Consider the following 57,671-nt stretch of genomic DNA (forward strand, 5'->3'; position numbering starts at 1 on the left):
TTACTGAATGAAGGTGTTACGCGTCCACTGTGCGGTATCTGAAACAACAGACACTGCAGCACACTCACCACAGTGTGATTCCTGATGAGAATTCGGGTTTCGCATTTGGGTGGGGAGCGCTGTCTAGTTTCATAGTGTTACGGCGGTTATAGCGGTGGGGAAACGCCCGGTCCCATTCCGAACCCGGAAGCTAAGGCCACCTGCGCCGATGGTACTGCACTCGACAGGGTGTGGGAGAGTAGGACACCGCCGGAACAATTTTCCCGATAGGGGACCCAATTTTGGGTCCCCTATCGTCGTTTGTGGGCTCGGTTGAGCCCAGGCATGCTCGGGCGGACATCGCCCCGTTACCCGTGCATGGTTGAATTCTTGAGGCGGGGCAACCACAACACTTCCCGGGAGGCCGGGGGTACAGAAAGGGATCGCCGTGTCGGAACATAACGACGGACGCAAGCCTTTCCGCAAGGACGGTGATGCGCGCGGTTTCGGCGGACGCGGCGACCAGTCCCACGATCGTTCACGCGGCGGTGATAACCGTGGCCGCGGTGGCGAAGGCGGCTTCCGAGGAGGCTCCGGCGGTTCCGGCGGCGGACATCGCGGCAGCTCCAGCGGCGACCGCGGCGGCTCCGGTCAGGGCGGGTTCCGTCGTGGCGGCGACAACGACTCGCGTGGTGGCGGGTACCAGGGTCGGCGCGACGACAACGATCGCGGTGGCTACCGTGGCGGTGCGAGCGGCGATCGCCCCCGCAGCGGTGGCTTCGATCGCGGTGGCAGCGGCGACTCCCGTGGTGGATCCGGCGGCGGTTACCCGCGTCGCGACAATGACCGTGGTGGATACCAGGGTCGTCGTGACGACAACGATCGTGGCGGTTACCGAGGCGGCTCGGGCGGCGGCGATCGTCCGCGCACCGGCGGCGGTTTCGACCGTGGCGGTAGCGGCGGCGGTTTCCGTCGCGACGATTCGCGTGGCGGCTCCGGTGGCTCCGGCGGCCAGGGCGGTTTCCGTCGCGGTGGCGACTCCGATTCTCGCGGTGGTGACCGTCCCCGCAGCGGTGGTTTTGATCGCGGCGGTTCCGGCGGTGGATTCCGGCGTGACGATTCGCGCGGCGATTCTCGTGGTGGCTCAAGCGGCGGTGGCTTCCGTCGTGGCGGTGACTCCGATTCTCGCGGTGGCGATCGTCCCCGTAGCGGTGGTTTTGATCGCGGTGGCTCGGGCGGTGGTTTCCGTCGTGACGATTCGCGCGGTGGCTCCGGCGGTGGGTTCCGTCGTGATGATTCGCGTGGCGATTCTCGTGGTGGTTCCGGTGGCGGTTTCCGTCGCGGTGGCGATTCTGATTCGCGTGGTGGCGATCGTCCTCGTAGTGGTGGTTTTGATCGTGGCGGCTCAGGTGGCGGTTTCCGTCGCGACGATTCGCGCGCTGGTAGCAGCGGTGGGTTCCGTCGTGATGATTCGCGTGGCGATTCTCGTGGCGGTTCCGGCGGTGGCGGTTTCCGTCGCGGCGGCGATTCCGATTCGCGTGGTGGCGATCGTCCCCGTAGTGGCGGGTTTGATCGCGGCGGTAGTGGCGGTGGGTTCCGTCGTGATGATTCGCGCGGTGATTCTCGTGGCGGCTCCGGCGGTGGCTTCCGTCGCGGTGGCGACTCCGATTCGCGCGGTGGCTACGGCGACCGCGGCGGGTCGAGCCAGGGCGGGTTCCGTCGTGGTGGCGACTCGGATTCTCGCGGTGGCGATCGTCCCCGCAGCGGTGGTTTTGATCGCGGTAGCGGGGGTGGTTTCCGTCGTGATGATTCGCGCGGTGATTCTCGTGGTGGCTCCGGCGGTGGCTTCCGTCGCGGCGGTGACTCCGATTCTCGCGGTGGCGATCGTGGCGGCTACCAAGGTCGTCGTGATGACAACGATCGCGGTGGCAACCGTGGTGGCTCCGGCGATCGTCCCCGCAGCGGTGGTTTCGATCGCGGTGGCAGTGGTGGCGGGTCGAGCCAGGGCGGGTTCCGTCGTGGTGGCGACTCCGATTCGCGCGGCGGCTTCAAGCGCGACGACAAGAACGAGCGGCCCTTCAACGGCACCTACCGCGAACGTCGTCCCGAGCGTCCCGGCGATGTCCTTGGCGTGATGTCGTCCAACGACGACGCGCTCGACGACACCGCTGATGAGGTGATCGAGGTCGCGTCCATCGATGAGATCGACACCGATATCGACACTGACGACGACTTCGCGGCTGATTCGAGCGTCGACGCCGACGATGATTTCCGCGATGCGGACGATGCCGACGACGACTCGACCGACGCCGCTCCCGAGTCTGACCGTGACGACCGCGACGCGGAAAGCCGGAACGACTCGAGCACCGACGAGAACCGCGACGATCGCGGCAGCTTCCGCGGCGCACGGTCCGACTCCGATCGCGGCTACGACCGCGACGAGCACCGCAGGCGCGGTGGCGAAGGTGCACGCGATGTGACCGGCAGCCCGTCCGACCGGCGCAATGCTCGTCCCGACGAGCCTGATCTGCCCGAAGACGTGCAGGCGTCCGACCTTGACCCGGCGATCCGTCGCGATCTGCTGAGCCTCGACAAGAACAATGCTGAGTCGGTCGCCCGGCACATGGTGATGGCCGTCGAACTGCTTGAGGACGAGCCTCGGCTTGCCCTCGCGCACGCTCGCGCTGCCCGTCAGCGCGCTGGCCGCATCGCGGTGGTGCGGGAGACGGCTGGCGTCGTCGCCTACCACGCTGGTGAGTGGGCCGAGGCGCTGTCGGAACTGCGCACCGCGCGTCGGATGCAGGGCGGTACCGGCCTCCTCGCGGTCATGGCTGACTGCGAGCGCGGCCTTGGTCGTCCGGAGCGGGCGATCGAGTTGGGTCGCAGCGACGAAGCACAGGGCCTGGAAGGCGACGAGGCAACCGAGTTGCGCATCGTCGTCGCTGGCGCGCGCATGGATCTGGGTCAGGTCGACCAGGCCGTCGTCACGTTGCAGGCCGCTGACCTCAACCCGGCCCGTACGGGTTCGGCCGCAGCACGCCTCTTCTACGCCTACGCTGACGCCCTTGGCGCGGCTGGCCGCACCGACGAGAGCCTGCAATGGTTCCTCAACGCCGCTGCTGCCGACGAAGAGGGCGAGACCGACGCCGAAGATCGCGCGGCGGAACTCACCGGCGAATAGGCAAGCGCGACAACACATTAGGCCGTGGGCCGGGTTCTCAACAGGAACCCGGCCCACGGCCTTTTTGCTGTCTGTGCTTGCCCGGCTAGAACGCGCCGAAGAGCGGGCCCGTCAAGCCCAATGGCACGCTCTGGGTGACGTTCACGAAATAGAACAGGATCAACGCGCCGCCCATAATCGCCAAGTTCTTGTTGAACTGGATCATCTCGGTCTGCTTGAGCTGTGGGTCGGTTTCTTTCCAGAACGTGTGCATCAACAAGCTGACCGGGGCGAGGAAAACAACGAGCAGCAGGGCGCCAACATCGATCCAAATCCCGAAGATGATCGAGATCGCCCCAAGAAGCGCGAGGACACCGCTGGCTAGCACGCCAGCTTTGGCGGCGGGAATGCCCTTCGACGCCGCGTACTGGCCCATGCCTTCGGCTTGGGTGAGGTGTCCGAGGGCGGAGAAAGCGAAGATCGCCGCGAGCAAAATACGGCCGATTAAGAAGACGATATCCATGGCGCGACCTCCGATTGGTCAGCAAGTGTGCTCTACATCACATGGTATCCCTAATGCCGTCCATGCCCGATCATGGTGAGGGGAACTGTGATCTACGACGGAGTGAGGGTGCGTGAACAACCAGCTGCGCGACAACTACGAAGCTTTGCTGCTCGACCTGGACGGCACCCTCTACCGGGGCCCGGATGTGGTCGCGGGCGGTCCCGATGCGCTTGCCCCGAACGGTCACTCCGCGCAACGGCTGCTGTACGTCACCAACAATGCCGCGCGCGGGCCGGAGCCGGTCGCGCGTCATCTCGCCGAACTCGGCTATCCGGCAACGCCTGACCAGGTCGTCACCAGCGCGCAGGCTGGCGCGCGACTGCTCGCACGGCTCGTTCCAGCGGGCAGCGACGTACTCGTCCTCGGCACCGACGACCTCGCCGCCGAAGTCAAAGCCGTCGGCCTCGTTCCCGTTCGCCGGTTCACTGACCGCGTCCCCGCAGCGGTAATCCAGGGCCATTCGCCGACCACCGCATGGCCTGACCTGGCCGAAGCCGCCTACGCCCTGCGGGCGGGCGCGCAGTGGGTTGCCACCAACACCGACCGCACGCTGCCCAACGAACGCGGCCTCGCCCCCGGCAACGGCTCGATGGTCGCGGCGTTGCGCACCGCAACCGACCGCGAACCGCTCGTCGCGGGCAAACCCTTCGCCCCGCTGCTCGAAGACGCTATTGAGCGGGCGGGCACACGCGATGCACTCGTCGTCGGCGACCGACTCGACACCGACATCGAAGGCGCGAACACCATCGGCATCGACTCCCTGCTCGTCCTCACCGGCGTCAGCACGCTCGACGACCTCGCCGCCGCGATCCCCGCCCAGATCCCCACTTTCGTCGCCAATGAGCTCGCCGCGCTCAATACCGACCCCCTGCCCGACGCGGTCAAGCCAAGCGAAGTGGGCGCGTCGCTGGCCGCCAATCCCGGTCGCGCGGTACGGGTGCGCGCGACCGATTCGTGAATCCGATAGCGTTGATCCCACGATGAGTACTCCGAGTTCAGTTCCGTTGCCGGGCAGTCACCTGCCTGGCAACCAAGCGCACCCGCAACCGGCCGACCCCGTCGCCATCAAAGCCGAGGTCGACGCGCTACTGGCCGAGTTGCGCGCGAGTGCCGGGGCAGCTGACGGTGCCGAAGCTGGCGTCGACATCACCCGCCGCGCCCGCATCCTTGAGCAGGCGCATGAGGTGCTCGTCGACGCCCTCGCGACCGTGGACAAGATCTGAGGTGGCCAGGAGAGCGCGGGTCGACGCCGAGTTAGTGCGGCGCGGGATGGCCCGGTCACGTGAGCACGCGGTCGAGCTCATCAACGCGGGTCGGGTGCTGATTTCGGGCACGGTCGCGGTGAAGCCAGCCACGGCTGTCGAAGCGGGCACACCGCTGTTCGTCCGCGAGGAACCCGACGAGGTGTCGTGGGCGTCGCGTGGGGCGAAGAAGGTGCTCGGCGCGCTTGAGGCGTTCGAACCGCTTGGGCTTAGCGTTGACGGAAAGCGTTGTTTGGACGCGGGCGCGTCGACGGGTGGGTTCACCGACGTGCTGTTGAGTCGCGGGGCGAGTGAGGTTGTCGCTGTCGACGTTGGCTACGGCCAGCTGATTTGGCGACTGCAAAACGACGAGCGCGTTCGCGTGTTCGACCGCACTAACGTCCGCACGATCACGCCGGAAAGCATTGGCGGACAAGTGGATTTGATGGTCGGCGACCTGTCGTTCATCTCCCTTGGGCTGGTGCTTCCCGCGATCGCGGCGGTCGCGCGTGACGGTGCCGACCTGCTGCCGATGGTGAAACCGCAGTTTGAAGTGGGCAAAGACCGCATCGGCGCGGGCGGCGTTGTGCGTGACCCCGCGCTGCGCGCGGAAACCGTGCGCGAGGTTGCCGCTGCGGCGGCAAAGCTCGGGTTGAAGACGCTTGGCGCGGTCGCGAGTCCGCTGCCCGGTCCGTCGGGCAACGTCGAATATTTCCTGTGGTTGCGCAAAGTTGGTCCGTTCGACTACGACGCCGACGAAGTCGACGCGTTGGTCGCGCGGGCGATCGAGGAAGGTCCGCAGTGAGTACCGACCGCGAGATTTTGTTGGTCGCGCATCCGGGCCGCGCCGAGATCATCGAGACCGCGCATCGCGTCGCGAAAATCTTTGCCGCAGCGGGCATTTGCCTTCGCGTGCTCGCTGACGAAGCCGACAGCACGCGGTTTGAAGACGAGACGGGCGAATTCCCGGTGCGCGTCGTCCCGCATAGCCCGGCTGCGGCCGAGGGCTGCGAGATGGTGCTCGCGCTCGGCGGCGACGGCACGTTCCTGCGTGCTGCCGAACTGGGTCGACCGGCTGGCGTGCCGGTGCTTGGCATCAACCTCGGCCGGATCGGTTTCCTCACCGAAGCCGAAGCCGAGCACCTCGACGACGCGCTCGCCCAGGTGGTCGACCGCGATTACCAGGTCGAAGACCGCATGACCATCGACGTCACCGTGCGCGTCGACGACGTCATCGTCGAAAAAGGCTGGGCGCTCAACGAAGCAAGCATCGAGAACGCGCAGCGCATGGGCGTGCTGGAAATCGTGCTCGAGGTCGACGGACGACCGGTGTCGGCGTTCGGTTGCGACGGCATTCTCGTCGCGACCCCAACCGGGTCGACGGCCTACGCGTTCTCGGCGGGCGGCCCGGTGATTTGGCCCGAACTCGAAGCGATGCTGGTGATCCCGAGCAACGCCCACGCGCTTTTCGCCCGTCCGCTCGTCACGAGTCCGGCCGCGGTGATCGCGGTGGAAACGGTGGCGACGGGCCACGATGCGATCGTCTTCCTCGACGGTCGCCGCACGCTCGCCCTGCCGCGCGGTGGTCGCGCCGAGGTGGTGCGTGGCAGCAAACCGGTGCGGTGGGTGCGGCTCGACTCCGCGCCGTTCGCCGACCGAATGGTTCGTAAGTTCCAACTGCCCGTCACTGGTTGGCGGGGCAGGCGACAGTCGTAGAAGGGGCAGCGATGCTGACCGAACTCAGAATCGACGGCCTGGGCGTGATCTCGACCGCGACCGCGCAGTTCCACGCGGGGCTCACGGTGCTCACCGGTGAGACGGGCGCGGGCAAGACGATGGTTGTCACCAGTTTGCACCTGCTCAGCGGGGCGCGGGCGGATGCGGGGCGGGTGCGCCTCGGCGCGGCGAAAGCCGTTGTCGAAGGCCGGTTCGTGATTGATGACCGCACCGATGCGGCGCGCGCGGCGATTGTGGATGTTGTTGAGTCGGCTGGGGCGGAATTCGACGAGGACGGCAGCGTGATCGCGCTGCGCACGGTCAATAGCGATGGCCGGTCGCGTGCGCATTTGGGCGGGCGGGGCGTGCCCGCTGCCGTGCTGAGCGAGTTCACGTCGCGACTGTTGACCGTGCACGGGCAAAACGATCAGCTGCGATTGCAGCGGCCTGAACAGCAGTTGGCCGCGCTCGATCAGTTCGCTGGCGACGGTGTTGCGGGGCTGCTGCGCAAGTACCAGGTGCATCGGCGGGCGTGGCTGGACGCGCGCGCGGAATTCCTTGAACGCACCGCACGCAGTCGCGAGCTGGCGCTGGAAGCGGATCGGCTCAAGCATTCGCTCGCCGAGATCGACGGGATCGCGCCGGAACCGAGCGAGGACGAACGGCTCGTCGCCGAAATTCGTCGGCTCAGCGATCTTGATTCGTTGCGCGACGCCGCGGTTGTCGCGCACGAATCCCTTTCTGGCCCAAGCGAATCCACCGGGGAGAGCGGGGGAGTGCTCGACCTGCTCGGCAACGCGCGGGCGCGACTGGAAGCCTCCGACGACCCCGCGCTCATGGCGTTGGGGCCACGCCTCGGTGAGGCGATCGCCGTCGCGGTCGACGTGGCGACGGAGCTGAGCGGGTACCTGTCGGAGTTGCCGTCGGACCCCGGCGCGCTCGACACGATGCTCACGCGTCAGGCCGAACTCAAGTCGCTCACACGCAAGTACGCGCCTGATATCGACGGTGTGATCGCCTGGGCCGACGACGCTAGGTCGCGGCTTGATTCGCTCGACGTTTCCGAGGACGCGCTCGCGAAACTGTCCGCTGAAGTCGACATCGCCGCAGGTCGCGTGGCTGACGCCGCCCGCAAGCTCAGTGCGGCGCGGACGAAGTCGGCGGGCAAACTCGCTTCGGCGGTGAGCACCGAACTCGGCGGGCTCGCGATGGGCAAGGCCAAGTTGGAGGTTGTCGTTCGGCCGTTGGTCGCGACCGCGCAGGATTCGGCCCCGCTCGACCTCAACGGCAAGCTGGTCCACGCTGGCACGAACGGCACCGACGAAGTCGAGTTCCGTCTTTCCGCGCATTCGGGTGCGCAATCGCTGCCGCTCAGCAAAAGCGCGTCCGGCGGTGAGCTTTCACGCGTGATGTTGGCGCTTGAAGTGGTGCTCGCCGGGTCCGATCATGGCGCGACGATGGTGTTCGACGAGGTCGACGCGGGCGTCGGCGGCCGGGCTGCGGTGGAAATCGGCAAGCGACTCGCGCGCTTGGCCCGCACGCATCAGGTGATCGTCGTGACGCACCTGCCGCAGGTCGCCGCGTTCGCCGACACGCACCTCGTCGTGAATAAGTCCGACGACGGAAAAGGCAAGGTGGACAGCGGAGTTCGCACGCTGACCGAGGACGAGCGGGTGATCGAATTGGCGCGCATGCTCGCCGGGCTCGACGACACCGAGACGGGCCGCGCGCACGCAGAAGAACTGTTGGAAACGGCACGCGCCGAACGCGCACCGGCATAGGCCGCGCCTCCGCACGCACCCCGTCGCGCGGCGCGTGCGGAGCGGGGCGCTCTCAAAAGCGGTGCGCCGCAACCTAAGTCGGCGCTGCGCCACTAAACGGCACCGCCAACAGTGTGGCGCACAAAGCGCAAAGGGCCGCCGCACCTGGCGACGGCCCTTGAAATCGCGCTTAGCGCAATGCCTTACGGAATCCGGCGGCCGGATCGGCGCCTCGCTGCCTAGCGGGACGGCTCGTCATCCGGTGCAGGCTCCAAGTTCGCTTAGCGCAATGCCTTACGGATCCCACCAAGCAGCTGGTTCGTCAGTGCGCGCAAGCCGAATTCCAGTACCGGCGCGGGGACGGGCAGCGACGGCTCCGATTCCATCGTGTACACAACGCGGGTGCCGCCGTCGGTGGTGTCGGCGAAGGTCACGATGCCGATGTGGCGCTTCACCGGGGCACCCTTAACGATCTTGTATTCCATGCGCTCGCCGGGCACGAGGACGGTGGTTTCCTCGGTGACGCCAGCCTTGCCGAAGCCGAGCAGGTACTGCGCGCCAACGCCGGTCGCGTCGCCCGCGCGCACCTGCTTGACCTGGATCGGGAGGTAGGGGGCGACGCTGTCGCGCTCGGTGAAGAGCCGGTAGACGATGTCGCGGGGAGCGTCGAAAACCGTCTCGACGGTGCTGCTGGGCATGGATGTCTCCTGTCCGAATAACTGTGACAGGAGCATACGGGTAACCGGTGCACCGCTCGGCCCTGCCCGCGACCGTATGCGGCGCGCCTCCACCAAAGGTTGAGGGTTTGGCGTGATCATCGGCGCATGAAGATGCCGGGGCTGCTCACCAAAAACACGGAAACACTGCCCGGTGTCACCGGGACCGCGCGCGTCGACCGTGACACGCGCCGCCTGCTGCGACGGGCCGGTGCGGGCGACGTTGTTGTGCTCGATGAAACCGACCTTGACCGCGCGACGGCCGACCGACTGGTCGCCGCGAAAGTCGCCGCGGTCGTGAACGTCGCGCCATCCATCTCGGGTCGCTATCCCAACCTCGGCCCAGAGTTGTTGGCCTCCAATGGGATTCCGCTCCTCGACGCTTACTCGCCCGACGTGTTCGGCAAGATCAAGGATGGCGCGAAGGTCCGCGTCGACGGGGCTGCGGTGTACTCCGCGGGCTCCGGCAAGAAGGAACCCGAATTGCTCGCCGAGTGCATCGAACTCGACATCGACGAGGTCGCCGCCCGGATGACGGCAGCGCGCGTCGGACTCGCCGACCACCTAGACGCGTTCGCTGGCAACACCACTGAGTTCTTCCGCACGGAATCGTCGCTGCTCATCGATGGAATCGGCGTCCCCGACATCGAATTGGACCTGCGCAACCGCCACGTTGTCGTCGTCGCCGACGGGCCAGAGCACGCCGCAGAATTGCAGCGACTCAAGCCGTTCATCAAGGAGTACGCGCCGCTGCTCGTCGGCGTTGGCGCGGGCGCGGACACCCTGCGGAAAATGAAATACACGCCCGACCTGATCGTCGGCGAACCGGATGAGATCAGCGACCAAACGCTGCGCTGCGGCGCGGAAATGATCTTGCCCGCCGACACCGACGGTTTCGCGCGCGGCCTTGAGCGCATCCAAGATTTGGGCATCGGCGCGACCACTTTCCCGTCGTCGGGTTCGCCAACCGACCTCGCGCTGCTGCTGCTCGACCACCACAACGCGGCGCTGATCGTCCTAGCGGGCGCGCACGCGAACCTGGAGGACTTCTTCGACCGTGGCCGCCGCGACGCGAACCCGGCCACCTTCCTGACGCGGCTGAAGGTAGGACCGAAACTGGTCGACGCGAACGCCGTCGCGACGCTCTACCGACAGCGTTCCACCGGCGCGGCCATCGCCCTCGTCGTCATGGCCGCGCTCGTCGCGGTGGTTGTCGTGATCCTCGCTTCGCATAACGGCACCGAGGTGCTGACCTGGTCGATCGACATGTGGAACAGCTTCGTCGTCTGGTTCCGAGGGCTGCTGTGATCTCGCTACGCAACCACGCGATGACCATCGCGACCGGTGTCGTCGCGCTTGCGGTCGGTGTCGCGCTTGGCTCGCACACGCTCGGTGCCGACCTGCTCGCCGACCTTGACGCCAACCGCGACCAGACCCGCACCGAACTCGTCGAAGCGCACGCTCGCGCCGACTCGCTGCAAGTCCAGGTCGCAGCTGCCGACGCGTTCATCGCTGGCTCGGCCGCCCGTGTCCTCGGCGGCACGCTCGCCGACCGTAGCGTCCTGATGTTCACCACCCCCGACGCCGACCCCGCCGACATCGACGGCGTCAACAGGGCACTCACCGCGTCCGGCGCGACGGTCACCGGCCGCATCGGGCTCACCGAATCCTTCATCGACACCGCCCAAAGCGACCGAATGCGCTCGACGCTCACCAACGTCGTCCCCGCGGGGGCGCAATTGCGCACCGACGCCATTGACGAACCGAGCCTGGCGGGCGACCTGCTCGGCGTCACCATGCTGCTCGACCCGACAACGAACCAGCCGCGCGCGACCGCCCCGGAACTCGCGCTCGTCGCAACCACCCTGCGTGACGGCGGTTTTCTCACCTACGCCGACGCCCCAACCAAGCAAGCGAACCTCGCCGTCGTCGTGACCGGCGCTGGTGTCGCATCTGACACCGACGCTGGCGTGACTATCGCCCGGTTCGCCGCCTCGATTCGTGCTCGCGCGATGGGCACCGTGCTTGCTGGTCGACTCGGCGCGGCCGAGGGAAACGGACCAATCGCCCTCGTTCGCGCGGCCGCTCCCACCGCGACAACGGTCACGACCGTCGACAACATCGACCACGAAATCGGCAGAGTCACAACGATTCTCGCGCTCAGTCAGCCCGCGACGCAGGAAGCTGGGCGGTTCGGTACGGGCCCGGCGGCGACCACCATCACCCTCGTCGCCGCCCCGCGCTGACCCACCAGCAGCGCGGCAGCACCCCGACCGGCGATTTCAACACGCCCACCGGCAAACGGACCGCAAAATACGTAGGGGCAACGCCTAGCGGTACAGTGGTGGTCCGTGGGTCAAACACGGAATCAGGCTCGAAATGCCACCAAGCACATCTTCGTGAGCGGTGGCGTCGCCTCCTCATTGGGTAAGGGTCTCACCGCATCCAGCCTCGGTCAGTTGCTGACCGCGCGGGGCATGCGGGTGACGATGCAAAAGCTCGACCCGTATCTCAATGTCGATCCCGGCACAATGAACCCGTTCCAACACGGTGAAGTGTTCGTCACCGAGGACGGCGCCGAGACCGACCTCGACGTGGGTCACTATGAGCGTTTCCTCGATCGTGACCTGTCTATGGACGCCAACGTCACGACCGGCCAAATCTATTCGACGGTCATCGCCAAAGAGCGACGCGGCGAATATCTCGGCGACACCGTGCAGGTCATCCCGCACATCACCGACGAGATCAAGAACCGCATCCTCGCGATGTCCGCGCCCGACGCCGACGGCAACGTGCCGGATGTCGTCATCACCGAAATCGGCGGCACCGTCGGCGACATCGAGTCGCAGCCGTTCCTTGAGGCGGCTCGCCAGATTCGCCACGATGTCGGTCGCGATAACGTGTTCTTCCTGCACGTGTCATTGGTGCCGTATCTCGCGCCGTCAGGTGAGCTCAAGACCAAGCCGACACAGCACTCGGTCGCCGCGCTGCGCAACATCGGTATCCAGCCCGACGCGCTGATCCTGCGCTGCGACCGCGAGGTGCCGCAGGGCCTCAAGAACAAGATCGCGCTGATGTGTGACGTCGACGTGGAAGCCTGCATCTCCACCCCCGACGCGCCGTCGATCTACGACATCCCGAAGGTCCTGCACAGCGAGGGCCTCGACGCCTATGTCGTGCGCAAGCTCGGGCTGCCCTTCCGTGACGTCGACTGGACCGTGTGGGGCGACCTGCTCGATCGCGTTCACGCGCCGAAGGAGACCGTCGAGGTCGCGCTGGTCGGCAAGTACGTCGACCTGCCCGACGCGTACCTTTCGGTCACCGAAGCGCTGCGCGCTGGCGGCTTCGCCAATCACGCGAAGGTCAACATCCGCTGGGTGCCGTCGGACGAGTGCGAGACCGAAGCGGGCGCGGCGGCCGCGTTGCGTGACGTCGACGCGGTGCTCATCCCCGGCGGCTTCGGCATCCGTGGCATCGAAGGCAAGCTCGGCGCGATCGGGTACGCGCGTCATCGCGGCATTCCGCTGCTCGGCCTGTGCCTCGGCTTGCAGTGCGTCGTGATCGAAGCGGCCCGTTCGGTCGGCATCACCGACGCGAACTCGACCGAATTCGAACCCGACACGCTCAACCCGGTGATCTCGACGATGGCCGATCAGGAAGACGTCGTCGCTGGCGAAGCCGACCTCGGTGGCACGATGCGTCTCGGCGCTTACCCCGCCACGCTCAAGAAGGGTTCGGTCGTCGCCCAGGCGTACGGCTCGGAAAACGTGTCTGAGCGGCACCGGCACCGCTTCGAGGTGAACAACGCCTACCGCGACGCGATCGCGAAGTCGGGGCTGGTTTTCTCGGGTACTTCGCCCGACGGGCACCTTGTCGAGTTCGTCGAATACCCGACCTCGGTGCATCCGTTCCTCGTCGCGACGCAGGCGCATCCCGAGCTCAAGAGTCGGCCGACGCGTCCGCATCCGCTGTTCGCCGCCCTGATCAACGCGGCATTGAAGTACAAGTTGGCCGAACGTCTTCCCGTAGACTTCACCGAAGACGAACTGGTCGAAATCAACACCAGCGACAGCACTGACGACTGAGCGGAAATAGGTGGCGCCGAACGTGAATGAACCCGGGAAGCACGAGTTCGAAACGGTCGGCAGCAACCTGCTCTACAGCGGGGCCATCGTGGCATTGCGCAAGGATCAAGTGCGCATGCCCGATGGTCGCGTCGCTGATCGGGAGATCATCGAGCATCACGGTGCCGTCGCGGTGCTCGCGCTCGACGAGTTCGACAATGTCGTGCTCATTCGCCAGTACCGGCATCCGGTGCGGTCACGGCTGCTTGAACTGCCCGCCGGGTTGCTCGACATCGCTGGCGAAGATCCGCTGACCGCGGCCAAGCGCGAATTGGCGGAGGAAACCGGATTGGCGGCCAGCGACTGGTCGGTGCTCGTCGATGTCGCGTTGTCGCCGGGATTCACCGACGAAGCGCTGCGGGTGTTCTTCGCGACTGGGCTCAGCGAAACGCATCAACCCGAACCCGAGCATGAGGAAGCCGACCTGCAACTGGTTCGGATGCCGCTCGAAGAGGCGGTGCGTGCCGCACTCACCGGTGACATCGTCAACGCCACGGCTGTGGCTGGCGTGCTCGCCTTCGCGGCCGCCCGCGCGAACGGGGTGGAACTCCGGCCCGCCGATGCGCCGTGGCCAGGTCAGCCGACAGCGTTCCTCGCACGCAAGGCCGCGGAAAAAACGCGGGGGTGAGTCTCGACCGGGAGATCGACACCTATCTCGACCATCTCGCTGTCGAGCGTGGCGCTGCCCGCAACACCCTCGGTGCCTACCGACGTGACCTGGCTCGGTATCGGGATTTCCTTGTCGGCCTTGGCATTTCGACCCTGACTGCTGTCGCGCAACGCGATGTCGCCGAATTCACGATGACCTTGCGCGCGGGTGGTGCGCAGCATCCGCCGCTGTCGGCGAGCTCGGTCGCGCGTGCGCTTGTCGCTGTGCGCGGACTGCATCGTTTCGCCGCCGCCGACGGCATTACCGAAACCGATGTGGCGCATGCGGTTAAGCCGCCAACCCCAGGTCGGCGGTTGCCCAAAGCGCTCCCGTACGACCAGGTTGTCGCGGTGCTGACCGCCGCCGCACCGCCCGACGCCGACGCGCGCGGACTGCGCGACCGCGCGTTGCTCGAACTGCTGTATTCCACCGGCGCACGGATTTCCGAGACGGTTGGCCTTGATATCGACGACATCGACGTGGGCGAACGCTGTGTGATCCTGCGCGGCAAAGGTGGCAAACAGCGACTCGTGCCGATCGGGCGACCCGCGCTCGAAGCCGTCGACGCCTACCTCGTGCGCGGTCGCCCATCCCTCGCGGCGGCGGGCAAGTCGGTGCCGCCCGCGCTGTTTCTCAACGCGCGCGGCGGTCGACTTTCGCGCCAAAGTGCCTGGCAGATCCTGCAATCCGCTGCCGAACGGGCCGGGCTCACCGCCGCCGTTTCGCCACATACTTTGCGGCATTCGTTCGCGACGCATCTGCTCGACGGCGGTGCCGATGTTCGCGTTGTCCAAGAACTGTTGGGCCACGCGTCGGTGACGACCACCCAGATCTATACGCTCGTCACCGTTTCGACGTTGCGTGAAGTGTGGGCGACCGCGCATCCACGCGCACGCTGACCGGCTTCGTTGGTTGCCAAGAACGGGTATCGTGCGAAACACGCCGACCTGGAAGCCATGCTGGGACCGTTCGGGATCAGCGGTACCGTCTACCCGGTACACCGCGCCAAGACGAGGCCGAGGAATACCCGGTAGGAAACGTTGAAGGAGCAGCCAACCGTGACGAGAGCGGAAACCGAGATCGGGCCAACCGGCCGACCGTTGCGTGAGGTACCCGAACCCCCTCGGTTGCAGCGTCACGGTGACGCATTAGTCATCGCGATGTGTAATCAAAAAGGCGGCGTCGGCAAGACCACGTCGACCATCAATCTTGGTGCCGCCCTTGCCGAATACGGCCGTCGCGTGCTGCTCGTTGATCTTGATCCGCAGGGCGCGCTGTCGGCGGGGCTTGGGCTCGCGCACCACGATCTCGATCTCACCGTGTACGACTTGCTGATTGGTAGCAAGGCGTCCGTCGACGACGTGCTGCAGAACACCAAAGTCGACGGAATGGACCTGCTGCCAAGCAACATTGACCTTTCCGCTGCCGAGATTCAGCTGGTCAACGAGGTTGGTCGCGAACAATCACTAGGCCGCGCGCTATCGAGCGTGCGTGACCGATACGACTACATTCTCGTCGATTGCCAACCGTCGCTTGGCTTGCTGACCGTTAACGCGCTCGCCTGCTCCGATGGCGTGATCATCCCGATGGAATGCGAATACTTCTCGCTGCGCGGCCTCGCGCTGCTCAACGACACCGTCGAAAAAGTGCGCGACCGCCTCAACCCGCGCCTGAGCCTCTACGGCATCGTTGTCACGATGTTCGATGCGCGCCTGCTGCATTCGCGTCAGGTCATGTCGCGCGTGGTCGAGGTGTTCGGCGAATTGGTGTACGACACCGCGATCTCGCGCACGGTCCGCTTCCCCGACGCCAGCGTCGCGGGCGAGCCGATCACCACGTGGGCACCGAAATCCAATGGTGCCGAATCGTATCGAGCGATGGCACGTGAAGTGATCCACCGGTCGGGGCGGTGACGGTCGGGCCCGAGCCAGGAACCGACGCATCCGATCCAACCGGATTTCACCTGCGCCTCACCAATTTCGAAGGTCCATTCGACCTGCTGCTCACGCTGATCAGTTCACGCAAACTCGACGTCACCGAGGTGGCGTTGCATCAGGTGACCGACGAGTTCATCGCCTACACCAAGGCGCTCACCGCCGAACTTTCCGAGTCGAAAAAGCTGCGTGCCGACAAAGTGTTGGACCTCACTACTGAGTTCCTGGTCGTCGCCGCGACATTGCTCGACCTCAAAGCCGCGCGACTGCTGCCGTCGGGGGAGATGACCGACGCCGACGATCTCGAACTGCTCGACGCTCGCGACCTGCTCTTCGCGCGGCTGTTGCAGTACCGCGCGTTCAAACAGGTCGCCGAACTCCTCGGCGAACTCGAAGCCGCCGCGTTGCGTCGCTACCCCCGCTCGGTGTCGTTGGAAGAACAGTTCGAAGGGCTGCTGCCCGAGGTGACGCTCGGCGTCGACGCCGCGTCGTTCGCGCAGATCGCGGCCACCGCGTTTCGGCCGCGTCCCGTCGCCGAAGTGGGCCTCGCGCACCTGCACATGCACACCATTTCGGTGGCTGAGCAGGCCGAATGGGTGCTCGCGCGACTCAAAGAGGCGGGCCCTGGCGGCTGGACAACCTTCGCTGACCTGGTCGCGGATTGCGAGGTGCCGGTGCAGATCGTCGCGCGTTTTCTCGCGCTGCTTGAGCTGTATCGCGGCAAAACGATCGCGTTCGACCAGTCCGATCCACTCGGCCCGCTTTCGGTGAGTTGGCTTGGTGAACTTGACCCCGATGCCGAGGCGGCGGCGTTGACTTTCGAGGAGGATTACGGATGACAACCGACGCGGATTTCGTGCCCGAACCGCTCACCGAGACCGAATTACGTGGCGCGCTCGAATCCATGCTGCTCGTTGTCGACAGTCCAGCGCCCACCGAACAACTGGCCGCCGCCGTCGACGAGGACGCCGACCGCATCGACGCGCTCCTGCGCAAGATGGCGGCCGAACTCACCGAGGCGGGCAGTGGGATCGACCTGCGATTCGTCGGGGACGGTTGGCGCTTCTATACTCGTACTGAGTACGCGCCCTACGTAGAGCGGGTACTGCTCGACGGGGCCCGGACCAAGCTCACCCGGGCAGCCTTGGAAACGTTGGCGGTAGTTGCCTACCGTCAGCCGGTGACCCGCACCAGGGTCAGCGCGGTCCGTGGAGTGAACGTCGACGGAGTGATGCGCACGCTGCTGGCTAGAGGCCTGATCGCGGAAGCGGGTCAGGATCCCGAAACCAACGGCACGCTCTACCGCACCACCGAGTTGTTCCTTGAACGGATCGGGCTCGCCTCTCTCGGCGACCTACCGCCGTTGGCGCCGCTGCTTCCCGGCGTCGACCTGATCGACGAGATCAGCGATGCCATGGAGACCGACCCCCGGTTCGCCAAGCTGAGCAAACCTGCTGAGGCCGATATTGCCCTTGGCACTGACGATTGAGGACAGATGAATAATTCCGCTCGCCGAGATGGCACACCGGATCGCAGAAGGCGCTCAGACGCGCCCCGCAGTGGTGGAAAACCCGCGGGTGGTCGCGGTGCGGCTACTGGCGCTAAGCGCGGGACCGCTCCCGCGCCAGCGAAAAAGAAGAAAAACGAAAAGCCGCAGCGCAAAGTTGTGGCGCCAACTATTCATAACAACGCCAAGCCGGCACGCCACCAGCACGTAGAGCCTGAGGTCGGCGGCCACAAGAAGATGCCGTGGGGCGAAGGCGAGCGCTTGCAGAAGGTGCTTGCTAAGGCTGGTGTCGCCTCGCGTCGCGCCGCTGAGGAAATGATCGCGGCTGGTCGCGTCGAGGTCGACGGCAAGATCGTCAAGGAACAGGGCCTGCGCGTCGACCCGCAAAACGCGGTCGTTCGCGTCGATGGCACTCGCGTTGTTGTTCGCGAGGAACTGGTTCATCTCGCGCTCAATAAGCCGCGCGGTTGGCAGTCGACGATGTCGGACGACCTTGGTCGCCCGTGTGTCGGCGATATTGTTGCCGAGCGCATCGCCGCTGGTCAGCGCCTGTTCCACGTCGGTCGGCTCGATGCCGACACCGAGGGGCTACTGCTGCTCACCAACGACGGCGACATGGCGCATCGGCTCATGCACCCGTCGTTCGAGGTGCCAAAGACCTATCTCGCCACCGTGTACGGCGAGGTCAACTACCGGCTCATCGGTAAGCGCCTGCGTGAAGGTGTCGAGCTGGAAGACGGGCCAGCCAAGGTCGACCGGTTCACCGTGCTCGAAGCATACGAAGGTCGGTCGCTGGTCAAGCTTGTCCTGCATGAAGGCCGCAAGCACATCGTGCGTAGGCTCCTTGATGAGGTCGGCCACCCGGTGATTCGGCTGGTCCGCACCCATATTGGCCCGGTCGCGCTTGGCGACCAGCGGCCCGGCACTCTGCGGGTGCTCGGCCGTGACGAAATCGGCAAACTCTACGAGGCGGTACAGCTGTGAACGGTGTGGATTTCCCGGTGGAACTGGTTGAGGAGCTGCTGACCGGCGCGGGTTCGCTCGTCGTCGCGATGGACGGCCCGTCGGGCACCGGCAAGTCCAGCGTGTCGCGCAGGCTCGCCACCCGGCTGGGTGCGCGCTACCTCGACACGGGCGCGATGTATCGCGTCGCCACGCTGCGCGTGTTGCGCTCGGGCGTCGACTTGGCCGACCCCGACGCGATCGCGACGGTTGTCGCTGAGCTTGGCCTGTCGATCGGGACCGATCCCAGCCACGAGGTCATCGAACTCGACGGCGAAGACGTCTCCGACGAGATTCGTGGCGACGCGGTCACCAAGGCCGTTTCCGCTGTTTCGGCCGTCGCGCCCGTGCGTGCTCAGCTTGTCGCGTTGCAGCGCGAGATCGCTGCCGTTGCCGGTCGCATCGTTGTCGAAGGTCGCGATATCGGCACGGTTGTGCTCGAAGACGCTGATGTGAAGATTTATCTGACCGCGTCGGCGGTCGCTCGTGCCACCCGGCGCAACGCACAAAACATTCGCGAGGGCCGTGGCGACGACTACGAAGCCGTGCTTGCCGACGTGCAGCGTCGCGACACCCTCGATTCCACTCGCAAGGTGTCGCCGCTGCGTCCCGCAGACGACGCGATCTTGGTCGACACCAGCGAGTTCACCATGGCTGAGACCATCGACGAGCTGTACCGTGTGGTGGCTCAGCAGCTCTCCGCCGCGACAGGAGGCACCCGATGACTGAAGAAGTTCTCGCTGGCGACGGCATTTGGACGGATGAATCCGAGTGGGAAATCGCCGATCTCGATGGTGACATCGAAGGCGAAGCCGCCATCGCGATGCCCACGCTCGCGGTTGTCGGTCGACCGAACGTTGGCAAGTCAACGCTCGTCAACCGCATCCTCGGTCGCCGCGAAGCGGTCGTTGAAGACATTCCCGGCGTAACCCGTGACCGCATTTCGTATGAGGCCAACTGGGCTGGGCGCAAGTTCTGGGTGCAAGACACCGGCGGTTGGGAACCCGACGCGAAGGGTTTGCAGCAGCACGTCGCCCGACAGGCCGAAGTGGCGATGGAAACCGCCGACGCGATTCTGCTCGTTGTCGACGCGACCGTCGGCGCGACTGGCACCGACGAGGCCGCGGTGAAGAAGCTGCGACGGTCGAAGATCCCGGTCATCCTCGTCGCCAACAAGGTCGACGATCAGAAGATCGAATCCGAAGCGGCCGCACTGTGGTCGCTTGGGCTTGGCGAGCCGCGCATGGTTTCGGCCGCGCACGGTCGCGGTACCGGTGACCTGCTCGACGACGTCCTCGCCGCGCTGCCCGAAACGCCGCGCGAAGGTGGCGGCATCGCCGGTCCGCGTCGTGTCGCGCTGGTTGGTAAGCCCAACGTTGGCAAGTCGAGCCTGATCAACAAGCTCTCCGGCGACGAGCGTTCGGTCGTCCACGATGTCGCGGGCACTACCGTCGACCCGGTCGACTCACTCGTCGAATTGGGCGGCAAGCCTTGGAAATTCGTCGACACCGCCGGGCTGCGGAGGAAGGTGTCGAACGCGTCGGGCACCGAGTTCTACGCGTCGCTGCGCACGAAGTCGGCGCTTGAGGCGTCCGAGGTCGCGATCATGCTCATCGACGCTTCGGTGCCGATGACCGAGCAGGATCTGCGCGTCATCAGCATGGTCGCCGATTCCGGTCGTGCGCTCGTGCTCGCGTTCAACAAGTGGGACCTCGTCGACGAGGACCGTCGCTACATGCTTGAGCGCGAAATCGACCGCGAGCTTGTCCAGGTGCCGTGGGCGCAGCGCGTCAACATCTCGGCGCACACCGGTCGCGCGGTGCAGAAGCTGGTTCCCGCGATGGAAACCGCGCTCGAATCGTGGGACAAGCGCATTTCCACGGGCCGACTCAACACCTGGCTCAAGGAAGTCATCGCGGCAACCCCGCCGCCGATGCGTGGCGGTCGTCAGCCGCGCGTGCTGTTCGCGACTCAGGCTGGCACCCGTCCGCCGACGTTCGTGCTGTTCACCACCGGCTTCCTCGAAGCCGGTTACCGTCGCTTCCTTGAACGTCGCCTGCGTGAGGAGTTCGGCTTCGACGGATCGCCCGTGCGTGTTTCGGTGCGTGTGCGTGAGAAGAAGGAACGCAAGAAGTAACACCTGCTTTCGTTGCGAGCCCCGGACCGTTGCGGTCCGGGGCTCGTCTCGTTTGCGCGCGTCGCATGCGTTTCGTTCGCGAATTTGTACCAGCGTCGGAAATCCTGCCTCGATAATGGAACCAGGTCGCGCTCGAAAGTCGTTGGGGCGCAGGACAGGTGGTGGTCGTGGCCCTGGTCGTGCAAAAATTTGGGGGATCGTCGTTAGCGACGGCCGAACGCATCAAACGGGTCGCTGAGCGCATCGTTGAAACGAAAAAGCAGGGCAATGACGTGGTTGTCGTCTGTTCGGCGATGGGCGACACCACTGACGATCTGATCGAACTCGCCCAACAAGTCTGCGCTGATCCGCCGCCGCGCGAACTCGACATGCTGCTCACGGCGGGGGAGCGCATCTCGATTGCCTTGGTAGCCATGGCTATTCACGCACTCGGGGCCGACGCGCGGTCGCTCACCGGTTCGCAAGCAGGCGTCATTACCACCGGCGCGCATGGCAACGCGCGCATTCTCGAAATCAAGCCAGGTCGGGTGCGGCGTGCGCTCGACGACGGCGAAATCGTGCTCGTCGCGGGCTTTCAAGGCGTTCGACCCGACAATCGCGACGTGACGACTCTCGGTCGCGGTGGTACCGACACCACCGCCGTCGCGTTAGCCGCCGCGCTCGACGCCGACATCTGCGAGATCTACACCGACGTCGACGGGGTGTTCACCGCCGACCCGCGCATCGTCGCCGATGCCCAACAGCTGCACAGTATTTCGTATGAGGAGATGCTCGAGCTAGCCGCGTGCGGGTCGAAGATCCTCATGCTGCGCAGCGTTGAATACGCGCGCCGATATCACGTGCGCGTATGTGTGCGGTCGTCCTACACCGACGCGCCCGGCACCCTCCTCGCCGCGTCGATGGCCGAACTACCAACGGGCACCGAAGCTTTGGCTGGCATCGCGCATGATCGCAGCGAAGCGAAGGTGACCGTTGTCGGCATTCTCGATCGACCGGGCTACGCGGCCAAGGTTTTTCGCATTGTCGCCGATGCCGACATCGCGATCGACATGGTCGTGCAAAACACCGGAACCGGCCGCACCGACATCACCTTCACCTCACCCGCCGCCGACGCGGCTCGCGCGGTGACGTTGCTGCGCGCGCGCGGCGCTGAACTCGGCTTCACCGATATCCGCTATGACAACCGTGTCGGCAAGGTGTCGCTGATCGGGGCCGGAATGCGCGACCGACCTGGGGTAACAGCGACGTTCTGCGAAGCGCTCGCCGACGCGGGTATCAACGTCGACCTGATCGCCACGTCGCGCATCCGCATCTCGGTGCTCGTGCGCGACGACGATCTCGACCGTGCCGTGCGCGTGCTCCACGACGCGTTTGGGTTCGGCGGCGGCGAACTGGCGGTGGTGCACGGCGGCACCGGGCGTTAAACCAGTTCGGCTGACGACGTGAGCGTGCGCCACGGTTCGTGATGAACCGTGCGCGGCATCGACAGTGCTTGGCGGGCGGCGAGCTGGTCGAGGATGGTCGAGCGCACGCGCGGCCATTCGTCGCGCAGGATCGAGTAGAAGGCGGTGTCGCGCACCGCCCCGTCGAAGCCGCGTGAGTGGGCGCGCAGCACCCCGTCGCTCACCGCGCCGAGCCGCTCGATCGCCGCGCGCGACCGTGCGTTGCGCGCGTCGGCACGCAACGTGACCCGCTGCACGCCCCACGTATCGAACGCGTGCTGCAACAGCAGCAGTTTCGATTCCAGATTCACCAGGCCACCTCGCGCGGCAGGCGTCAACCAGGTATTGCCGATTTCGACCGCATCGGGGACCGCGTCCGGTGCTGGCGGAACGGGTTCGCTCGGAAGTGGCCAGGTGAGCGGACCTTGCCAATAGTCGAGTTGGACGAACCGGGTTGCCCCGACTACCCCGCCCGCAGCGCCGACGGTGTTGTGCGAGTGGGCGACGATCGCGAACGCCAACGCTTTGCCTGCGGCCCACGCCGCTTGCGCCTTGTCGACGTAGGTACGCGCCTCATCGATGCCGTGGGGGACGAGGGTGAAGCCAGTTGGGTCGCCGAGCGCTTCGGCAGCCGTGGCTAAACCCGGAACATGCTGGTAGGCAAGGGGTTCCAGCCGTACGATGCGGCCGGGCAGGGGTGCGGGTGCGGGCATGGTGACCGGCGTCCCTTCGTCTTTGGAGGGCGCCGAATCGCGCGGCGTGGATCTCACGCGAGCACACGATTGCGGCGAGGCGATACGAACGATCCAGCAGCATGGAAAAACTAGATGGACGATAGCCGAACGCAAAGCGTTCGCCGACGCGAATACACATGATGTCGAAGCGGATTTCGCTGCGAGTTAGCCGTGTAGGTTCTGCGCTGTTTCGAGGAAGGTGTGATCGATCCTAGGGCTTCGTCGCGATCGCCGCAGCCATGAGTTCTTCCCACACCGAAAGTTCCCGATCAGCAGCGCCCACAACGGGAGTGCGGGTGTCGGGATGCCAGCGCGCGGCGGCGGCGACACCGGGGTCGGCGATGGCTAGGTCGTCGCCGAAAAGCGCCGCGATCTCACCGTCGGTGCGCCAGCGTCCGCGCCCAAACGTGCCCTGGAGCTTCGCCTCCGCGGCACGCGTTTCCTCGTTGTCGCCCGAGCGGAAATGCGAAATGAAAACCATCGAGCCAGCGGGAACTTGACTCGTCCAGTACCGCACGACGGCAGCCGGGTCCTCGTCGTCGTTGAGGTGGTGCAGGATCGCGCTGAAAATCACCGCGACGGGCTTGTCGAAGTCAATGAGGCGCGTGACTTCGGGATTGGTGCGCAGCTCAGCCGAATCGCGAACGTCGGCATGGACGACGGTGGTCTGGTCGTCGGTGGCTAGCAGCGCGCGACCGTGGGCCAACACGATGGGGTCGTTGTCGATATAGACGACGCGGGCAGCCGGGTTGACGCGTTGGGCGACCTGATGCACGTTGTCGGCGGTGGGCAAACCACTGCCGAAGTCGAGGAACTGCGTGAGCCCCGCTTCGGCCATCTCGCGGACCGCGCGGGTGAGGGCCTGGCGATTGGTAAAGGCGATCGCGACCGACCCGGGGAGGTCGTTTTTGAAGTGGTCGCCGATGGCACGGTCGACCTCGTAATTGTCCTTGCCGCCAAGCAGATAGTCGTAGACGCGAGCGATGCTCGGCTTCGACTGGTCGATCACATTCGCGTTGTCGCTCATCGTCGACGGCCCTTCACGGTTGCGCTGATGTGTGCCGCCATCATCGTAGGAGAACATCGGCGTGTCGGCATGATTTCGGCGGGTGCTCGGGCTCCAATTCCCTAGAGCCGGTTGCGGTTCCGCTGCTCGCCCAGTTACCCCGTGCGCATCGCGCCTACACCTCTTGCCAAATTTTTGGGTGTTTTTGTGGTATCGGTGCAGGTCACGGCATAACAGTTGCGTAAATGACAACCGTGTCATCAAGTTGGACTTGTGACCAGGAGATTAGCTTCGTGCCCGGTTGGGCACTCAAACGAACAGGATGCCAGCCACGTTATCCAATCGTGTCGCACATCCGTTCGATATGACGCAGGTCACATTGGCTGCTATCGTCGGCCAACCTTTGGCACGCTCGTAGGTGTTGCTGAACGTTAGCTATTCGTGACTCTGCTAGTAGTTGCCACCCGGAAGGAGTTTGGTTTCATGAGCAGTCTTACCTACTCCGGGCATCGTCATCGCATCGCGTTGGGATCGGCGCCCGATTCACCCGTCGCACCGCTAGCGACGCCCGCTCTCGTTCTTGGTCTCGTTCTCGTTGGATTTGGTTTCGCCGCACTGTTGCGGCTGGGGGACTGGATTGGGAATTACGGCCACACCCTAGTTTTTCTTGCCTATTTCCTTTACCTCGCCGCCTCGATTCGCCTCACCCTTTGGGGTGGCGTCACCGCGTGGGCGGCACGACATTCGTCGGCATCATCGCGCTGAATTTCGCGCGTGTCGATATTGTTTCGCTAACACTTTGCTGTCGATCTCTGTCCTACCGATTTAGCTGCCGCCTCCACTAAAGTGCAGGAACCCGGATTTTCCCGCCCAGGGCAAAAGCACACGGAGGTGCGCAGATGGCCGAGCCGAGAGCATCCTCACCTGAAGACGAACCCGACGGCCCCGGCGCGATCTTGACTCCGCCGACCCATCGCCCTCACGGCCCCGCCGACAATCTCATCGAGCCAAGCACCGACATTCCGATCCGGCACCCCAATACCGTCGATTTCGACGCGGGAAGGTCGACAGTGTCGCCTGTTACCGAGCCGCCGCCAAAGCCTCCGCACAACACGCCTGAGCGCGTGGAGAAGCAGAAGCAAATCAAAAAGTTCGTCCTCACCGTCGTTGTTATCGCCGCGCTCGGTGGGGCGCTCTTCGGATATGACACCGGCGTCATCTCCGGCGTGCTCGTCTACCTCACGCCCGATTTCCGGCTATCGCCGACGCAGGTTGGCGTTATCACCAGTTCGTTGCTCGTCGGTGCCGCGATCGGCTCGATCACCGGCGGGTGGATGGCGACCAAGTACGGACGCCGCGTCACGTTGATGTTCGCCGCGGCGGTGTTCTTCATTGGCGCCATCGCCCAGGCCCTGAGCCCCAACGAGGCGTTCATGGTCGGCACACGCCTGCTGCTCGGTATCGCGGTGGGCACCGCTTCGCTTGTCGTGCCGATGTTCGTCTCCGAGATCGCACCGGCCACCTACCGTGGTCGACTCGTCTCGATGAACAGCCTGATGATCGCGAGCGGACAATTGCTCGCGTACATCATCAACGCGGCATTGTCGCCAACACACAATTGGCGCCTGATGTTGGCGATGGCCGCCATTCCCGCCGCAGGCTTGTTGATCGGGATGTATTTCATGCCCGATTCACCGCGCTGGTATTTGCAAGTGGGTCGCAAGAAAGACGCACGCGAAGTACTTGAGCACTCCTACTTCCCCGAAGATGTCGATAAGCAGCTCGACGAAATCGAGAAAACGGAAAAAGCTGACGCCGCGGTGAAAGATAGCCTGCGGGCACAATTGCACAAGCCCAAGGTGCGCGCGCTATTTTGGACCGGTATCGGCTTAGCGATTATTCAACAGTTCGTCGGTGTGAATACCGTCATTTACTACGCGCCATCCACCCTCGCCGCCGCCGGGTTGGGCGACAGCGCCGCGGTCACGTCGTCGATCGGCATTGGTGTTGGGGCCGTCGTCGGTGTGATCATCGGAATGTCGTTGGTAGACAAGCTCGGTCGTCGCCCGCTGATCTTCATCGGCCTGTCGATCATGATTGTCTCGTTGGTTGGCATGGGCATTGTCGAGCGACTGCACCAAAACACCACGACCGGTTACACCCTGCTCGCCCTAATGGTTGTTTACATCGGCTCATTCCAGCTCGGTGTTGGGGTGCCGACGTGGCTGTTGCTGTCGGAGATTTTCCCCGCACCTATTCGCGCGGTCTCGATGAGTATCGCGACCTTCGTGATCTGGGCGGGCAACTTCTTCGTCTCGCTCGTCTTCCCACCGCTTGGTGATCTCTGGGGCGCGTCGACGATGTTCTTCATCTTCGCCGGCGTCTCGGTCGCCTCGCTAATTTTCTGCTACCGCCGAGTGCCCGAAACCAAGGGCGTCTCGCTCGACCAGATCACCGCCGTCGCGGAAAGCTGACCGCCCATGACCGACGCGTCGTCGCGACCGCGCATCCCAGGGCCGTCGGTCGCCGTTCGCACCAAGATCAAGCGGTTCCTGCTGATCGTCGTGAGCGTCGCGGCGATCGGCGGATCGCTGTTCGGGTACAACACCGGCGTCATCGCGGGCGTGCTCGTCTTCGTGACGCCGCAGTTCCACCTGTCGCCGACCCAGGTCGGTGTTGTCACCTCGGCGTTGCTTGTTGGCGCGGCGATGGGGTCGCTCGCGGGCGGTCGCCTTGCCGACAAGCTTGGCCGCCGGGTCACATTGATGCTCGCTGGCGTGCTGTTTCTGGTCGGCGCGGTCAGTCAGGGACTCAGTCCGAACGCGTGGGTGATGACCGGGACCCGCGTTGTACTCGGTCTGGCAGTGGGCATGGCGTCGCTTGTTGTGCCGATGTACCTGTCGGAAATCGCGCCGCCGCACCTGCGCGGGCGGATGGTCGCGACCAACAGTTTGATGCTCGCGGTCGGCCAGTTGCTCGCCTACATCGTGAGCGCGCTGCTCGCGCCGTCGGGGAACTGGCGCGCGATGCTGTTGATCGCGGCGGTGCCCGCTGTCGCGCTGATTGTCGGCATGTATTTCCTCCCCGACTCGCCGCGCTGGTATTTGTCGGTCGGGCGGCGCGCTGACGCCGAGGAAGTGCTGGCCAAGACCACCTATCCAGAGTTCATTCAGGATCGCATCCACGGAATTTCGCTCGCCGAGGCCGAAGATAAGGCGGTCAAGGACAGCCTGTGGTCGCAGTTGCGACGCCCGCGCGTGCGGGGCCTGATGATCACCGGACTTGGGCTCGCGCTTATCCAGCAGTTCTGCGGTGTGAACGCGGTGGTCTACTACGCGCCAACCACGCTGCAAGGCGCGGGGCTTGGCAAAAACGCGGCCGTGACGGCGTCGATCGCGATTGGTGCCGGTGCGGTGGTCGGTGTGCTCATCGCGCGCCCGCTTGTCGACCGGCTTGGGCGTCGCCCGCTGATCACCATTGGCCTCAGCATCGTGATCGTGGTGCTGCTCGGGATGGCTTTCCTTGAGCGACTGCATCATTCGCCCGCGATGGGGTATCTGCTGCTCGCGCTGATGTTCGTATATTTGGCCGCTTATCAATTCGGGGTCGGCATGCCGTCGTGGTTGCTCAATTCCGAGATTTTTCCCGCGCCCATTCGCGCGACCGCGATGAGTATTTGCACCTTTATCGTCTGGACGGGCAATTTCGTTGTCGGCCTTGTGTTTCCGCCGTTGGCCCATGCGTGGGGCGCGTCGACGATGTTCTTGATCTTCGCGGTCATCTCGGCGGTGTCGCTGGTGTTCTGTTACCGCCGCGTCCCCGAGACCAAGGGGGTGTCGCTCGCGCAGGTCACCGCCTATGCCGAGGCCGCCGCGCCGCCGATGAACCCGCCGCGTTTCGTGCCTGATAAGTGAAGTTTCCCGCGCGGGGTCGCGACATTTCGTACGCTAGACAAATGAGTGACACTGAGGTCGCGATCGCCGACGGCGTCGTTCGCGGTCGGGCCGGAAAACACGTGCGAACCTGGCGGTCATTGCCGTACGCGGCACCACCGCTCGGTGCGCTGCGGTTGCGCGCGCCGCAGCCGGTGCTGCCGTGGACCGGAGTGCGTCGCGCGACGGAGTTCGGGTTTGCCGCAACGCAGACACCGGCGGGGGCGCGGACCGGCCCGGGGCGACCGCAGCGCGTTGGCGAGGATTGCCTCACGCTCAATGTCACCGCGCCGCTCGCCGCCGGTTCGTCGCGGCCGGTGCTGGTTTTCTTTCACGGTGGCGGGTATTTGCTTGGCACGTCGAGCATGTATTCGGGTGCCCGGCTTGTCACGCGTGGCGACGTGATTGTCGTTTCGGTGAATTACCGACTCGGCGGGCTCGGATACGTCGACTTTCGCGAATTCGGTACGGCCTCACGACCTTTCGATGCCAACCTTGGCTTGCGCGATCAGGTCGCGGCGTTGGAATGGGTGCAACGCAATATCGCGGCCTTCGGTGGCGATCCCGCCAATGTCACGATCTTTGGTGAGTCGGCGGGTGCGCACGCGGTGGTCACGCTGCTCGCCACACCTGCCGCGCGCGGGTTGTTTCATCGGGCGATCGCCCAAAGTGCGCCCGCGGATTGGGCTTTGACGTCGGAGCAGTCGGCGGCGTTCGCGCGACGAGTTGTTACGCGGTTGGGGGTCGACCCCAACGACCGGGCCGCTGCCGAGCGGGTGTTGGCTACTGCTCCGCCTGCTGCGATTGGGCGGGCCGCCGATCGGGCGCTCGGCGCGACGATGCGCGACGATCCCGCATTTTTCCCGTACGCGCCTGTTGTCGACGGGGATTTTCTGCCCGAAGCGCCACGCGACGCTATTGCCGCAGGTCGCGCCGCGCGCGTGCCGTTGATCATCGGGACCAATCGCCACGAGATGACGCTGTTCGAGCGGTTCGCGAAGGGTGTCCCGCATACGCCTGAGCAGGTGCGAAAGTTGTTGTCGCCCTACGGGACTGGAATCGAGCCGCTGCTCGCCGCCTATCCGGGTTTTCCTTCGCAGCGTGCTGCGGTGCGGGTGAGCGGCGACCACCTGTTTTGGCGACCAACCATTGAGGTGCTTGACGCGCACAGCGCCTACGCGCCCACGTACGCCTACCGGTTCGACTATGCGTCGCGCGCGCTGCGCCTCGCGGGCCTTGGGGCGACGCACGCGTTGGATCTGCTGCCGGTGTTCGGCTGGGTCGACGGGCTGGTAGGTCGCGCGATCACCTCGGCGGGTGGTCGTCGGGGCTTCCGATCGGTGCAGGATCAGTTCCAGGACAACTGGCTGGCGTTCGCGCGGACTGGCGCACCGCTGTCGGATTGGCCCGCGTACACGTCGGAGCGACGATTGACGCGAATCATTGACAACCCGCCGCGAGTGATTGCGGACCCGAATGCGGCGCGTCGCGCGGCTTGGCAGGGGTTGCGGGGTGCGTGAGGGTTTGGAGTCAGCGCGGGGGGATTGCGGAGTTCGTGAACCGGCAAGGCCGACGGGCGACAGGGGACAACTGGCGCGCGAGGAGCGCGGAGTTCGCGAGGTCTCGGAGCCGATGCGGGAGAGTTGCGGGGGCAGCAAGTGACGGAGTCAGCGCGGCGGGCGAGCGGGGTGCGTGAAGTGACGGAGTCGGCGGGGCAGGTGAGCGGCGTGCGTGAGATGGGCGACAGGGGGCGGCTGGCGGACCGGATCGCGCGGCTTTATGCCGAGGACGAGCAGGTTCGGGCTGCCCAGCCCTCGCCGGACGCGCACGCGGCGATTACCGCGCCGGGGCGGTCGCTGGGCGAGATTGTTGACACCGTGTTCGCCGCCTACGCGGAGCGGCCCGCTGTCGGGTTTCGGCGAACCGAAGTGGTCGTCGATTCGGTGACGGGGCGGTCAACGCGTCGGGTGCTTCCGGTTTTTGACACGCTCACGTATTCGGAACTGGGAGAACGGGTTTCGGCGATCGTTGCCGCTTGGCACGCTGCCGGGATTGGCGCTGGCGACGTGATCGCGGTCGGTGGGTTCACCGGACCCGACTATCTCGCGATCGATTTGGCGATCATCCGGTTGGGCGCGGTGGCTGTCCCGTTGCAGTCGGGTGCGGGGCCAGCGCGGTGGCGGGCGATCTTGGCGGAGACCGCGCCACGGGTGCTCGCGGTGGATGTCGCGCATCTGGGTGTCGCGGTTGAGGCTGGGGCGCCTGAGCTGCTGGTGTTCGACTTTCACGGTGATGATGATGAGCACCGCGATGCGCTGGCGGCGGCACGTGAGCGGGATGATGTCGGCGGAATACGTACGCTGCCTGACCTTTTCGACGAATACGCACGTCGCACGCCGGGCGAATCTGCGATGGGTCGCGAGCAGTCGGCGGCACGATACGTGGGTCGCACGCCGGGCGGATCTGCGGCAGGTTCCGAGCAGTCAGCGGCACCCGCGCAGCCAACCGTGCCTCCGTTATCGATGACCTCGGCGAACTCTGCGGCACCCGCGCAGGTCGACGCCCCTTCGCCGAACAGCACACCGCAGGTGGGTGCCTCATCGCCGGACGGCTCACCGCACTCGGACGTCTCAGCGCCGGACAGTTCACCGCACGCAGAAACCGATGACGAAGCGCTCGCCCTGCTCATCTACACCTCCGGCAGCACCGGCACGCCCAAAGGGGCGATGTACAGCAGGCGGCTCGTCGCCCATGCCTGGCGGTTCGTGCGACCACAGTCGGTGATCGACCTGCACTTCCTCCCCATGAGCCACATCGCGGGGCGCATGAGCCTCGCGAAAACGCTCGCACGCGGCGGCACCGCGTATTTCGCTGCCGCACAAGACATGTCGAGCTGGTTCGACGACGTCGCGCTCGTTCGACCCACCGAAATCTTCGTCGTTCCCCGCATCTGCGAGATGATCTTCGCCCGCTACAACGCCGAGCTTGCCCGTCGGACGAACCCGGCCAACCCGGACCCGACCGTCGCCGAACAGGTCCGCGCCGACATTCGCACCACCGTGCTCGGCGGTCGCGTCATCAACGCGCTGTGCGGCAGCGCGCCCATCGCGGCACCGCTGCGCGCCTTCATGGAGGAACTGCTCGAACTGCGCCTCCACGACGGGTACGGGTCGACCGAAGCGGGCAGTCCGCTCATCGTCAACTCACGGGTCATGCGACCGCCGGTACTCGACTACAAACTCGTCGACGTACCCGAGCTTGGCTACTTCAGCACCGACATCCCTTCTCCCCGTGGCGAATTGCTGCTCAAAACGGCAACGATGATCAGCGGCTACTTCCGTCGCCCCGACCTCAACGCCGAGATTTTCGACGCCGACGGCTTCTACCGCACCGGCGACATCGTCGCCGAACTCGCCCCCGACCACCTCGTTTACCTCGACCGCCGCAACAACGTCCTCAAGCTCGCCCAGGGCGAATTCGTCACGATCGCCAAACTGGAATCGGTGTTCGCCACAGCCGAATTGGTGCGCCAAATCTTCGTCTACGGCAACAGCACGCAGTCGTCGCTACTCGCGGTCATCGTGCCCAGCGACGAGGCACTGCGACTACCGCCCGAAGACTTGCGTGCCAGCCTGCGTGCCTCGCTCCTCGCCGTCGCGGATGACCTCGAACCGTATGAAATCCTACGCGACTTCTTGGTTGAACCGGAGCCGTTCACCGTCGACAACGGCCTGCTCTCGGGCATCGGTAAACCATTGCGTCCCAAGCTAACCGAACGCTACGGGCCTTCGCTCGAAGAGCTTTACACCAAACTTGCGCAAGATCAGCAGGACGAAGTGCAAGCGTTACGTGCCGACGCCGCCGGACTGCCTGTCCTTGAGACGGTCGCCCGCGCGGCTCGCGCGATCCTGGGCTGCGAATCCCCGGACAGCGAAGCGCATTTCGCCGACCTGGGTGGCGATTCACTTGCCGCGCTGAGTTATTCGCGCTTGCTCACCGAGCTGCTCGACGTCGATGTGCCCGTCAGTACGATTGTTGCCCCGACGGCAACCCTCGCGGCCATCGCGGATTACGTTGACCGCGAGCGAAAGTCGGATCAACGCGTGACTGCGGCGACCATCCACGGCCGCAACTCCGCCACCATTGCCGCGACCGACGTGGCCCTGTCGAGCTTCATCGACACCGACCTGATCGCGAACGCGCCCACCCTCCCGCTGGCCGACGACCCGCAAACCGTGCTCGTCACCGGCGCGAACGGCTACCTCGGCCGCTTCCTCGCGCTGACCTGGCTCGAACGACTCGCACCTCGCGGCGGCAAGATCATCTGCGTTATCCGCGCTACCGATGACGACACCGCACGAGCGCGCTTACTTGCCGTCTTCGACACCGACCCCATCCTCGCGGAGAAAATCGCGAAACTCGCTCCGGCACTGGAGGTTCGAGCAGGCGACGTCGCCGAACCCGAATTTGGCCTTGCACAAGGGGAGTGGGCGCACCTCGCCAACGAGGTCGACCACATCGTGCACTCGGCCGCCCTGGTGAACCATGTGTTGCCGTACGCGCAACTATTCGGCCCCAATGTTATCGGCACCGCCGAAGTCATCAAGCTCGCCGTGACCAGCAAACGCAAGTCGATCAGCTTCCTGTCGACCGTCGCGGTGGCGGCGCAGTGCACCAACTTCAGCGAAAACGGCGACATCGCGACAATGAGCCCCACCCGTGTCGTCGACGACAGCTACGCCAACGGTTACGGCAACAGCAAGTGGGCCGCCGAAGTCCTGCTGCGCGAGGCGTCTGCGCGAATGTCGTTGCCCGTCACAGTGTTTCGCTCCGACATGATCCTCGCCCATCGCGACTACCCCGGCCAGGTCAACGTGCCGGACCTGTTCACTCGACTCCTACTCAGCGTCCTGCGCACCGGACTCGCGCCCCGTTCGTTCTACCGACCTGGCCGCGCCCACTACGACGGTCTGCCCGCCGATTTCGTCGCCACCGCCATTGTCGAACTAAGCGGCGCGCCGGGCCATCGCGCCTACAACGTTGTCAACCCCCATGACGACGCTATCTCCCTTGACACCTTTGTCGACTGGCTGATCGAGGCGGGTCACCCGATCACTCGCGTCGACGACTACGCCGACTGGCTCGCCCGTTTCGAAACAGCACTGCGCGCCATGCCCGAAGTGCAGCGCGCCGCAACAGTTTTGCCACTCCTGCACGCGTTCCGCCGTCCCGCGCCCGCGCGCGCTGGCTCGGCACTGCCCGCTGACGACTTTCACCAAGCGATCGGCACGATCCCACATCTTTCACGTGAGCTGATCGGAAAATATGTGACCGACCTCGCCGCATTACGACTCTTGACACAATGACCCGATGAACGACGCCGGGATGTTCGACCAAGGCTTGACCGCGCTGCGCGAATGGCAAACCACCCCGTGGGGGCGCCTGCGCTACGCGACCGCCGCCGCGAACCTCGCCAACCACCTCACCGACACCGGGCTATCCGTGCTCGACATCGGCGGCGGAAATGGGTTGGACGCAATCGAATTGGCGGCGCTGGGCCATCACGTGACCCTTGTCGACCCCTCCGAAGCGTCGCTCGCGGAGGCGCACGCGCTGGCCGCCGAGCGCGGCGTCGCCATCGACAGTCGATGTCTTGGCCTCGATGACCTCGGAACCCAGTTGGACGCAAGCAGTTTCGATGTCGTCCTGTGCCATAACGTGCTGCAATACGTGCCCGACCTGAAACGTGCCATCGCCGCGCTGCGCGGCCCGTTGCGTGCGGGCGGCCTGCTTTCGGTGATCGCGCCCAACGCCGACGCCGACCCGCTCATCGCCGCCGTTCGCAGCCACGATTTCGACGGCGCCGTCACGCAGTTGGCAGCCCCGACCCGCTTCACCGCGATGTATGAAACAGCAACGCGCGCTTGCTATCCCGACCGGATCACCACCGACCTCGCCGAGGTCGGCCTGCCGGTGGTGCGCCGGTACGGGATTCGCAGCGTGTGCGACCTCCTCGTTGATGATGAAGCAAAATTCGACCCTGACTTTTACGACAGGCTCGAACGACTGGAATTGGCGCTGGCCGACCGCGCGCCCTACCTTTACACCGCGCGGTTCTTCCACCTCATCGCCGTCGCCGACTCCATTCGGTGAATTACAGCGGCATCAAATGATGCTTGCGCGGCCCATGTCGCACCGTCTTATCCGCAAGCAACCTAAGCGCTTTGCGAATTTCCAATCGCGTCGCTGACGGCTGAATAACGGCGTCGATATACCCGCGTTCAGCCGCCGTCCAGGGTGTCGCGACTTCGGCATTGTAAAAATCGACCATGCCCTGTCGAACAGCCTCGCGTTGTTCGTCGGGCACCGCGGCGAGCGCTTTGCGTTGGGTGAGCCCAATGGCCGCTTCCGCACCCATCACCGCGATGCGGGCCGTTGGCCACGCCAAATTCACGTCGCCACCAAGCTGTTTGCAGCCCATCACCGCGTAACCGCCGCCATAGGCTTTGCGCACGACCACCGTCACAATCGGCACCGTCGCCTCGACAACCGCGTAAAAGAAACGCCCGCCGCGTTTAATCACGCCAATGCGTTCTTCCTCGACCCCGGGCAACACGCCGGGGGTGTCGACGACGAAAATCAGCGGCAAGCCAAACGCGTTGCACAGTCGAATGAAATGCGCTGCTTTGTCGGACGCGCGCGCGTCGATCGCGCCGCTGTGCACCAGCGGCTGATTGGCGATCACCCCGACAGGGCGGCCGTCGACGCGAGCGAAGCCGGTGATCATATTGCGCGCTGCCCCGTCGCCGACCTCGTGGAAGTCGCCGTCATCGAACATCCGAAGCAGCACTTCGTACATGTCGTAGCCCATGCGATCGGAATCGGGAATCAGCGAATCCAGTTCGCGGTCAGCATCGGTGACCTCGGGCTCCAACCCTGGGTTCACGAGCGGAGTTCGGTCGAAGCAATTCGACGGCATGAAGCTCAAATACGACCGCACCCAGTCGAAGGCAGCACGCTCATCGGCCGCGACGTGATGCAAATTTCCGTTGCGCGCCTGGGTGAACGCGCCGCCGAGCTCGTCGAGGGTCACTTCTTCGCCGGTGGTCTCGCGAATAATCTCAGGTCCGGTCACAAACATATGCGCCGATTCCGTCGCGACAAGCACGTCGGTATTAATCGGCGAATACACCGCGCCCGCAGCACATTTGCCCAGCATGACCGAAATTTGCGGCACAACGCCGGATAGTCGCAGTTGGCGATAACTCATTGCCGCGTACCAGGAAAGCGACGTGACCGCGTCCTGCACGCGCGCGCCACCTGAATCATTGATCGCGATAAACGGGCAACCATTGTCGGCGGCCATGTCCATCGCGGCGGCGACTTTGCGGCCGAACATCTCGCCAACCGAGCCACCGAAAACCGTTTGGTCATGGGCGATGACGACCACCGGTCGCCCGTCGACGGTCCCACGCCCGGTCACGACCCCGTCGCCGTAGAGCGCGTCGGGCATGCCGGGTTGGCGCACCAGCGCGCCCACTTCAACGAAACTGCCATCGTCGAGCAACATCGCGATGCGCTCGCGCGGGCTCGCGATACCCTTGGCCGCGCGTTTCGCCACTCCTGTCGCGCCCGCGGGTTCGCGTGCGGCATCAAGGTTTTCTCTGAGTTGTCGCAGCCGCTCAGCGGTTGTTGTTTGCAAAACGCACGCCTTCCCTCATCGGTGTCCGACTAGTTCACGCACGCTGATAACAGCACAGTCACGATGCGGCCCGCCCGGCGACACACCATCATGTCCGAGTTATGCCGGTTAGTCGCGGTGCAACGATTGCACGCGTGACCTCCGAAACGCGCGGCAGGATGCCCGAATGGCTCCCGAAGGCGATGGCGCTCGGCTGCGTGTTCTTCGGGCTATTTCTGTTGGGGGACTGGGCGTTTCATCGCTTGCGCGGCATTCTCATCATCCTGCTCGTCGCGTTTTTCGTTTCGTTGGCGATGGAACCGGCCGTCGCGGCACTCGCGCGACGCGGCGTTCGGCGCGGGCTCGCGACCGGCATCGTGTTCGTCGGCACGTTCCTGTGTGTTGGTGCGTTCGTCGCGGCATTGGTGACGTTGCTCGTGCAGACCGTCACGCGGCTGGCGGCCGACGCGCCGCGCCTGCTGAACGAGGCCGTCGACGGCGTGAATCGCGCGTTCGGACAACACTTTACCGTCCACGACCTCAGTCAGCGCCTTCTGCACGAATCGGATTTGATCAGCAATTACGCGCGGGAAGCCGCCGACAACGCATGGGGTGTTTCGACAACGGTTTTGGGTGGCGTCGTCGAAATCGTGACGATCGCGCTGTTCAGCGTCTATCTCACCGCCGACGGCCCGAAATTGCGGCGCACAGTGTGTTCGGTACTGCCGCCCGCGCGCCAGGCGAATGTTTTGCACGCGTGGGATCTCGCGATCGACAAAACCGGCGGCTATCTGTATTCGCGGCTGATCTTGGCGATCATTTCCGCCGTCGTGCACGGCATTTTCATGGCGATTCTGCATCTGCCCAATGCGATCGCGCTCGGTGTGTGGTTCGGTGTTGTCGCCTCATTTATCCCGACAATTGGTACCTACCTTGCCGCGATTTTGCCGATCCTCGTCGCGTTGACGCTCGACCCCATTGATGTGCTGTGGATCGCGCTGTTCGCGGTGTTCTATCAGTTCTTCCAGGATTATCTGTTGCAGCCGCGCATCACCGCGAGGACGGTTGACGTGAACGCGGGCGTCGCGCTGCTTGCCGTGCTCGCCGGCGCGGCACTGCTCGGGGCGGTCGGCGCGCTGCTCGCGATCCCGGCGACCGCGACCGTCCAAGCGTTCCTCAGCGAGTACGTGACGCGATACGACGTGACCGACGACCCGCGCATCGACCGCGCGACCAGCAGAAACAAGCGCGATCACGGTTAGGTTCGTGTGCCTAGGACCTCCGACGGGCGATTGCGCCTACGATGGGGGTGCCCTGTGGCGTGGCGGCGTCGCAGAGCGCGTGGGGAAGGACCCGCCCCGATTGTCGTTGGGGCGGGTCGCACCACCGGCTAGCTGGCTCGTCGCTCGGGTTCGCCGCGGTAGCGGCTCGTGCCGCCGTCGATCTTCATCAGCTTCCACAGCGGGCGCGTCACGCGATTCATTAGGCCGAGGTCTTCGACAAGCGCGCGCACGTCGCCGAAGAAGCTCGACAGAATGTGGCGCGAATGCGGGCTCTCCCAGAACGCCTCGGCGAAGACTTCGTCGGGAATATCGAACTTGCGCGCGAACGACTTTGGCGGTTTCACCAACTCATCGGCAAGCCAGCGCATCGCGATCGGGAACGCGACTCCGCACACCGCCGTGCTCACCGGATTCATCTTTTCCAGATGCGCACGCAAGAATTCGTGAGCGAAGGAAATGTGTCGCGCCTCTTCGGCGATGTGAATTTGCATAATCCGCCGCAGCGTGGGCTGCGTATCGTTATCCGAGCGGATCAGCGCCTTCTGATAGTGGTCGATCGGTTCTTCGCCACCGAGAATGCCGATGAAGAGAATGGCGTAGAAATACCCGCCCGCGACACCGATGAACGGCGACATCACCTTGAAAAGCGGTCGCATGCCCGGCACATCGTCGCCGATGCGATTCACCAGCTCCTGAAACATCTGGATGTGGTTGCACTCTTCGGTCATCTCGTGCATGCAGTAGCGGAACTCGGGCGAGTTGTTGGGCAGCGCCATCGCGTACTGCATCATGCCGCGAATGAGGATCGACTCGAACGCGAGGCCAACCTTGGCCGCGTTCGCTTGCCGCCAGCGCCCGATCTCGATCTTCCGCTCAAGGGGCAGCCCCTGGTACCACGCGGTCGCGCCGAGCGGGTCAAGCTCCGCCGACAGCACCCAGCGCGGATCGTCGCGGTCGATCGCGAGTTCCGGTGCGTCCCAATCGATGTCGAGGTAAGGATCGAAGCGCCGATGCACCGACCCCTCCGACAGGGTGAGCAGCGCGTCCGCGTAGTCGACCGGGTTGGTTGCCTGGGTCGTGTGGGCGTGACCAGTGGTTGAGGAAAACGTCATTGTCTTGCTCCCATTGTTTGGGACCTCCTGTCCCTACCCTCTAAGTGTAACGCTGTGTACCACACATTTCTAGGTTCACGGTCGCGTGAGAGCCTCTGGAAGGGAAGCTGGAGCGACGGTCGTTCGAGATCGGACCTACTGCTCAGCGTTGGAGGCTCGACTAATCCCGGGGATTGAATTGAAAATCCTCGCGGCTCAGTGGACTGCTAGGGGAGACGTGCCCAAGGCGCCAGGTGTCGAAGTCGTCGCGGCGGTAGCGGCGATCGGCCGGAACGAGGCGTATTTGAGGTCGCTTGTCCATCCACCAGATCAGAAAATCCGTGGTTGTGCCTGGGCTGGGCCAGCGGCTGACATCGTAGGGCAGCAGCATCACATCGACGAATCCCTGGAAGGGCAGACCCAGGTCGATGACGATGCCGATCGCGCCTGGCCGTGGAACTATTGCGACGGTTCCGGTCAGGCGTTGTCCGAGAACGAGATTGGAACGCACCCGATCCCAGCTGGTGGGGCCGCACAGTTCATCCCGATTGTCGGGTTCAGGCATGCTGGGGAGTCTATCCGCCGATCGGGGTGGGATTGGTCCGGTCGGGGTGTTGGACGTGCGCGGACAGTTTTCGCAGGCGGTCGGCCGACGCTGACTCTCGCGCGGTGCTCGCCAGGGTTCGTATCGTGGCATCATGTTCGACATGATCTCCAGCCGAAAGGCCCATGCCGCGTAACCGCCCATCCGAGGTCCGGGCCGCCGCTGCGTTGAGGCCCCGACCCCGAGGCGCCGCCTCCGCTATCGACGGACTGTCGTCGTCAGCGAATTCCGAGATCGCTCGCCTTGAGCGCACTCGGAACTACCTGCGGACAGGGGATGTCGGCAATGCAGTTCGTTTGTGGCAGAACCACGTTCGCCGTCCGACGCGCGAGCTGCAGCATTACTACGAGTTCGGGGATGTGCACGACTTCTGTTGTGGCAGTCAGGTGGAGGCCCGCGACCTGCTCGACATCGTGATCTCAGCGATGTCACCCCGCAGCGCGCGCGAGCTTCGCACGATCATCGGTCGACTCGATGCCCAGTTGGAATTCTGACCGCCCACGGGCTCATGCCATTCGGCTGTTGCAGGCGTTGGCCGGTCGTCGGCCCAGCCCAGCCCCTGGCACTTCCGGGGCTCCCGCTGGCGGGTCGGTCAGCACCGTATGCGGCAGAAGCGGATATTCAGCTCACGGCTTCACGTTCTGCCAAGAATCGATCGAGCAGGTCGAACAGAACCTCAAGGGTGTGGATTTCCTGCTCGGGACTGAGATCTGTGACGAAGTCCCACTCAGGCAGCGCGATCTGCTTGACCAGACCGGGCCAGGCGAAGCTGCTGTGGCGGCGAAGGTGATTGGCAAGAAGCCAGTCGCGGAAGCCATCAAGGCCCGGACTGCCTGATCGTCGCGCGGCATAGTCGTAACCGTCGAGGAAGCACGTCACGCCACGAACACTGGTGAAGCCGATGAACATGCCCGGGCGCGCCGCGAACTGTTGGAGGTATTCACGCTCGGTAAGCGGGTTTGGGTCGATCGGCTTCAGCTCCACGTCTTGTGCTCGCCGGGCGAAATGAGTATCGAGACCCATAGCTTTCTCCATCCGACGAGTCCATCATGCCGACCGCAATCATGAGTACATGAGAGTCCACGAAGGCAAGTCGAGCTCGGACGAAACGCACTGAAATCGGCATTATCCTGCGTATTCTGGTCAGCAACAACCGGACGGTAACAGCCCGCCTCGCCCTGATTGCATAGGGTTGCATCATGATCGAGATCCCGGCTTCGTTCGCGGACGCAATAGCAAAACGCGAAGGACCCTCCGGGCGCGCCTGGATGGCAGAACTTCCCGCCCTTGTCGACGGTTTGCTTCAACGCTGGTCCTGCACACTGGCGGGCCCGGTTATGCATGGCCAGGTCGGAATCGTGGTGCCAGTGAATCACCGCGAGCTACCGCCATCGGTCATCAAAGTGTCGTACCCACACCCGGGCAACCTCCACGAACCGGACGCGTACGTGGCCTGGAACGGCCGCGGTTCGACGCATCTGTTCGCCCGCGCCGACGAGCATTTTGCGATGCTGCTTGAACGGGCATCGCAGCGCACACTCGCCACGGTCACCGATCCAGAAGAAGCCATCATGATCCAAGGTCGGCTCTCACACCGGCTCTCCGTAGCTGCGCCCTCCGGACTCCCTAAGTTGTCCGACCGGACCGATAGGTGGCACGACAAAATTCGCTCCACCGCAGCAACTTTCGGTCACCCACTGCCCAGCAAGATCATGGATGCCGCCATGGCCACTCTGCACGAGCTCGGACCTGAGCAACCGGACACCCTTGTGCACGGCGATCTACACGACGCCAACATCCTGGCATCAGATCGAGAATCCTGGCTTGCAGTCGACCCGAAAACCTACGTCGGCGACCCAGCCCACGAGGCACTCAATGTCATCCGTAGTCCCCGCTTCGACGGCCTGCTCCGGTCCTCGGACATGCAACCCGGAGTGCTTCGACTGCTTGACATCTATTGCGAAGCAGCGCAACTCGACTCCGAACGGACCCGTCGATGGACTCAGTTCGGCGCAGTCCGAGAAGCGATGTGGGGACGGCGTCACGGCGACCCCGATTGGCTGATCCAAGCTACCGATCGACTCGCCGAAGCGCTGGTTTGAGTCCGAAATATAAGAAGCGAACAACCGCAATTCGGCAGATGCGGATGCTTCGGGACCGCCCGATAAGCGGTATTTCAGTGCGTTCGGCCGCCGATCGGGGTGGGGTGGGTCCGGTCGGGGTGTTGGATGTGCGCGGACAGTTGTCGCAGGCGGTCCGCCGAAGCTGACTCGCGGGCCGCCGTGTACGTGACCAGCAGTTTTCCCGGTTCGTCGGGCAGGAAAGCGCCCTGGAAGCCGAGTGTCATGTCGCCCACGAGCGGGTGGTGCAGCAGGTATTCGCAATAGGACTTCTCGGCGACGTTGCGTTTGTCCCACAGGTCGCGGAAGGTCGTGCTACGGGTGAGCATGCGGGCGATGAGGTCGGTCATCTCGGTGTCGTTCGGGTAGCGGCTGTTCATCAGGCGCAGGAAGGCGACGTTGTCGCGTGCGCCGATCATCGGGTCGTCGAAGAGTGCTTGGATTCGTTCGTCTTCGAACAGCAGGTGCGACCAATTACGTTGCTGGACAGTCAGTTTCGCGAAGTCGACAAAGAGGGCGCTGGCGAGTTGGTTCCAGGCGAGGATGTCGGCCATCGGGCCAAGGATGTAGGCGGGGGTGTCGGCGAGCGAGTCGAGGAGGTCCTGGACGGCGGGGCGGACAACGCGTGATGCCGGTTCGGTCGACGGTGGACGGCTGAGATTGCGGACGTATTCGCGTTCGGCCGGGGTGAGGCGGAGTGCGTCGGCCACCGCGTCGAGCACCTCGTTCGAAACGCCTTGCACGCGACCCTGCTCAAGTCGCGTGTAGTAATCGACGCCGATTCCCGCCAGCGGCGCAACCTCCTCGCGGCGCAGCCCAACGACGCGGCGCCAGCGCCCCGATTCGCCAATCCCCACGTCGGCTGGTTCGAGCCGCGCTCTGCGTGACTTGAGGAACTCGCCAAGCTCGGCCGCCCGATTCATCGCCATATACCACTGGTACCAGGAGATCCAGGTATTAGTCATCCCAGGAACCGCTGACCGGGGAAAGAGTCGTCCTTGTTGATCGCAAGCGTGGCTAACAAGCTTGACGTCATGACAGTGAGAACAACTTTGAATGCCGTTGCCACCCAGCGTGTTATGGACGAGATCGTTGCCTCGGGCATCCTTGGCCTCACGGTGCGGGTCAACGATGAGCAAGGCGAGTGGGTTGGCAGCGCGGGTGCTGCCGCGTTGGGTGAGCCGGGTGAGCCGCCCGTCGACGGTCACGTTCGAATCGGCAGCAACACAAAGACTTTCACCGCGACACTGGCGCTCCAGCTCGTCGCCGAAGGCAAGATCGACCTGGATGCCCCGCTCGCCGGCTATCTGCCCGAGTTCGGGCTCGATGAGCGCGCCACGGTGCGAATGGTGTTGCAGCACACCAGCGGAATCTTCAACTTCACCGGCGAGTACTACGAGGACGGGACGATCGTGTCGGGCATCGCCGCGCCGGGCACGCCCCTCGGTGGCGAGTGGGTCGCCCGACGGTATGAGTCCTACCGGCCCGAAGAACTGGTGCGGCTTGCGTTGTCGAAGCCCGCGCGGTTCGAGCCGGGGACGGGGTGGAGCTACTCGAACACCAACTATGTGCTGGCTCGGTTGCTGATCGAGAAGGTGACGGGACGTTCGGTTGCGGAGGAGACGCGGCGGCTGATCGTCGGCCCGCTCGGGTTGTCGGGGACGGTGGTGCCGGGCACGTCGACGGTCCTTCCCGAGCCGCACGCGCACGCGTACTACCGACTCGGAGAAGGTGAGCCGGTCGACGTCACCGAACACAACCCGTCGTGGATCTCGGCGGGCGGCGACATGATCTCGACCACCGCCGACCTGCACACCTTCATTTCCGCACTGACCAGCGGGAAGCTGCTACCCGCGCCGCTGCTTTCGGAAATGTTCACCCCGGGCGCGACGGGCATCCCGAACATGGACTACGGGTTGGGGGTATTCGTCGTGACGACCGAGGATGGCAAAACCCTGATCTCGCACAACGGAGGAGCGGCGGGTCAGGCGGCGTTGATGTACAGCACGTTGGACGGTCGTAGAACGTTGACGGCCGCACTGAATTACGTGGACGACTCCGATTTGTCACTGGCGGTGGCGTTCCAGGTTGCGTCGCAGCGGTTGGTGGGCGAGGTGTATGGGGGTTCGACCCCGGAGTGACAGCACAAAACCGTCGTCTACCAGCCGATTAGTATCTCGCCGCCATCGTGAGGTAATCTTTCCGAGCACCCGGCGACGGGGGCAAGGACGGGCTGTGGCGCAGCTTGGTAGCGCACCTGACTGGGGGTCAGGTGGTCGCAGGTTCAAATCCTGTCAGCCCGACCAAAGAAACCCTCTCTGACCTGCGTCGGAGGGGGTTTTCTTGTGTCCTGGGATTTGACGTAGCTTGTCTCAAACGCACAAATATGACACAAAAATCGCCTGAGCGCCTGTTTGGCGGCCTTCCTGCCTGCTGGAAATCCACCCCAAACGGGCATTTGTAACCCAAATCGGGCAGCAGGGGTCAGGCGCGTTCGTCGGGGTTGCCGCGGGCCCACTGTTCGAGGATGTCGCGGTTGTCGGGTGCGGTGTCGGGGCGGTCGATGTAGTGGGTTTTGGCGATCGCGGTGGTATTGCCGAGTTGGCGGGCGGCGCGCTCGGGGTTGCCGGTGGCGGAGTCCACGGCAGTAGCGACGCCACGACGGAACGTCCTCGGGGTAACCCAGGCGAAGTTGTCGCCGCGGGCGGCGCGCCACACCCGACCGAAGTTGTTGGGGTTGCGGAAGGATCCGTTGCGGGCGGGGAACAGCACCCTCTCGGGGTTGGGTGTTTGGGTAACCTGGAGGTCGGCGATGGCGTCGCTGATCGCTTCGATGGTGTGGGCGGGTAGCAGGATTCGTCGCCACCCGTTCTCGGTTTTGGGGGTGGGTTTACGGGTCCAGCCGACACCGGGCACGTGTTCGAGGGTTCCGGTGACGTCGAGGAAGGGCGTTTCGGCGACGAGATCGATCTCGTCGAGCAGTAGTGCGAACACTTCGTAGGGCCGAACACCGGTGCCGGTGATGACGTCGACGACCCACACGATTGCCCAGTCGCGGGTGGGTCCGCTGACGTAGGCGGGAGTCCCGGGGATCTCGTCACCGTTGGCCCAGGCCCGTACTTGGTCGCGGAAGGCGGGTAGCGCTGCCATGTCAGCGACTTTCCCGCGTGCTGGTGCACGTCGTCGGCGGAAGCCGTCGACGCCGTTGATTGGGTTGGTGGAGAGGACGTCGTGGCGGACGGCGATTTGCATCATCGCACGCAGAATCAGCTTGTGTTGTTTGGCTTTTCGGCGCAGCCCGAGGGCAGTGATGCGTTTGATGTGGCGGTCGAGTTCGCCGGTGGTGGCTTGCCAGATTTGCAGGTGTCCGACGGTGTTCTCGATCTTGATCGTGTTTGGATTAGCGCACTTAGCGTGGGAGACCTCGATCTCACGGCGGTAGTCCTCGACTAGGCGTGGGCCGATGTCGGGGTCTTGATTCATCGCGGTCAGCAGTTGACGGGCCAACTCCATCAAGGTGGTGGTGCGGGTGACGGGGGTGTTGTCGGGGACTTCGTGGAAGTCCCGCATCGCCTCGGCGAGTCTGTCGGTCGCCGCGTTGGCAGTGGCACCGATGCGTTGGATTGAGGTGGTGCGCCAGGCGCCGTAGTAGCGGGTCGTGGTGCGCCAGGAGCCGTTGGGTTGTAGGCGTGGTTTGGAGGGGGTACTGAAGGTTCCTACTGGGCGAGGTGGTCGTCCAGACACGGTGTCTCCTAGCGTGTTTGAGGAGGGTCGGGCTGTGCGAGAGCGGAAGTCCAAAGGAGTGTGAAGTCGGTGATTGCCGGTGTCGGGGACAGCCGGACAGCAGGACAAGTGCCGACGGTGTTCGGTGATCAGTGCCAATGATGCACGCGCTGAGGGAAATTGACCGTGGCTGTCGGCAGGGATTGGCACTGAGGGACTCGTGGGCGCGAAGGTCTCGGGGGATGACCGTTGAGCTGACCCTGGACAGGCGCGACGCCGCGACAGAGCGCGTACTGGCCAGTCGCGGCGTAAATAGGCCTCTGAGTCAGAGCTCGCCTGCGGGTGACTCTCTTGACGCGTCTGGCTGCGTCGATTGTTCATGAGACAACGAGGGATGTCCCACTGCATTCCGGAGCTCAGGAACAAGGCCAGCTTGACCGAGCGCCGCAGCCACAACGAGCGCGTATTGCGGACCACGTTCACTTTCGGGAAGACGTTCGATCACCCGTTCAGCGGTAAGCAAATACGACTGCACCAACGGTTGTTCGAAATAGAATCGGACGTGCTGCTGCGCCGTCGTGTTGACCTGGATGAACGTCTTAGCGATGTAGCCACCCGTACCAGTCCCTACCGCTGCGATGATCGCTGCGGCGTACTTTGTCGCAGTCTCGTCAGCAGTAACCGCGATCCACATCCCGACGGCAACGATTCCTAGCCCAGCCGTCATCGCCAGCAAGCTGCTCCAGTGCGAAGTCCGGCCCTGCGAACGCGCTTGGATGTCGTATGCCTCCATTTGTCGCCGATTGACCTCCATCAGTTTGAGGAGATCATTTGGGCTGGATACGTTCTCGACAGCCTGATTGAGGGCTTCGCGCGCACCCGCAGACTTGCTTGCCGAGTCCTCCAATGCCGCGATTACGACCCAAAAGATGACCGGGCCGATCACGGCCACCACAGCACCGAAAATGAGGAGTGGTGTGAGGCCGTCAGGACTGTTGGACATGAATGTCGCGATAGGAAGAAAGGCAGTCAGGCTGGCGAGCGTGATCACCAATGATGTTCGTCGACGACTTCTCCGTGCAAGCGCCTCACTGGAGGTGCGGGCATCAATCATTCAGTCCCCCAATGCTATTGGCGGACAACGATACCTGAGGAGCGCGCTTGCGGAACCACAAATTCGCCGACGCGACTACAGGTTCAATTAGCACCAGCGAACGCCATTTAGCTCGGACCCCGACACCTAAACCTGGCCGTGGATGATCGCCGCGGGTTGGTGAGCCGCGTCAGGATTCGATGCTGTGCTTTCCGCGAGTGTGATCGAGAGCGCTTATGGCGCACCCAGTGTGGTCGCGGTGTACGACCGCGATTCACGGACAGGGATCCGATCGAACGGTTCGGCATCTGATGCCTGGGCACAGTGGGCGATGCCCGCTGTGCCAGGGCCAAGTAGCGAACCTTTCGGCGAGTTGTTAGCTCACCGTCCCACCGGAGACTTCCCGAATTCGGCTAACGAGCGCGCGAACGAATACAAGCTCGTTAAACGGTGTCACGTCGCCGCGATGACGGTGCCCCCTGACCTCATAGAACAGACAAGCGCGCAACAGATCCAGATCCGTAGGTAACTCGCCGTCCTGATCCCACGCTGTCGACACCCTGTTCGACTCCGACCAAAATGAGTCCGGGCCGTTAGCGAAGCTTCCGTATCCGCCAAACGTGTGGGCAAACTCGATCCATTCCTGTTCGCTCCCATGCTCGGACGGCACTACAAATCCGGTCGTCATGTCCAGAGAGCCTGCCAGAGGATCGGTCGCCGTGCGCGCCAGGCGGGAGTCTCGCGAGGTGAAATGCCGAGGCGGTATTCGAGACCTTTAATCGCCTTCGAGTGTGCCGTATGTGTCCTCTCTCCACCACGCCATCAACTCCAAAGGTCCTCGCCACGCAAGATCATCAACGCTGCACCTTGTGGTCGGCGTCCGTTGACCGGCCCTGCGCGATCAGTCGGCGGGTGGCATCCGCGAACGCGGTCAGGCGGCGCTCCCGGTTGAAGTCTTCTAAGACCTGATTTGACTCGACCGAAGGTGGCTGCGCCACAGCTTCGAAGGAGCGCCGCTCAATAACCCACAGGTGGTTGTTGTGCTGCGAGGCATAGGTTTGCGCCTGGGTGTCCAGGCGAACCCGGATAACCTTGTGCCTCGACCTCTTCTGTCGTCCATGCGAATCCGTGGTGCCCGGCGGCAGGTTGTAGTGAAACCCTTTCTCCTGCGCCGGAACCTCCTTAGGCTTTCCATCCGCTCGACCGCCAGTGCCGACACAGGAGTAGCCGTAACTGCCACGATTGTCCTGCGTGTGTATCGTCCACATGTCAGCAGCGAACGTGTACTGGTAGTGCCAAATGTCGGGAAACCACTTACTTCCACGCTGGAATTCAATCTCGAAGTCCTCAACGAAAAGCGGCACCGTCGGAATTCGATGCTTCCGCATCAACGATCGAAATTCGGTAACCCGTTCGTCATCCTCAGCTTTTCTGGCAGCCTGCCGGAGGAGTCGTTCGTCCTCATCTCTGGCCCGAGCCTTTTCGGTCTTCCGGATTTCGTCCTCAAGAGATCCCATTTTCGCCCTTCACCGCGTCGCCGTAAAGCAAGCTTCTTCGGCGAACTTCCGATTCACGCGCAGGTCCTGCGCCGGCGACCGCCACGCGCACGCTGCGGACGCTTGGACCGATTACGCTTCGCGCCATGCGCTCGCACGGTTCTTGTCTAACAGAGGGTTGGGACCGCTGCACGATCTGGTGACAGCAGTCAGGCCACTCGAAGAGTTGGCTTTGCCATGATGGCCTCGAACTCGACCGGCGTCAATTTACCGAGCCGGACCTGACGGCGACGCCGGTGGTAAGTCCGCTCAATCCAGCACACAATCGCGATCCGTAATTCCTCCCGCGTCGACCACGGCCGACGATCTAACACATTGCGCTGCAGCAACGCGAAGAACGATTCCATCGCCGCGTTGTCACCACAGGCACCGACTCGCCCCATCGATCCGACCATCTCCGCGATACCCAACGCGCGCACGAACTTTCGGGAACGAAATTGCGAGCCACGATCGCTGTGGACCACACAACCAGCGACAGATTCACCCACGGCGCGACGCCGAGCCACCGCTGAGGAAACCGCATCAACAGCCAATCGGGCCGTCATACGCGAGTCGATGGAATAGCCCACGATCCTGTTCGAGAACACGTCTTTGACCGCGCATAAATACAGTTTTCCTTCACCGGTTTCGTGTTCGGTAATATCGGTGAGCCACAACTGATTTGGCGCCTGGGCGAGGAACTGTCGTTCGACTAAATCGTCATGAACAGGAGGGCCAGAACGCTTATTCTTGGCACCTCGTTTCTTCCCGAAAACACTGAACCACCCGTTATCCGAACAGATCCGCCACGCCGTCCGCTCAGCCATCGGCTCGCTGGCATCGGCGGCTTCGTCCGCGAGAAACCGGTATCCGAACTCAGGGTCGTCGCGATGAGCATCAAAGAGCGCGTTCGCGCGGTAAGCCTGCTCAAGTTCTGCGGTCGTGACCGGGTTGGCGAGCCACCGATAGTACGGTTGGCGCGCGATTTTCAACACCCGGCACGTCACCGCGACAGCAATCCCGTCTGCGGCCAGCTCACGAACGAGCGGGTAGATCATTTTCCCGGCAGATTCGCCTGCGACAAATACGCTGCCGCGCGACGCAGCACCTCGTTTTCTTGTTCGAGGTCTTTAATGCGTCGGCGCGCGGCGACGAGTTCAGCGTTGCCGCCCACGGTGGTGGCCGATTGTCCCTGGTCAGCGGCATCGGCTTGTTTGAGCCAACTGGCTAGGCAGGACTCGCTGATGCCGACGTCGGCGGCGATTTGAGCGAGTTTTTGGCCGGGGCCGCGGTTGCGGGCCACGCGCACGACATCGTCGCGGAACTCTTTGGGGTAGGGCTTTGGCACGGTTTACATCCTTGCAGTGGTGCCACCCGGCACCACAGGTCAGGTGTCACCTAAGCGTGCAGCAGTCCCGTTCGCCGTTCAGCCACGCGGTCAGTCTTCTACGAGAATAGTTATCCTGCAACGCAACCGAGCCATATCGACAGAAAGCCGGTAGCTCGTACGGTCGGCCGACCCGCCGTTAACCGGTCGTTTTGGTTGGGGCATTTCTTCACGCCTGTATCAGCTCAACGCCAAGCCCTTACACCGCTCGCTTCCGCAGGCACTCACATCTTGACCTTGACGCATACGTCAACCTTTAGCGTCGGCCGCATGACCACAACGCGCGAAACACACCTCACCTCAACCGGACGACTGACGATCGTCGAAACGGTTCTCGCACCGCCGAAGTCAGGGCAAGTTCTGGTCCGCAACCACGTGATGGGTATCCGTGCCGCGATGAGGCTGCTGCTCGATGGCGGCGCACCCGGGATGCCGCCTTATCGCATCGGGCACGCACTATGGGGTCCGGCTGTTGGTGAAGTTATCGCGGGTGACTTAACGCGGGGAACGTTGGTCGCGCACCCGTTCGGCTGGCGCGAGCACGCCATTGTTGATGTCGAGCGGGCCCGGGTGCTGCCCGACTGGACCGATCCCGTTCTCGCACTTGCACAAACCGAACTGGCGCACGTCGCGCTGACGGTCGCAAGCCTGCGACCTGGCGAGACGGTGGTGGTTTCTAGCGCGGCTGGGTCGATCGGGTCTGTCGCCGGGACTATTGCGAAACTGCTCGGCGCGGGGCGCGTAGTTGGTAGCGCTTCCGCCAAAAAGCTGGCGTGGCTGACTGCGGAAGCGGGGTACGACGAGGCCGTTGACCGGCGCGATCCCGACTTCGTCGGCGCTCTTCGTCATGCCGCGCCTGACGGGGTTGACGTATTCCTCGACCTGACCGGCGGCGCGCAAACCCAGGCCGTCATCGAAGTCGCCAATCCGGGTGCGCGCATCATGGCGATCGGCACGCTCGCGTCGCGCGAGGACGTCGGGCTCGACCTGTCCACCCTGATCGCGAAACGAATCACCTTGCGCGGATTCACCGCACGCGACCACCCCGCCGCGTTGCAGCGGGCCGCTGACGAGATTCACACCTGGGCGACTGCGGGTCGAATCACGGTGCCCCACACCATGTTTCATGGGCTTGGCCAAGGTGAGACCGCGCTGACGGAGACGCTGGCGGGGGAACATACCGGTACCGTCTTAGTGACGATGTAGAGCGGAGGCTTCGGGTGCGGATCGGACAGGTCGCACGCGCGACGGGCACGACAACGCGCGCGCTGCGCTACTACGAACAGAAGGGCTTGCTCACCGCGAACCGAACAACCGCGGGCTACCGCGAATACGGCGACGAGGCCGTGACCCGGGTGCGCAATATTCGCGAATTGCAAAGCGTCGGATTCACGATCGACGACATCCGGCTGTTCACCGGCCTGCTTGACCGGCCGGTGCCGACGACGTTCACCGTCGTCAACACCGAGGTCTGCGGGACCGCGATGCACATCGCCCAACGGCGGCTACGGGCTATGGGCGAACGGATCGAACGACTGGCGGCTCTCTACGATGAGCTCGCGCGCCGCCTCGACGTGCCACCGTTATCCGTTGGTACGGACTGACAGGCCGCGCCACCTCGCCCATTCACCGAATGCGCGTTGCCCGCTCACGGCGTCAGTTTGCGCGTCCACCCGCTGTCGCCGACGAGTCCGCGCCGATCAGTGCGAGCGCTTTCCGAAAAATCTTGCGAGGCAAGGACTCCGGTGCAGGTGGCCGAGAACCCCGTCGGCGAGCACGGCACCGAAGCAGCGGTCGGTCTACCTACAGCCATGACTTATCTGGTCGGCCGATTCGCCGCCAAGCCCGCACCAAGAACCTGTCGATCAGAGAAAATGGTCGAGTACGCGGTGTGCCCGTCAACGTGAGGTGGGTTGGATGCGCAAGCAACGAGTTCGGGCCGGGGTGGTCGATCCCGGACTGCATAGTCGGTTCGTGCCCGACTTCACTCGCCGCAGCGCGCGGTTTAATGCCGCGACGACCGGTGCCGATTCGATCTGGGCGGTCGACCACCTGATTGGACTGTTCCCACAGTCGATCTGGTCACCAGCCAATGTGGGTGGTAGTCGGATCGCGCCGGCGTCCGACGCGTACTACGAGCCGTGGACCTTGCTCGGTTACTCCGCGGCAAAGAACCGGTGGCCTCGGCTGCGACTCGGCGTTGGCGTCACCGACACGGGCCGCCGCAATCCGGCGGTCACCGCGCAGGCCGCTGCCACCCTGCACCTGCTCACGGGCGGGCGTGCGATCCTCGGGATCGGACCCGGGGAGCGCGAAAACAACGAGCCCTACGGTGTCGAGTGGAAGCGCCCGGTCGCGCGGTTCGAGGAGGCGGTTGCCACGATTCGGGCGCTGTGGGCGTCGAACGGGGAGCCGATTTCTCGCGATTCGGAATTCTTCCCTCTCCGCGACGCGGTTTTCGCCCTGCCGCCCTATCGCGGCACCCGTCCTGAGCTGTGGATGGGCGCGCACGGTCCGCGAATGCTGCGGATAGCGGGGCAGTACGCGGACGGGTGGCTGCCAGCGTTCACCGGCAGCCCGTCGGAATACCGCGCCAACCTCGACAAAGTCCGTTCCGCCGCGACCAATGCGGGACGTGACCCAGACGCGATCGAGGCGGGTACCTGGTTCTTCGTTATCGCGGCTAAGTCAGCGGGGATCGTCGAGGAGATCCTCAACTCGCCCGTCGTTCGCGCGTACGGACTCGTCGCGCCAGCTGAAGCCTGGGCTCGGCACGGGGCGGAACACCCACTTGGCCCGACGTTCGCTGGTGGCCAAGACATTCTTCCGCAAACCATCGACGAAGCGACGGCGCTGGAGTACGGGCGTCGGGCACCGATGTCGCTGCTGCGGGAATTCTTCCTGGCAGGAACCCCTTCGGAAATTCTCGACCAGTTGGCTGAACGTCGCGATCACGGGCTGACCTATGCCGTGCTGGCCGATTTCGGGCTCGCCCACCCGCGACTGAGCGCTGGACTTGCGGCGTCGACTTCCTTTGCCAAGGTGGTGCGTGGGGTTCGCCGGTTGTGAGACGTCGTGGTGAGAAGCTCAGGCACCTGGTGTCCGACAGGACGAGAAGTGAGGCGGCGCAGGCGTTGTCGGCCTAGTGTGAGCCCGTGTCCCACGCCATTACCGCGTTAGTGCTACCCGACGCCCACGTGCCTGAGGTCGCGGCCCAATGGGATCTGCGAGCGGTCCCGCTCAACGGCAACCTGACACTTTTTCACGTAACGCACTGCTACGCGGCGTATTGGCAAGCAGTCCAAGGGGTCACGGGACACTTTGAAGTCGTTCCGGATCGGCCACCACAGCTACTGTTTCCGACGGAGAATGTGCTCCTTCAGACCGCGCGAGAACTGTCCGGTCGACCCAACCCGACTTTCGCGATCTTGATCACCGAATTCTACGGCGGCATGGGCTCCCAAGGCGCTGTTGTGTGCATCAATGGCGGCCCGATTCGGGCGACGACCGACATCAACGACGCGCTGCGCGAGCTGGGTATTAGCGCTGCTGACGGGTTGGACGAATTCGACACGGTCGGGCTGGGCAATCACCGGTCAACACCCGACTATCTCGATCATTACGACGACCTCTGCGACGAGCTTGGTGTTTGAGCGAAAGGAGGACGGCGCTTCGGGCCTTCGCAAGCCAACGAGTGCGGGTGCCGCGTACCCACCGCGGCAAACCGGCAAGTAGGTTGGGCGGGGACTTCTACTTGGGGGAGGGGCAGCATGAAACAGGTCCGGGGCACCATCTATGCCGCTGTCGCAACAGTATTCGTTGTGCTGTTCGCGGGAGGGTGTGTCTCGGAAGCGGATTCGGCACGCGACCTTCCACCCATCGGTGACATCGCAACACTGGATCCGTGCGGGTTCATCCCGGCCGACACTTTCGCCGACATAACGGATGTCAAACCCGAAATCGCTGTGCGGCCAACGAATTTCGTGCGGTGCAGCCTGCGTTTGGATTTGGTTGGCAGGCAAGACGATCGCGTCGCGGTGTGGACGATCATGAGCGCGCATACCACCGATCTTGATTCCACCGACGCGGTGTCGACGACGCGCGGGGGAATTCGGATCGCCAAAGGCACGTCGAACGAGGGTGCTTGGTGCGACGGGTCGGTCCGACTACCAAACGGTGCGGGCGTTGTCGTGCATGCCGCCGCCGATCGAAACGGCCGTCCGCTCAGCGACGTTAACGCCTGCCCGGTGCGCGACCGTGCGGTCGACGCCATCGTCGCGACCATGCGCGCCGGGAAATACCAACGCATCCCGTACGCGGGCGATTCACTGCGGGGGTACGCCCTGTGCAGCGCGTTGTCGGTCGCCGAGGTCAGGTCCGCGCTGACTATGCCGGGGCTGATTGACCAGTCCGTCGCGGCGGAACACGACTGTCAATGGCGTACCGTCGACGAGTCCGAACGACCGCCGGGCGCGATGATGTCGGTGTGGATCGATGATCCGAGCATCTACCTGGGCAATCGCGTGACCATTAATGGCTTCGCCGGGCGAGCGTGGGATATCAGCCAGTCGGATACGGGCCGCTGCATCGTCACCATCGCTGTCAAGAATTGGGACCCGTGGCCGGGCCTGCATCGTGCGAAACGCAAAAACAACTTGGCCGAAATCCTCTACACCCAGGTGATTCTTCCGAACCAGTCTGAGCCGGGACGGGCGTGCGAAGCGGCTAAAACGATTGCGGGACAGGCTCTTTCGCGGCGACCCGCTAGCTAGGGAACGCCTCCCGCCCTTTACGGGTAACTCCGCCGGAAGGTTCGCCCTTCATGTCGCCCTACCACCGTCGCCAACGTGGCTCGGTGTGCCGGGTTCACGCGCAGGGTGACCACGCTGTTCGGGCGTGCCTGATCTAGGCGATCCGCTGCCCAAGTCAGAAATAGGGTGCGTTGCTCAGGGGTCAGGGTCGCGAGGCGGTCGGCACCGTCGTCGAAAAGGTTCACGACCGCGCCACGGCGACGAGCGTTCCACGCTGCGTGCGTAACGAGCGGGTCGGCCAACCCCGGCGCGCGAGCGATCGAGCGCAGATGCGTCTCATGTAACAGCGCGACCTTTCGACTTTTGGGGTCTAACTGACCGTAAGTCGCTGCAACACAGAGCAACTCGTGAATCTCGGGGTCGAGAGTGGCGAGTTGGGATCGGCGCAGACTCAGTCGAGCAACCTGCTCAGCATGCCGCTCGGCTGCCGAAATCTCTTGCTGCCGAGCGACGAAGATGGCATTCGCCGCTGGGCGAATTGTGCGGGCGAAAATGGTTGCCATTGTCAACGGGGCAGCGTTGATTGTGGTGAGGACCAGCCCGAGAACCACGTCGCCCCCTACGTTGGCGGCCCATGCGATGGTGACGGCGCTCGTCATCGCGAAGCCGCCCCACCCCAACCCGGTCCTGCCGCGCACGCACAGAAACAGGCTCAGCGTCGTCGTAGCGAACAGCGGCCACAGTTGAGTCCCTGATGTCACTGGCCACGGAACCACCGCGCACACTAATGCGGTGCTGAGTGGTTGCGCGACCATGATCGCGATCCCGCTGCCGACCGGGACCGGGTCGCCCTGTGTCAGAAGCAAACTCAGCCCAGCCATCAGGAAAATGGCGATGGCGACACCAACAGGCCACCACGGCTCAACGCCTTCGTCAGCGGTGATCGCCTGCAGGGCTGTGCCGGTCAGGTAGCTCACCGCGGTAACGCGAGCGATCGGCTGACGCATGCCGAGCAATTGTCGAATGTCTGCGGGGTCGCCACTAGGTCGTCGCCAGCGCAAGTCGACGCGGACACCGCGCCCGGGCCGACCCCTCACCGTCGCGAACCCACCAGGGATGAGCGTGAGCCGCGCTTGGATGGACGTGACGCCAAGCCGATCGGCCGGAAGGTCGGAGCGACGGAACCCAGGCCCATCGTCGGTGATGGTCACGCGAACTCCACTGTCGCGCAAGCTAACTCGCACCTCACGTACGACGTCCGGTCCAGCGTGCCGCTGACTGTTGCGCAACGACTCCTGCACCCCCGCACAAATCGCCTCGATTACGTCGGCAGGATAGGCGGCATTCGCACGGCTGCGCCCGTGGATTCGGACCCCAGCGCCCACCTCACCGGCCGCGAGACGGAGGCGTGCGATCGCCTGCTTGGCAGGAATCGGCCGAGGCCTTGGCTCGTCTTCGGCGAGCGCGCGCAGTTTGTCGATGGTGATTCCGGCGTTTCGTTTGAGCTCGGGTGCAGGCGTGCTACCTCTGGCCGCGCCGAGCAACGTGGCAATCACCCAGGTGTGGACGAGGTCAACGAACAGGCGACGCTCCGCATCCTCGGCCGCTCGTGCCGCTCGCTGGCCAGCAAGAATGGGCGCCTGCGCGCGGGTGGCGTCAAGAGTGCGCGCCGTGCGGACGGCTATACAAGCCGCACCTACCAACAACAGGCTGTAGCTGACATTGGTGACCAGGTCAGCGAACCACCACGCTTCGGCAGCACCGCTCCGGTAGTTGAGCGCCTGGGTAATCGCCACCAACAACGCGGTGTAGGCGAGGGCGAAGCGGGCAGGCCACGTCACCGCCGCACACATGCCCGCTAGGCCCGGGATCGCCGAAAACCAGAGAAATGTCTCGGGCGGTGGAGATTCCGTCCACGCGGGAAGCCACAGCAATGCGGGAGGGAGGTAAGAAAGCGCGGCGGCAGTCGGTACGGTTCGGCGACCGGCGGCGAAGCGTGAATAGCTCGTCGCCGCGACAGCGCTTCCGGTTCCGAAAACCATCAAAACCGCTACCGGCGTCCACCATGCCGCGACTATGCGCGCCTCAGCGGCAATATGTGGAAGCAAAAGTAGGAAATAGGCAAGGTATCCGAAGCCAATGAAGCGGAGGTAAAGGCGAATGATACGTGCGCCCGGACCCTCTGTCGTCATCGGACTGATCGACGCGGGTGCGACCAAGGTCGCCGGACGAATCCGCCTAACCGCGCCGCGCGCGTCAATTCCGACCTCGATAAATTCGACTGGCCTAATTCGGCATAGGCCGATCGGATGCGCGTCAGGTATTCCTTCACCGTGTGCGGGCTGATATTCATAATTGCCGCGATGTCGCGCTCGGATTCTCCCGACGCGTAAAGCGCGAGGGTTCGCTGTTGTTGAGGGGGCAGCGTCGGTGCGAAAGCGGGGTCGGCGTCGATGACGGCGGCAAGTTCAAGCGATGTCGACTCTTCGCCGCGTGCCACCGCGCGAATAGCGGCGACAATGCGATCTTCGCTCGCGGACTTCAAGACGATGCCCGCAACACCAGCGCGCGCGGCCATCCGAACCAACTCGGGATCTTCGCCACCAGTGAAGACCAGAACGGGCCAGCCCCGCTCGCGCAAGAGCGTCGCGTTTTCAATCGGCGATGTGCCGTCGGCGAGGAGAAGGTCGAGCATCACCACGTCCAAAGTTGCTCCGCAGGTGAGCAATTCGGGGACAGTCTCGGCTGTTGCCACGATGGTGATTTCCGGGTGCGGCGCCAAGTATCCGCGTAGCGCGGACGTGGTGAAGCCGCATTGGTCATCTATCACGCCAAGCCGAACAGGAACGCTCATCGGACTACCTGTTTCTCGATGCCACCCTGCGAGACAATTGCGGCCTCGCGCCCAAAAGGATTGTAGCGGCATCTCTCGCGCGTGCCGATGTTTGCAGACAGTAACGATGTCCCGCGAAAGCGGGGACTGGGCGCCTTTTTTGCGCGCGGATATCTTACTGGCAGCGCACATTACGCAAGGAGAATGACGTGGCAGATACCAGTAGAGCCGCTTACGCGAACACCGTCACCGAAGCGGCGGTCGCTGAGCTAGATGCCCTAGCCAGCGCTGTTGCCGCGCGCCACCGCGGCGTCCCAACCGACATTAGGTTCGGGGCCGATAAGCGGGAGGGATGGGTGCTGGAAACGCGCATCACCGGCGTCACCGACGGTGAATACGAGTGGTGGCGCGGCACGAAGATCCTAGTTTTAATGCCTGACGGCGAACTGCTGCAAGTGAAGCGTTCACATACTCAAGTGCCGAGAAACCCGGATTTGGAGAAAATTGAAGACTCGGTGCAAGGTCTCGACATTGAGAACTGGGATCTGGTCTTTGAATCCTACGCGGCTCGGGATGGGTACAGCTGCTTCAAGACATCGAACTATCGGACTGATCGACATACTGGAGCGATCGTTGCCGCATTAGCGAAATTTGACGCCGACGACCACTCGGCTCGAAAGCCGATGCCGCCGGAACGTCGGCTGACCCATTATCAAGCCCGCGTGCGAAAGGAACTGGTGACTACAGCGATTATGCGCGCCGTGCTGGCTGGGATGACTTGGCTCATGCTCGCGGGCGGTATGAAGGTGATCGAATTCTTTTCCCGGCATTCTAGTCGCACGCCGGAAAATCCCGCGACCTTCTTCCTTTTCCCGGACGGGGCGTACAGCACGATCGCCCTCTCCGGTGTGGTCATTCTGGTCGCGGTCACCATGATTGACCTGGCCTGGCTCGACAAGCGACCGCCCCCCGACTTCACCGATTCGCTTTTCTGCTTCCTGGTTGGTGCGGCAATCGGTGCCGTGTGGTTCGGATATCTGGTCTTTTCCAGCCCCGCCCCAAGTGGTGCTGGCGTGTGGTGGACCATCCCGCTGTGTGGCGTCGTGGCGTACCTGTTGGCGCGGATGCGCCGGTGGGTGTAGTCACCGGGTGTTTCGTCAAGTCCCTAACGGAAAGGTGAAGGAAATGAACTGCAGCAAATGTCGGAGGTCCGTCCACGATTGTCCCGCGTGTAAAGGTCGCGGCGGCGGTCTGACTCCGCTGGGTGACCGCTTGCACTGCACCCAATGCACAGAGGGCGCGGTCTGCCGAGAGCACGGTAAGCACTGGAAGTAGGCGCGCCGAAATCGCGACCTCAAACAGCGGTTGAGCACAGCGGTGCCGGGTATGGCCCGCGTATGGACGAGACGACGAGGGCGCTCATGTCGGGCGCTGACGAGCGACGGCGGGTCGTGCTCACCGACGACGGGCCCGCGCTGATCGAAGGTCCGGTCGACCTGGTGACCGCCGACGGCATCGTTCTGCACTGCGACCGCTTCCAAGTGGCGCTGTGCCTGTGCCGCCGGTCGGCCACCTACCCGCTCTGCGATACCAGCCATCGACGCCGCAAGAGGCGAGGTACCCCATGACCGTCGAACACGCGCTGCCGCGTCCGCGCGGAGAACTATCCCGCGCGCTCATCGAATCCCTAAGCGGCCCACTAGGTTCCGCGCTCCCAACCCTCACGCCCGGCGACCCGCACGGCGACGACCACGCGCTCGCCCTCCACACCTGCTACGAACTGCACTACCAAGGGTTCGCTGGCGTCGACCCGGAGTGGGAATGGGACCCCGGTCTCCTCACACTGCGGCGCGACCTCGAAAACGAGCTGCTGACCGCGTTGTCGGACGAAGTAGCCGGCGGCGTTGATGTTGACGCCGAACTCGACCCACTGCTCGAACCAGCCGACTACACCGACGGCATCATC

The 57,671-nt window shown here is 64.2% G+C and carries 52 protein-coding genes, 1 tRNA gene and 1 rRNA gene (1 of these 54 running past the window's edge); 39 read left to right on the forward strand and 15 right to left on the reverse strand.

The window, feature by feature from the left end:
* Nucleotides 1-138 precede the first annotated feature (138 nt).
* From rrf to IEX78_RS00015, 3 genes are all read left to right on the forward strand, one after another.
* A 5S ribosomal RNA gene (rrf, locus tag IEX78_RS00005) occupies nucleotides 139-255 on the forward strand.
* Nucleotides 256-473: 218 nt separating this feature from the next.
* Entirely contained in the window at nucleotides 474-2,114 is a 1,641-nt protein-coding gene (locus IEX78_RS24475) for a hypothetical protein (RefSeq protein WP_188826634.1), read from the forward strand.
* Nucleotides 2,114-3,160 carry a tetratricopeptide repeat protein gene (locus IEX78_RS00015; protein WP_188826635.1) on the forward strand — a complete coding sequence of 349 codons (1,047 nt, stop codon included), beginning with the start codon at nucleotides 2,114-2,116 and terminating at the stop codon, nucleotides 3,158-3,160. The genes IEX78_RS24475 and IEX78_RS00015 overlap by 1 nt, the downstream gene beginning before the upstream one ends.
* 85 nt (nucleotides 3,161-3,245) lie before the next feature.
* Here IEX78_RS00015 and IEX78_RS00020 read toward each other — a convergent pair whose 3' ends face one another.
* Complete coding sequence (locus IEX78_RS00020) at nucleotides 3,246-3,662, reverse strand: DoxX family protein (protein ID WP_188826636.1); 417 nt, start codon at nucleotides 3,660-3,662, stop codon at nucleotides 3,246-3,248.
* 112 nt (nucleotides 3,663-3,774) lie between these two features.
* Between IEX78_RS00020 and IEX78_RS00025 the strand changes: the two genes are divergently transcribed.
* The 5 genes from IEX78_RS00025 to recN are packed head-to-tail and all read left to right on the forward strand — an operon-like array spanning nucleotide 3,775 to nucleotide 8,442.
* On the forward strand, nucleotides 3,775-4,662 hold the full coding sequence (locus IEX78_RS00025; RefSeq protein WP_188826637.1) for an HAD-IIA family hydrolase: 888 nt from the start codon (nucleotides 3,775-3,777) through the stop codon (nucleotides 4,660-4,662).
* 22 nt (nucleotides 4,663-4,684) lie between these two features.
* Entirely contained in the window at nucleotides 4,685-4,927 is a 243-nt protein-coding gene (locus tag IEX78_RS00030; protein WP_188826638.1) for a hypothetical protein, read from the forward strand.
* 1 nt (nucleotide 4,928) lies between these two features.
* Nucleotides 4,929-5,750: a TlyA family RNA methyltransferase gene (locus IEX78_RS00035; protein ID WP_188826639.1), complete on the forward strand. Its 822-nt coding sequence runs from the start codon at nucleotides 4,929-4,931 to the stop codon at nucleotides 5,748-5,750.
* Nucleotides 5,747-6,661, forward strand: a complete 915-nt coding sequence (locus IEX78_RS00040; RefSeq protein WP_188826640.1) for an NAD kinase — start codon at nucleotides 5,747-5,749, stop codon at nucleotides 6,659-6,661. Before IEX78_RS00035 ends, IEX78_RS00040 begins: the two co-directional genes overlap by 4 nt.
* Nucleotides 6,662-6,672: 11 nt before the next feature.
* Nucleotides 6,673-8,442: a DNA repair protein RecN gene (recN, locus tag IEX78_RS00045; protein ID WP_188826641.1), complete on the forward strand. Its 1,770-nt coding sequence runs from the start codon at nucleotides 6,673-6,675 to the stop codon at nucleotides 8,440-8,442.
* Nucleotides 8,443-8,702: 260 nt separating this feature from the next.
* Here recN and IEX78_RS00050 read toward each other — a convergent pair whose 3' ends face one another.
* Nucleotides 8,703-9,119, reverse strand: coding sequence for an SRPBCC family protein (locus tag IEX78_RS00050; protein WP_188826642.1), 417 nt, complete (start codon nucleotides 9,117-9,119; stop codon nucleotides 8,703-8,705).
* A gap of 126 nt (nucleotides 9,120-9,245) precedes the next feature.
* Between IEX78_RS00050 and steA the strand changes: the two genes are divergently transcribed.
* The 12 genes from steA to IEX78_RS00110 all read left to right on the forward strand — a co-directional run bounded on the left by steA (nucleotide 9,246) and on the right by IEX78_RS00110 (nucleotide 21,914).
* The gene (gene steA / locus IEX78_RS00055; protein WP_188826643.1) at nucleotides 9,246-10,445 is read left to right on the forward strand and encodes a putative cytokinetic ring protein SteA; all 1,200 of its coding nucleotides are present in this window, start codon (nucleotides 9,246-9,248) and stop codon (nucleotides 10,443-10,445) included.
* Between the two features lie 20 nt (nucleotides 10,446-10,465).
* On the forward strand, nucleotides 10,466-11,383 hold the full coding sequence (locus IEX78_RS00060; protein WP_373291505.1) for a copper transporter: 918 nt from the start codon (nucleotides 10,466-10,468) through the stop codon (nucleotides 11,381-11,383).
* 105 nt (nucleotides 11,384-11,488) lie between these two features.
* Nucleotides 11,489-13,222, forward strand: a complete 1,734-nt coding sequence (gene pyrG / locus IEX78_RS00065) for a CTP synthase (RefSeq protein WP_188826645.1) — start codon at nucleotides 11,489-11,491, stop codon at nucleotides 13,220-13,222.
* A 22-nt stretch (nucleotides 13,223-13,244) separates the two neighbouring features.
* A complete protein-coding gene (locus IEX78_RS00070) occupies nucleotides 13,245-13,889 on the forward strand; it encodes an NUDIX domain-containing protein (protein WP_229683600.1) in 645 nt (214 codons plus the stop codon).
* A complete protein-coding gene (gene xerD / locus IEX78_RS00075) occupies nucleotides 13,886-14,809 on the forward strand; it encodes a site-specific tyrosine recombinase XerD (RefSeq protein ID WP_188826646.1) in 924 nt (307 codons plus the stop codon). The genes IEX78_RS00070 and xerD overlap by 4 nt, the downstream gene beginning before the upstream one ends.
* Nucleotides 14,810-14,968: 159 nt before the next feature.
* The gene (locus tag IEX78_RS00080) at nucleotides 14,969-15,823 is read left to right on the forward strand and encodes a ParA family protein (protein ID WP_373291506.1); all 855 of its coding nucleotides are present in this window, start codon (nucleotides 14,969-14,971) and stop codon (nucleotides 15,821-15,823) included.
* On the forward strand, nucleotides 15,820-16,683 hold the full coding sequence (locus IEX78_RS00085) for a segregation and condensation protein A (protein WP_188826648.1): 864 nt from the start codon (nucleotides 15,820-15,822) through the stop codon (nucleotides 16,681-16,683). The genes IEX78_RS00080 and IEX78_RS00085 overlap by 4 nt, the downstream gene beginning before the upstream one ends.
* Entirely contained in the window at nucleotides 16,680-17,333 is a 654-nt protein-coding gene (gene scpB / locus IEX78_RS00090; protein WP_188826649.1) for an SMC-Scp complex subunit ScpB, read from the forward strand. Before IEX78_RS00085 ends, scpB begins: the two co-directional genes overlap by 4 nt.
* Nucleotides 17,334-17,339: 6 nt before the next feature.
* Nucleotides 17,340-18,335 (forward strand): pseudouridine synthase, encoded by a 996-nt coding sequence (locus IEX78_RS00095; RefSeq protein WP_188826650.1) that lies wholly within the window; start codon nucleotides 17,340-17,342, stop codon nucleotides 18,333-18,335.
* 68 nt (nucleotides 18,336-18,403) lie between these two features.
* Nucleotides 18,404-19,078 (forward strand): (d)CMP kinase, encoded by a 675-nt coding sequence (gene cmk, locus IEX78_RS00100; protein ID WP_188828131.1) that lies wholly within the window; start codon nucleotides 18,404-18,406, stop codon nucleotides 19,076-19,078.
* Nucleotides 19,075-20,490 (forward strand): ribosome biogenesis GTPase Der, encoded by a 1,416-nt coding sequence (der, locus tag IEX78_RS00105; RefSeq protein WP_188826651.1) that lies wholly within the window; start codon nucleotides 19,075-19,077, stop codon nucleotides 20,488-20,490. Before cmk ends, der begins: the two co-directional genes overlap by 4 nt.
* Nucleotides 20,491-20,657: 167 nt before the next feature.
* A complete protein-coding gene (locus IEX78_RS00110; RefSeq protein ID WP_188826652.1) occupies nucleotides 20,658-21,914 on the forward strand; it encodes an aspartate kinase in 1,257 nt (418 codons plus the stop codon).
* Here the strand turns inward: IEX78_RS00110 and IEX78_RS00115 are convergent.
* Nucleotides 21,911-22,702, reverse strand: a complete 792-nt coding sequence (locus tag IEX78_RS00115; protein WP_229683601.1) for a GNAT family N-acetyltransferase — start codon at nucleotides 22,700-22,702, stop codon at nucleotides 21,911-21,913. The genes IEX78_RS00110 and IEX78_RS00115 overlap by 4 nt on opposite strands.
* A gap of 175 nt (nucleotides 22,703-22,877) precedes the next feature.
* Nucleotides 22,878-23,693 carry an SAM-dependent methyltransferase gene (locus IEX78_RS00120; protein ID WP_188826653.1) on the reverse strand — a complete coding sequence of 272 codons (816 nt, stop codon included), beginning with the start codon at nucleotides 23,691-23,693 and terminating at the stop codon, nucleotides 22,878-22,880.
* A gap of 462 nt (nucleotides 23,694-24,155) precedes the next feature.
* On the opposite strand from IEX78_RS00120, the gene IEX78_RS00125 reads away from it, so the two are divergent.
* From IEX78_RS00125 to IEX78_RS00150, 6 genes are all read left to right on the forward strand, one after another.
* Complete coding sequence (locus IEX78_RS00125; protein ID WP_188826654.1) at nucleotides 24,156-24,437, forward strand: hypothetical protein; 282 nt, start codon at nucleotides 24,156-24,158, stop codon at nucleotides 24,435-24,437.
* 134 nt (nucleotides 24,438-24,571) lie between these two features.
* The gene (locus tag IEX78_RS00130; protein WP_188826655.1) at nucleotides 24,572-26,146 is read left to right on the forward strand and encodes a sugar porter family MFS transporter; all 1,575 of its coding nucleotides are present in this window, start codon (nucleotides 24,572-24,574) and stop codon (nucleotides 26,144-26,146) included.
* Nucleotides 26,147-26,152: 6 nt separating this feature from the next.
* Nucleotides 26,153-27,586: a sugar porter family MFS transporter gene (locus IEX78_RS00135; protein ID WP_188826656.1), complete on the forward strand. Its 1,434-nt coding sequence runs from the start codon at nucleotides 26,153-26,155 to the stop codon at nucleotides 27,584-27,586.
* A gap of 41 nt (nucleotides 27,587-27,627) precedes the next feature.
* Complete coding sequence (locus IEX78_RS00140) at nucleotides 27,628-29,124, forward strand: carboxylesterase/lipase family protein (protein WP_188826657.1); 1,497 nt, start codon at nucleotides 27,628-27,630, stop codon at nucleotides 29,122-29,124.
* A gap of 138 nt (nucleotides 29,125-29,262) precedes the next feature.
* A complete protein-coding gene (gene car / locus IEX78_RS00145; RefSeq protein WP_188826658.1) occupies nucleotides 29,263-32,970 on the forward strand; it encodes a carboxylic acid reductase in 3,708 nt (1,235 codons plus the stop codon).
* 4 nt (nucleotides 32,971-32,974) lie between these two features.
* Nucleotides 32,975-33,757 carry a class I SAM-dependent methyltransferase gene (locus IEX78_RS00150; protein ID WP_188826659.1) on the forward strand — a complete coding sequence of 261 codons (783 nt, stop codon included), beginning with the start codon at nucleotides 32,975-32,977 and terminating at the stop codon, nucleotides 33,755-33,757.
* A gap of 1 nt (nucleotide 33,758) precedes the next feature.
* On the opposite strand, the gene IEX78_RS00155 is transcribed toward IEX78_RS00150, so the two are convergent.
* Nucleotides 33,759-35,306 (reverse strand): acyl-CoA carboxylase subunit beta, encoded by a 1,548-nt coding sequence (locus IEX78_RS00155; RefSeq protein ID WP_188826660.1) that lies wholly within the window; start codon nucleotides 35,304-35,306, stop codon nucleotides 33,759-33,761.
* Between the two features lie 134 nt (nucleotides 35,307-35,440).
* Between IEX78_RS00155 and IEX78_RS00160 the strand changes: the two genes are divergently transcribed.
* Complete coding sequence (locus IEX78_RS00160) at nucleotides 35,441-36,547, forward strand: AI-2E family transporter (protein ID WP_229683602.1); 1,107 nt, start codon at nucleotides 35,441-35,443, stop codon at nucleotides 36,545-36,547.
* 128 nt (nucleotides 36,548-36,675) lie between these two features.
* Here IEX78_RS00160 and IEX78_RS00165 read toward each other — a convergent pair whose 3' ends face one another.
* Nucleotides 36,676-37,680: an AurF N-oxygenase family protein gene (locus IEX78_RS00165; RefSeq protein ID WP_188826661.1), complete on the reverse strand. Its 1,005-nt coding sequence runs from the start codon at nucleotides 37,678-37,680 to the stop codon at nucleotides 36,676-36,678.
* A gap of 160 nt (nucleotides 37,681-37,840) precedes the next feature.
* Nucleotides 37,841-38,224, reverse strand: coding sequence for a hypothetical protein (locus IEX78_RS00170; RefSeq protein ID WP_188826662.1), 384 nt, complete (start codon nucleotides 38,222-38,224; stop codon nucleotides 37,841-37,843).
* A gap of 164 nt (nucleotides 38,225-38,388) precedes the next feature.
* Between IEX78_RS00170 and IEX78_RS00175 the strand changes: the two genes are divergently transcribed.
* Nucleotides 38,389-38,757 (forward strand): hypothetical protein, encoded by a 369-nt coding sequence (locus IEX78_RS00175; RefSeq protein WP_188826663.1) that lies wholly within the window; start codon nucleotides 38,389-38,391, stop codon nucleotides 38,755-38,757.
* A gap of 127 nt (nucleotides 38,758-38,884) precedes the next feature.
* On the opposite strand, the gene IEX78_RS00180 is transcribed toward IEX78_RS00175, so the two are convergent.
* Complete coding sequence (locus IEX78_RS00180; protein ID WP_229683603.1) at nucleotides 38,885-39,286, reverse strand: hypothetical protein; 402 nt, start codon at nucleotides 39,284-39,286, stop codon at nucleotides 38,885-38,887.
* 176 nt (nucleotides 39,287-39,462) lie between these two features.
* On the opposite strand from IEX78_RS00180, the gene IEX78_RS00185 reads away from it, so the two are divergent.
* The gene (locus tag IEX78_RS00185; RefSeq protein ID WP_188826664.1) at nucleotides 39,463-40,365 is read left to right on the forward strand and encodes an aminoglycoside phosphotransferase family protein; all 903 of its coding nucleotides are present in this window, start codon (nucleotides 39,463-39,465) and stop codon (nucleotides 40,363-40,365) included.
* Between the two features lie 74 nt (nucleotides 40,366-40,439).
* On the opposite strand, the gene IEX78_RS00190 is transcribed toward IEX78_RS00185, so the two are convergent.
* A complete protein-coding gene (locus IEX78_RS00190; protein WP_188826665.1) occupies nucleotides 40,440-41,348 on the reverse strand; it encodes a helix-turn-helix transcriptional regulator in 909 nt (302 codons plus the stop codon).
* A gap of 69 nt (nucleotides 41,349-41,417) precedes the next feature.
* Here IEX78_RS00190 and IEX78_RS00195 point away from each other — a divergent pair, with 69 nt between their 5' ends.
* A complete protein-coding gene (locus IEX78_RS00195; protein WP_188826666.1) occupies nucleotides 41,418-42,524 on the forward strand; it encodes a serine hydrolase domain-containing protein in 1,107 nt (368 codons plus the stop codon).
* Nucleotides 42,525-42,612: 88 nt separating this feature from the next.
* Nucleotides 42,613-42,689 (forward strand) — tRNA-Pro (locus tag IEX78_RS00200).
* Nucleotides 42,690-42,867: 178 nt separating this feature from the next.
* Here IEX78_RS00200 and IEX78_RS00205 read toward each other — a convergent pair.
* The 4 genes from IEX78_RS00205 to IEX78_RS00220 form a co-directional block, all read right to left on the reverse strand.
* Nucleotides 42,868-44,127 (reverse strand): site-specific integrase, encoded by a 1,260-nt coding sequence (locus tag IEX78_RS00205; protein ID WP_188826667.1) that lies wholly within the window; start codon nucleotides 44,125-44,127, stop codon nucleotides 42,868-42,870.
* Nucleotides 44,128-44,431: 304 nt separating this feature from the next.
* Nucleotides 44,432-45,157 carry a TRADD-N-associated membrane domain-containing protein gene (locus IEX78_RS00210; RefSeq protein WP_188826668.1) on the reverse strand — a complete coding sequence of 242 codons (726 nt, stop codon included), beginning with the start codon at nucleotides 45,155-45,157 and terminating at the stop codon, nucleotides 44,432-44,434.
* Between the two features lie 896 nt (nucleotides 45,158-46,053).
* Nucleotides 46,054-46,716: a hypothetical protein gene (locus tag IEX78_RS00215; RefSeq protein WP_188826669.1), complete on the reverse strand. Its 663-nt coding sequence runs from the start codon at nucleotides 46,714-46,716 to the stop codon at nucleotides 46,054-46,056.
* Between the two features lie 188 nt (nucleotides 46,717-46,904).
* Nucleotides 46,905-48,082, reverse strand: a protein-coding gene (locus IEX78_RS00220) for an IS3 family transposase (protein ID WP_229683604.1) whose coding sequence is annotated in 2 segments (ribosomal slippage) — nucleotides 46,905-47,795 and nucleotides 47,798-48,082 — 1,176 coding nt in all. Because the reading frame shifts where the segments join, the coding sequence is not laid out codon by codon here.
* 309 nt (nucleotides 48,083-48,391) lie between these two features.
* Here IEX78_RS00220 and IEX78_RS00225 point away from each other — a divergent pair.
* The 5 genes from IEX78_RS00225 (at nucleotide 48,392) to IEX78_RS00245 (ending at nucleotide 52,893) form a co-directional block, all read left to right on the forward strand.
* Nucleotides 48,392-49,327, forward strand: coding sequence for an MDR family NADP-dependent oxidoreductase (locus IEX78_RS00225; protein WP_188826670.1), 936 nt, complete (start codon nucleotides 48,392-48,394; stop codon nucleotides 49,325-49,327).
* 14 nt (nucleotides 49,328-49,341) lie between these two features.
* Complete coding sequence (locus IEX78_RS00230) at nucleotides 49,342-49,725, forward strand: MerR family transcriptional regulator (RefSeq protein WP_188826671.1); 384 nt, start codon at nucleotides 49,342-49,344, stop codon at nucleotides 49,723-49,725.
* Between the two features lie 313 nt (nucleotides 49,726-50,038).
* Complete coding sequence (locus IEX78_RS00235; RefSeq protein WP_188826672.1) at nucleotides 50,039-51,190, forward strand: LLM class flavin-dependent oxidoreductase; 1,152 nt, start codon at nucleotides 50,039-50,041, stop codon at nucleotides 51,188-51,190.
* An 86-nt stretch (nucleotides 51,191-51,276) separates the two neighbouring features.
* Nucleotides 51,277-51,774, forward strand: coding sequence for a hypothetical protein (locus tag IEX78_RS00240; protein ID WP_188826673.1), 498 nt, complete (start codon nucleotides 51,277-51,279; stop codon nucleotides 51,772-51,774).
* 117 nt (nucleotides 51,775-51,891) lie between these two features.
* Nucleotides 51,892-52,893 (forward strand): hypothetical protein, encoded by a 1,002-nt coding sequence (locus IEX78_RS00245; RefSeq protein ID WP_188826674.1) that lies wholly within the window; start codon nucleotides 51,892-51,894, stop codon nucleotides 52,891-52,893.
* A gap of 17 nt (nucleotides 52,894-52,910) precedes the next feature.
* Here the strand turns inward: IEX78_RS00245 and IEX78_RS00250 are convergent, their stop codons facing one another.
* Together IEX78_RS00250 and IEX78_RS00255 are read right to left on the reverse strand one after the other, a co-directional pair.
* Nucleotides 52,911-55,064 (reverse strand): sensor histidine kinase, encoded by a 2,154-nt coding sequence (locus tag IEX78_RS00250; protein WP_188826675.1) that lies wholly within the window; start codon nucleotides 55,062-55,064, stop codon nucleotides 52,911-52,913.
* On the reverse strand, nucleotides 55,061-55,726 hold the full coding sequence (locus tag IEX78_RS00255; RefSeq protein ID WP_188826676.1) for a sigma factor-like helix-turn-helix DNA-binding protein: 666 nt from the start codon (nucleotides 55,724-55,726) through the stop codon (nucleotides 55,061-55,063). The genes IEX78_RS00250 and IEX78_RS00255 overlap by 4 nt, the downstream gene beginning before the upstream one ends.
* Before the next feature lie 335 nt (nucleotides 55,727-56,061).
* Here IEX78_RS00255 and IEX78_RS00260 point away from each other — a divergent pair, with 335 nt between their 5' ends.
* From IEX78_RS00260 to IEX78_RS00270, 3 genes are all read left to right on the forward strand, one after another.
* Nucleotides 56,062-56,847: a hypothetical protein gene (locus tag IEX78_RS00260; RefSeq protein WP_188826677.1), complete on the forward strand. Its 786-nt coding sequence runs from the start codon at nucleotides 56,062-56,064 to the stop codon at nucleotides 56,845-56,847.
* Nucleotides 56,848-57,102: 255 nt separating this feature from the next.
* Nucleotides 57,103-57,333 (forward strand): CDGSH iron-sulfur domain-containing protein, encoded by a 231-nt coding sequence (locus IEX78_RS00265; RefSeq protein ID WP_229683605.1) that lies wholly within the window; start codon nucleotides 57,103-57,105, stop codon nucleotides 57,331-57,333.
* On the forward strand, nucleotides 57,330-57,671 hold the start of the coding sequence (locus tag IEX78_RS00270; protein ID WP_188826678.1) for an iron-containing redox enzyme family protein. Its footprint extends 639 nt past the window's final position; the window shows 342 of its 981 coding nt (coding positions 1-342); the start codon lies at nucleotides 57,330-57,332; its stop codon lies beyond the right edge, outside the window. The genes IEX78_RS00265 and IEX78_RS00270 overlap by 4 nt, the downstream gene beginning before the upstream one ends.

Source organism: Nocardia camponoti (genome assembly GCF_014646135.1).
GTDB classification, from domain to species: domain Bacteria; phylum Actinomycetota; class Actinomycetes; order Mycobacteriales; family Mycobacteriaceae; genus Nocardia; species Nocardia camponoti.

Bases quoted from the DNA above. Each gene is read 5' to 3' on its own strand.
- IEX78_RS24475 (WP_188826634.1), top strand. From the start codon at position 474: ATGCGCGCGGTTTCGGCGGACGCGGCGACCAGTCCCACGATCGTTCAC.
- IEX78_RS00015 (WP_188826635.1), top strand. From the start codon at position 2,114: ATGTCGTCCAACGACGACGCGCTCGACGACACCGCTGATGAGGTGATC.
- IEX78_RS00020 (WP_188826636.1), bottom strand. From the start codon at position 3,662: ATGGATATCGTCTTCTTAATCGGCCGTATTTTGCTCGCGGCGATCTTC.
- IEX78_RS00030 (WP_188826638.1), top strand. From the start codon at position 4,685: ATGAGTACTCCGAGTTCAGTTCCGTTGCCGGGCAGTCACCTGCCTGGC.
- recN (WP_188826641.1), top strand. From the start codon at position 6,673: ATGCTGACCGAACTCAGAATCGACGGCCTGGGCGTGATCTCGACCGCG.
- IEX78_RS00050 (WP_188826642.1), bottom strand. From the start codon at position 9,119: ATGCCCAGCAGCACCGTCGAGACGGTTTTCGACGCTCCCCGCGACATC.
- steA (WP_188826643.1), top strand. From the start codon at position 9,246: ATGAAGATGCCGGGGCTGCTCACCAAAAACACGGAAACACTGCCCGGT.
- IEX78_RS00060 (WP_373291505.1), top strand. From the start codon at position 10,466: ATGACCATCGCGACCGGTGTCGTCGCGCTTGCGGTCGGTGTCGCGCTT.
- scpB (WP_188826649.1), top strand. From the start codon at position 16,680: ATGACAACCGACGCGGATTTCGTGCCCGAACCGCTCACCGAGACCGAA.
- IEX78_RS00095 (WP_188826650.1), top strand. From the start codon at position 17,340: ATGAATAATTCCGCTCGCCGAGATGGCACACCGGATCGCAGAAGGCGC.
- cmk (WP_188828131.1), top strand. From the start codon at position 18,404: ATGGACGGCCCGTCGGGCACCGGCAAGTCCAGCGTGTCGCGCAGGCTC.
- der (WP_188826651.1), top strand. From the start codon at position 19,075: ATGACTGAAGAAGTTCTCGCTGGCGACGGCATTTGGACGGATGAATCC.
- IEX78_RS00120 (WP_188826653.1), bottom strand. From the start codon at position 23,693: ATGAGCGACAACGCGAATGTGATCGACCAGTCGAAGCCGAGCATCGCT.
- IEX78_RS00125 (WP_188826654.1), top strand. From the start codon at position 24,156: ATGAGCAGTCTTACCTACTCCGGGCATCGTCATCGCATCGCGTTGGGA.
- IEX78_RS00130 (WP_188826655.1), top strand. From the start codon at position 24,572: ATGGCCGAGCCGAGAGCATCCTCACCTGAAGACGAACCCGACGGCCCC.
- IEX78_RS00135 (WP_188826656.1), top strand. From the start codon at position 26,153: ATGACCGACGCGTCGTCGCGACCGCGCATCCCAGGGCCGTCGGTCGCC.
- IEX78_RS00140 (WP_188826657.1), top strand. From the start codon at position 27,628: ATGAGTGACACTGAGGTCGCGATCGCCGACGGCGTCGTTCGCGGTCGG.
- IEX78_RS00150 (WP_188826659.1), top strand. From the start codon at position 32,975: ATGAACGACGCCGGGATGTTCGACCAAGGCTTGACCGCGCTGCGCGAA.
- IEX78_RS00165 (WP_188826661.1), bottom strand. From the start codon at position 37,680: ATGACGTTTTCCTCAACCACTGGTCACGCCCACACGACCCAGGCAACC.
- IEX78_RS00170 (WP_188826662.1), bottom strand. From the start codon at position 38,224: ATGCCTGAACCCGACAATCGGGATGAACTGTGCGGCCCCACCAGCTGG.
- IEX78_RS00175 (WP_188826663.1), top strand. From the start codon at position 38,389: ATGCCGCGTAACCGCCCATCCGAGGTCCGGGCCGCCGCTGCGTTGAGG.
- IEX78_RS00180 (WP_229683603.1), bottom strand. From the start codon at position 39,286: ATGGGTCTCGATACTCATTTCGCCCGGCGAGCACAAGACGTGGAGCTG.
- IEX78_RS00185 (WP_188826664.1), top strand. From the start codon at position 39,463: ATGATCGAGATCCCGGCTTCGTTCGCGGACGCAATAGCAAAACGCGAA.
- IEX78_RS00190 (WP_188826665.1), bottom strand. From the start codon at position 41,348: ATGACTAATACCTGGATCTCCTGGTACCAGTGGTATATGGCGATGAAT.
- IEX78_RS00195 (WP_188826666.1), top strand. From the start codon at position 41,418: ATGACAGTGAGAACAACTTTGAATGCCGTTGCCACCCAGCGTGTTATG.
- IEX78_RS00215 (WP_188826669.1), bottom strand. From the start codon at position 46,716: ATGGGATCTCTTGAGGACGAAATCCGGAAGACCGAAAAGGCTCGGGCC.
- IEX78_RS00225 (WP_188826670.1), top strand. From the start codon at position 48,392: ATGACCACAACGCGCGAAACACACCTCACCTCAACCGGACGACTGACG.
- IEX78_RS00235 (WP_188826672.1), top strand. From the start codon at position 50,039: ATGCGCAAGCAACGAGTTCGGGCCGGGGTGGTCGATCCCGGACTGCAT.
- IEX78_RS00245 (WP_188826674.1), top strand. From the start codon at position 51,892: ATGAAACAGGTCCGGGGCACCATCTATGCCGCTGTCGCAACAGTATTC.
- IEX78_RS00250 (WP_188826675.1), bottom strand. From the start codon at position 55,064: ATGACGACAGAGGGTCCGGGCGCACGTATCATTCGCCTTTACCTCCGC.
- IEX78_RS00255 (WP_188826676.1), bottom strand. From the start codon at position 55,726: ATGAGCGTTCCTGTTCGGCTTGGCGTGATAGATGACCAATGCGGCTTC.
- IEX78_RS00265 (WP_229683605.1), top strand. From the start codon at position 57,103: ATGGACGAGACGACGAGGGCGCTCATGTCGGGCGCTGACGAGCGACGG.